The 57,251-nt window shown below is 54.4% G+C and carries 52 protein-coding genes and 4 tRNA genes (1 of these 56 only partly in view); 14 read left to right on the forward strand and 42 right to left on the reverse strand.

All coding sequences use genetic code 11. The features are described 5' to 3' along the window. The 5 genes from cheY to flhA all read right to left on the reverse strand — a co-directional run. Positions 1-124: the start of a chemotaxis response regulator CheY gene (gene cheY / locus Q0824_RS04815; protein ID WP_008173086.1), read on the reverse strand. Its footprint begins 260 nt before the window's first position; only the first 124 of its 384 coding nucleotides appear in the window; its start codon is at positions 122-124; the stop codon falls past the left edge of the window. 162 nt (positions 125-286) lie between these two features. Beyond that, a complete protein-coding gene (locus Q0824_RS04820) occupies positions 287-1,030 on the reverse strand; it encodes an RNA polymerase sigma factor FliA (protein WP_298448014.1) in 744 nt (247 codons plus the stop codon). Positions 1,031-1,061: 31 nt separating this feature from the next. Next, positions 1,062-1,874 (reverse strand): MinD/ParA family protein, encoded by an 813-nt coding sequence (locus Q0824_RS04825; RefSeq protein WP_298448016.1) that lies wholly within the window; start codon positions 1,872-1,874, stop codon positions 1,062-1,064. 72 nt (positions 1,875-1,946) lie between these two features. Beyond that, positions 1,947-3,263: a flagellar biosynthesis protein FlhF gene (gene flhF, locus Q0824_RS04830; RefSeq protein ID WP_298448018.1), complete on the reverse strand. Its 1,317-nt coding sequence runs from the start codon at positions 3,261-3,263 to the stop codon at positions 1,947-1,949. A 60-nt stretch (positions 3,264-3,323) separates the two neighbouring features. After that, positions 3,324-5,504 carry a flagellar biosynthesis protein FlhA gene (gene flhA, locus Q0824_RS04835; RefSeq protein ID WP_298448020.1) on the reverse strand — a complete coding sequence of 727 codons (2,181 nt, stop codon included), beginning with the start codon at positions 5,502-5,504 and terminating at the stop codon, positions 3,324-3,326. Between the two features lie 227 nt (positions 5,505-5,731). Here flhA and upp point away from each other — a divergent pair, with 227 nt between their 5' ends. Continuing rightward, positions 5,732-6,370 (forward strand): uracil phosphoribosyltransferase, encoded by a 639-nt coding sequence (gene upp, locus Q0824_RS04840; protein ID WP_298448022.1) that lies wholly within the window; start codon positions 5,732-5,734, stop codon positions 6,368-6,370. 2 nt (positions 6,371-6,372) lie between these two features. Further along, on the forward strand, positions 6,373-7,629 hold the full coding sequence (locus tag Q0824_RS04845; RefSeq protein ID WP_298448024.1) for a uracil-xanthine permease family protein: 1,257 nt from the start codon (positions 6,373-6,375) through the stop codon (positions 7,627-7,629). A 386-nt stretch (positions 7,630-8,015) separates the two neighbouring features. Here Q0824_RS04845 and flhB read toward each other — a convergent pair whose 3' ends face one another. From flhB to Q0824_RS04960, 23 genes are all read right to left on the reverse strand, one after another. Continuing rightward, positions 8,016-9,152, reverse strand: coding sequence for a flagellar biosynthesis protein FlhB (gene flhB / locus Q0824_RS04850; protein ID WP_298448026.1), 1,137 nt, complete (start codon positions 9,150-9,152; stop codon positions 8,016-8,018). Between the two features lie 22 nt (positions 9,153-9,174). Beyond that, positions 9,175-9,960 (reverse strand): flagellar biosynthetic protein FliR, encoded by a 786-nt coding sequence (gene fliR, locus Q0824_RS04855; protein ID WP_298448028.1) that lies wholly within the window; start codon positions 9,958-9,960, stop codon positions 9,175-9,177. Between the two features lie 3 nt (positions 9,961-9,963). Then, positions 9,964-10,233: a flagellar biosynthesis protein FliQ gene (fliQ, locus tag Q0824_RS04860; RefSeq protein ID WP_071267679.1), complete on the reverse strand. Its 270-nt coding sequence runs from the start codon at positions 10,231-10,233 to the stop codon at positions 9,964-9,966. A 27-nt stretch (positions 10,234-10,260) separates the two neighbouring features. Next, positions 10,261-11,025 carry a flagellar type III secretion system pore protein FliP gene (gene fliP / locus Q0824_RS04865; RefSeq protein WP_298449526.1) on the reverse strand — a complete coding sequence of 255 codons (765 nt, stop codon included), beginning with the start codon at positions 11,023-11,025 and terminating at the stop codon, positions 10,261-10,263. Between the two features lie 8 nt (positions 11,026-11,033). Then, positions 11,034-11,489 (reverse strand): flagellar biosynthetic protein FliO, encoded by a 456-nt coding sequence (gene fliO, locus Q0824_RS04870; RefSeq protein WP_298448031.1) that lies wholly within the window; start codon positions 11,487-11,489, stop codon positions 11,034-11,036. 1 nt (position 11,490) lies between these two features. After that, on the reverse strand, positions 11,491-11,997 hold the full coding sequence (gene fliN, locus Q0824_RS04875) for a flagellar motor switch protein FliN (RefSeq protein ID WP_298448033.1): 507 nt from the start codon (positions 11,995-11,997) through the stop codon (positions 11,491-11,493). Next, a complete protein-coding gene (gene fliM, locus Q0824_RS04880; RefSeq protein ID WP_298448035.1) occupies positions 11,990-12,988 on the reverse strand; it encodes a flagellar motor switch protein FliM in 999 nt (332 codons plus the stop codon). The genes fliN and fliM overlap by 8 nt, the downstream gene beginning before the upstream one ends. A gap of 53 nt (positions 12,989-13,041) precedes the next feature. Further along, on the reverse strand, positions 13,042-13,554 hold the full coding sequence (locus tag Q0824_RS04885; protein WP_298448037.1) for a flagellar basal body-associated FliL family protein: 513 nt from the start codon (positions 13,552-13,554) through the stop codon (positions 13,042-13,044). 174 nt (positions 13,555-13,728) lie between these two features. Beyond that, positions 13,729-14,868: a flagellar hook-length control protein FliK gene (locus tag Q0824_RS04890; RefSeq protein ID WP_298448039.1), complete on the reverse strand. Its 1,140-nt coding sequence runs from the start codon at positions 14,866-14,868 to the stop codon at positions 13,729-13,731. Positions 14,869-15,002: 134 nt separating this feature from the next. Further along, entirely contained in the window at positions 15,003-15,359 is a 357-nt protein-coding gene (locus tag Q0824_RS04895; RefSeq protein WP_298448041.1) for an Hpt domain-containing protein, read from the reverse strand. Between the two features lie 33 nt (positions 15,360-15,392). Beyond that, complete coding sequence (locus Q0824_RS04900; protein ID WP_298448043.1) at positions 15,393-17,120, reverse strand: fused response regulator/phosphatase; 1,728 nt, start codon at positions 17,118-17,120, stop codon at positions 15,393-15,395. Between the two features lie 24 nt (positions 17,121-17,144). Then, the gene (locus tag Q0824_RS04905; protein WP_298448045.1) at positions 17,145-17,450 is read right to left on the reverse strand and encodes an STAS domain-containing protein; all 306 of its coding nucleotides are present in this window, start codon (positions 17,448-17,450) and stop codon (positions 17,145-17,147) included. Between the two features lie 125 nt (positions 17,451-17,575). Continuing rightward, entirely contained in the window at positions 17,576-18,019 is a 444-nt protein-coding gene (gene fliJ / locus Q0824_RS04910) for a flagellar export protein FliJ (protein ID WP_298448047.1), read from the reverse strand. Beyond that, complete coding sequence (gene fliI / locus Q0824_RS04915) at positions 18,019-19,416, reverse strand: flagellar protein export ATPase FliI (RefSeq protein ID WP_298448048.1); 1,398 nt, start codon at positions 19,414-19,416, stop codon at positions 18,019-18,021. Before fliI ends, fliJ begins: the two co-directional genes overlap by 1 nt. After that, positions 19,397-20,290, reverse strand: a complete 894-nt coding sequence (locus Q0824_RS04920) for a flagellar assembly protein FliH (protein WP_298448050.1) — start codon at positions 20,288-20,290, stop codon at positions 19,397-19,399. The genes fliI and Q0824_RS04920 overlap by 20 nt, the downstream gene beginning before the upstream one ends. After that, positions 20,290-21,333: a flagellar motor switch protein FliG gene (fliG, locus tag Q0824_RS04925; protein ID WP_200201171.1), complete on the reverse strand. Its 1,044-nt coding sequence runs from the start codon at positions 21,331-21,333 to the stop codon at positions 20,290-20,292. The genes Q0824_RS04920 and fliG overlap by 1 nt, the downstream gene beginning before the upstream one ends. Next, positions 21,326-23,026 carry a flagellar basal-body MS-ring/collar protein FliF gene (fliF, locus tag Q0824_RS04930; RefSeq protein ID WP_298448054.1) on the reverse strand — a complete coding sequence of 567 codons (1,701 nt, stop codon included), beginning with the start codon at positions 23,024-23,026 and terminating at the stop codon, positions 21,326-21,328. Before fliF ends, fliG begins: the two co-directional genes overlap by 8 nt. A gap of 15 nt (positions 23,027-23,041) precedes the next feature. Continuing rightward, positions 23,042-23,410, reverse strand: a complete 369-nt coding sequence (fliE, locus tag Q0824_RS04935; protein ID WP_298448056.1) for a flagellar hook-basal body complex protein FliE — start codon at positions 23,408-23,410, stop codon at positions 23,042-23,044. Between the two features lie 340 nt (positions 23,411-23,750). After that, a complete protein-coding gene (locus Q0824_RS04940; RefSeq protein WP_298448058.1) occupies positions 23,751-25,214 on the reverse strand; it encodes a sigma-54 dependent transcriptional regulator in 1,464 nt (487 codons plus the stop codon). Positions 25,215-25,226: 12 nt separating this feature from the next. Beyond that, positions 25,227-26,489: an ATP-binding protein gene (locus tag Q0824_RS04945; protein WP_298448060.1), complete on the reverse strand. Its 1,263-nt coding sequence runs from the start codon at positions 26,487-26,489 to the stop codon at positions 25,227-25,229. Positions 26,490-26,858: 369 nt separating this feature from the next. Beyond that, positions 26,859-28,310: a sigma-54 dependent transcriptional regulator gene (locus Q0824_RS04950; RefSeq protein ID WP_298448062.1), complete on the reverse strand. Its 1,452-nt coding sequence runs from the start codon at positions 28,308-28,310 to the stop codon at positions 26,859-26,861. A gap of 71 nt (positions 28,311-28,381) precedes the next feature. Next, positions 28,382-28,735 carry an SOS cell division inhibitor gene (locus tag Q0824_RS04955; protein WP_298448064.1) on the reverse strand — a complete coding sequence of 118 codons (354 nt, stop codon included), beginning with the start codon at positions 28,733-28,735 and terminating at the stop codon, positions 28,382-28,384. A gap of 90 nt (positions 28,736-28,825) precedes the next feature. After that, positions 28,826-30,184 carry a DUF1329 domain-containing protein gene (locus Q0824_RS04960; RefSeq protein WP_366521628.1) on the reverse strand — a complete coding sequence of 453 codons (1,359 nt, stop codon included), beginning with the start codon at positions 30,182-30,184 and terminating at the stop codon, positions 28,826-28,828. 178 nt (positions 30,185-30,362) lie between these two features. Between Q0824_RS04960 and Q0824_RS04965 the strand changes: the two genes are divergently transcribed. Together Q0824_RS04965 and Q0824_RS04970 are read left to right on the forward strand one after the other, a co-directional pair. Further along, the gene (locus tag Q0824_RS04965; RefSeq protein ID WP_298448068.1) at positions 30,363-30,863 is read left to right on the forward strand and encodes a DUF6586 family protein; all 501 of its coding nucleotides are present in this window, start codon (positions 30,363-30,365) and stop codon (positions 30,861-30,863) included. A gap of 50 nt (positions 30,864-30,913) precedes the next feature. Further along, entirely contained in the window at positions 30,914-31,174 is a 261-nt protein-coding gene (locus tag Q0824_RS04970; protein ID WP_298448070.1) for a hypothetical protein, read from the forward strand. 8 nt (positions 31,175-31,182) lie between these two features. Here Q0824_RS04970 and Q0824_RS04975 read toward each other — a convergent pair whose 3' ends face one another. Both Q0824_RS04975 and lexA read right to left on the reverse strand, forming a co-directional pair. Beyond that, complete coding sequence (locus tag Q0824_RS04975; protein ID WP_298448072.1) at positions 31,183-31,674, reverse strand: SulA-like leucine-rich domain-containing protein; 492 nt, start codon at positions 31,672-31,674, stop codon at positions 31,183-31,185. A 45-nt stretch (positions 31,675-31,719) separates the two neighbouring features. After that, entirely contained in the window at positions 31,720-32,328 is a 609-nt protein-coding gene (gene lexA, locus Q0824_RS04980; protein WP_298448074.1) for a transcriptional repressor LexA, read from the reverse strand. Between the two features lie 228 nt (positions 32,329-32,556). Between lexA and Q0824_RS04985 the strand changes: the two genes are divergently transcribed. Together Q0824_RS04985 and Q0824_RS04990 are read left to right on the forward strand one after the other, a co-directional pair. Then, positions 32,557-33,558 (forward strand): amidoligase family protein, encoded by a 1,002-nt coding sequence (locus Q0824_RS04985; protein ID WP_298448075.1) that lies wholly within the window; start codon positions 32,557-32,559, stop codon positions 33,556-33,558. Beyond that, positions 33,551-34,312: a type 1 glutamine amidotransferase gene (locus Q0824_RS04990; protein ID WP_298448076.1), complete on the forward strand. Its 762-nt coding sequence runs from the start codon at positions 33,551-33,553 to the stop codon at positions 34,310-34,312. Before Q0824_RS04985 ends, Q0824_RS04990 begins: the two co-directional genes overlap by 8 nt. Before the next feature lie 2 nt (positions 34,313-34,314). Here the strand turns inward: Q0824_RS04990 and Q0824_RS04995 are convergent, their stop codons facing one another. Next, complete coding sequence (locus tag Q0824_RS04995; protein ID WP_298448077.1) at positions 34,315-38,106, reverse strand: translocation/assembly module TamB domain-containing protein; 3,792 nt, start codon at positions 38,104-38,106, stop codon at positions 34,315-34,317. Then, on the reverse strand, positions 38,103-39,857 hold the full coding sequence (locus Q0824_RS05000) for an autotransporter assembly complex family protein (RefSeq protein WP_298448078.1): 1,755 nt from the start codon (positions 39,855-39,857) through the stop codon (positions 38,103-38,105). The genes Q0824_RS04995 and Q0824_RS05000 overlap by 4 nt, the downstream gene beginning before the upstream one ends. 173 nt (positions 39,858-40,030) lie before the next feature. On the opposite strand from Q0824_RS05000, the gene Q0824_RS05005 reads away from it, so the two are divergent. The 3 genes from Q0824_RS05005 to Q0824_RS05015 all read left to right on the forward strand — a co-directional run bounded on the left by Q0824_RS05005 (position 40,031) and on the right by Q0824_RS05015 (position 43,243). Beyond that, positions 40,031-41,038, forward strand: coding sequence for a hypothetical protein (locus tag Q0824_RS05005; protein WP_298448079.1), 1,008 nt, complete (start codon positions 40,031-40,033; stop codon positions 41,036-41,038). An 18-nt stretch (positions 41,039-41,056) separates the two neighbouring features. Beyond that, the gene (locus Q0824_RS05010; protein ID WP_298448080.1) at positions 41,057-42,550 is read left to right on the forward strand and encodes an amidase; all 1,494 of its coding nucleotides are present in this window, start codon (positions 41,057-41,059) and stop codon (positions 42,548-42,550) included. Positions 42,551-42,622: 72 nt separating this feature from the next. Further along, positions 42,623-43,243 carry a hypothetical protein gene (locus tag Q0824_RS05015; RefSeq protein ID WP_298448081.1) on the forward strand — a complete coding sequence of 207 codons (621 nt, stop codon included), beginning with the start codon at positions 42,623-42,625 and terminating at the stop codon, positions 43,241-43,243. 105 nt (positions 43,244-43,348) lie between these two features. Here the strand turns inward: Q0824_RS05015 and Q0824_RS05020 are convergent, their stop codons facing one another. The 3 genes from Q0824_RS05020 to Q0824_RS05030 are packed head-to-tail and all read right to left on the reverse strand — an operon-like array spanning position 43,349 to position 47,091. Further along, complete coding sequence (locus tag Q0824_RS05020; protein ID WP_298448082.1) at positions 43,349-43,567, reverse strand: hypothetical protein; 219 nt, start codon at positions 43,565-43,567, stop codon at positions 43,349-43,351. A gap of 24 nt (positions 43,568-43,591) precedes the next feature. Next, entirely contained in the window at positions 43,592-45,289 is a 1,698-nt protein-coding gene (locus tag Q0824_RS05025; RefSeq protein ID WP_298448083.1) for an NADPH-dependent assimilatory sulfite reductase hemoprotein subunit, read from the reverse strand. After that, positions 45,289-47,091 (reverse strand): assimilatory sulfite reductase (NADPH) flavoprotein subunit, encoded by a 1,803-nt coding sequence (locus Q0824_RS05030; protein ID WP_298448084.1) that lies wholly within the window; start codon positions 47,089-47,091, stop codon positions 45,289-45,291. The genes Q0824_RS05025 and Q0824_RS05030 overlap by 1 nt, the downstream gene beginning before the upstream one ends. A 298-nt stretch (positions 47,092-47,389) precedes the next feature. On the opposite strand from Q0824_RS05030, the gene Q0824_RS05035 reads away from it, so the two are divergent. Then, on the forward strand, positions 47,390-48,652 hold the full coding sequence (locus Q0824_RS05035) for an FAD/NAD(P)-binding oxidoreductase (RefSeq protein WP_298448085.1): 1,263 nt from the start codon (positions 47,390-47,392) through the stop codon (positions 48,650-48,652). A 56-nt stretch (positions 48,653-48,708) separates the two neighbouring features. On the opposite strand, the gene Q0824_RS05040 is transcribed toward Q0824_RS05035, so the two are convergent. Together Q0824_RS05040 and Q0824_RS05045 are read right to left on the reverse strand one after the other, a co-directional pair. Then, positions 48,709-48,785, reverse strand: a tRNA-Met gene (locus tag Q0824_RS05040). A 91-nt stretch (positions 48,786-48,876) separates the two neighbouring features. Further along, the gene (locus Q0824_RS05045; RefSeq protein WP_298448086.1) at positions 48,877-50,214 is read right to left on the reverse strand and encodes an acetyl-CoA C-acetyltransferase; all 1,338 of its coding nucleotides are present in this window, start codon (positions 50,212-50,214) and stop codon (positions 48,877-48,879) included. A gap of 313 nt (positions 50,215-50,527) precedes the next feature. On the opposite strand from Q0824_RS05045, the gene Q0824_RS05050 reads away from it, so the two are divergent. Beyond that, on the forward strand, positions 50,528-51,934 hold the full coding sequence (locus Q0824_RS05050; RefSeq protein ID WP_298448087.1) for a 3-oxoacyl-ACP reductase: 1,407 nt from the start codon (positions 50,528-50,530) through the stop codon (positions 51,932-51,934). A 40-nt stretch (positions 51,935-51,974) separates the two neighbouring features. Here Q0824_RS05050 and Q0824_RS05055 read toward each other — a convergent pair. From Q0824_RS05055 to Q0824_RS05075, 5 genes are all read right to left on the reverse strand, one after another. Next, positions 51,975-52,050, reverse strand: a tRNA-Val gene (locus tag Q0824_RS05055). A 6-nt stretch (positions 52,051-52,056) separates the two neighbouring features. Next, positions 52,057-52,133: transfer RNA gene (locus Q0824_RS05060), tRNA-Asp, on the reverse strand. 69 nt (positions 52,134-52,202) lie between these two features. Beyond that, a tRNA-Val gene (locus tag Q0824_RS05065) sits at positions 52,203-52,278 on the reverse strand. A gap of 130 nt (positions 52,279-52,408) precedes the next feature. Then, entirely contained in the window at positions 52,409-53,218 is an 810-nt protein-coding gene (locus Q0824_RS05070) for a DUF2846 domain-containing protein (RefSeq protein ID WP_366521641.1), read from the reverse strand. Between the two features lie 227 nt (positions 53,219-53,445). Next, complete coding sequence (locus tag Q0824_RS05075) at positions 53,446-54,426, reverse strand: hypothetical protein (RefSeq protein WP_298448089.1); 981 nt, start codon at positions 54,424-54,426, stop codon at positions 53,446-53,448. Between the two features lie 343 nt (positions 54,427-54,769). On the opposite strand from Q0824_RS05075, the gene purE reads away from it, so the two are divergent. The 3 genes from purE to sodB all read left to right on the forward strand — a co-directional run bounded on the left by purE (position 54,770) and on the right by sodB (position 57,228). Continuing rightward, positions 54,770-55,261 (forward strand): 5-(carboxyamino)imidazole ribonucleotide mutase, encoded by a 492-nt coding sequence (gene purE, locus Q0824_RS05080; RefSeq protein WP_298448090.1) that lies wholly within the window; start codon positions 54,770-54,772, stop codon positions 55,259-55,261. A gap of 174 nt (positions 55,262-55,435) precedes the next feature. Next, entirely contained in the window at positions 55,436-56,560 is a 1,125-nt protein-coding gene (locus Q0824_RS05085) for a 5-(carboxyamino)imidazole ribonucleotide synthase (protein WP_298448091.1), read from the forward strand. Positions 56,561-56,649: 89 nt separating this feature from the next. Continuing rightward, positions 56,650-57,228 carry a superoxide dismutase [Fe] gene (gene sodB / locus Q0824_RS05090; protein WP_298448092.1) on the forward strand — a complete coding sequence of 193 codons (579 nt, stop codon included), beginning with the start codon at positions 56,650-56,652 and terminating at the stop codon, positions 57,226-57,228. Positions 57,229-57,251: the final 23 nt, after the last annotated feature.

The following is a 57,251-nucleotide window of genomic DNA, read 5'->3' on the forward strand; positions in this document are numbered from 1 at the left end:
AAGCCGTATTGCCGTCATCCGCTTCATCAGTGTTGGTGAAGCCCAGATCACGGAGCAGGTTTTTGATGATCCGTCGCATTGTGGAGAAGTCATCCACAATGAGAATTTTCATGTTTTTGTCCAAAGGGACCTCCAGTTATTAAGACCCGGAATTCGTTTTGACCTTTGCGCTTAACGTGTAGCAGGCCGCTGATTTAACCATGTATTGTCTGATCTTTATCGCGCTTGTAAAGCATCGGTTACCAAATACTACACTTCATCAGAACCCTGAAGTCTCCTGCCACGCCTAGCTGTGCTCCTCAAGGCGCCACTCGGACAGTCTCCCACGCAATCTCAACGCGGCCTGACTGTGAATCTGGCTAACTCTACTTTCACTGACACCCAGCACAGCGCCAATCTCTTTGAGGTTGAGCTCTTCCGTGTAATACAGGCTCAGCACAAGCTTTTCCCGCTCGGGAAGCAGCTCAATCTCGGCCGCCAGGTTGCTGCGAAACGAATCAGATGTGAGATCATCCAGCGGATTATCCCGGGCCTCTGTTTCTTCTATCGGCAGCTCACCGGATTCATTGAGCTCATCAAGACTAAAAAGCCGTCCGCTGTTGGCGTCGGCCAAAGTGGCGTGGTACTCGGAAAGCTCCATATCGAGCTCTTCAGCCACTTCAAAGTCCTGGGCTTCGCGGCCCTCTCGATCTTCTACGGCTTTGATTGCACGGGCGACCCGACGGGCGTTTCGGTGAACAGAGCGCGGCACCCAGTCGCCTTTGCGAATTTCATCCACCATGGAACCACGGATGCGAATTCCGGCATAGGTTTCAAAGGTTGCGCCTTTGGTTGAACTATAGCGCTGGGCGGCCTCCAGCAACCCGATCATGCCCGCCTGCATGAGGTCGTCGAGCTGCACCGAGGCCGGTAGCCGCGCCAAGAGATGAAGTGCAATTTTCTTTACCAGAGGGGCGTGAGCCTCTATGAGGTCCGAGGGACTTTTCACACCCGCCTGGTTATAGATTCCCAGATTTTTCGCCAATGTCATGCATCCGGTTTTATTTTTTACGGGATCCGTTTCAGACTTCGACGAGCCGCTCCACAAAAAACTCCAAGTGTCCGCGAGGTGATGAAGGCAGGGGCCAGCTTTCCACCTTGTCAGCCAGTGCCTTGATCGCAAGCGACGCTTTGGCTCGGGGGTAGGCATCCAGCACGGCTTTCTGGCGCTGAACGGCTTTCTTCACAGCTTCGTCGTAAGGCACCATACCTACATATTGTAGTGCCACATCGAGAAATCGTTCGGTTACCCGGGTTATTTTTTCAAATAAATGGCGGCCCTCCTGCTCACTACTCACCTGATTGGCAAGGATGCGGAAGCGGTTGGTACCATAATCACGGTTCATCAGTTTAATCAGAGCGTAGGCATCCGTAATGGATGTGGGCTCATCGCACACCACCAACAGCAGTTCCTGCGAGGCCCGCAAAAAGCTCACAACAGACTCTGAAATGCCCGCCGCTGTATCCACGATAAGCACATCAATTTGATCGCCCAGCTCGCTGAATGCGTTAATCAGGCCTGCATGCTCCATGGCGCTGAGTTGCGTCATGCGCTGGGTTCCGGAAGATGCCGGTACAATTTTGATTCCACCCGGGCCGTTTACCAGAACGTCCCTGAGGTCACACTCTCCTGCCAACACATCCTGCAAGGTACGGTTGGCGGTTAACCCCAGTAGCACATCAAGATTTCCCAGCCCGAGATCGGCATCAAGCAGCACAACACGCCTGCCCTTTTGCGCCAGAGCAATGCCAAGATTAACCGAAATGTTACTCTTGCCGACTCCGCCCTTGCCGCCGGAAACTGCGATCACCTGTACCGGATGTGCTTTGCTCATACTGTTTATAATCTCTCGCCAGGATTAACCGGATATGGTTCATAGCCGGATACAACTTGGATCTTCAGAGCCTCATGCAATTTCCCGCGCGCGCTCTGTACCAGGCACTTTCTCTTCAGCCATCTGCTGCTGGAGCATTTTCAGGCGCTCGACTCCCAAACGAACAAGGGGAACCGCTTCGGCGTGATGCAGATCCCCGGGGATCTTTTGCCCATCTGTGTAGTAGGCAACCGGCAGCCCGGTTTCCATCACAAAGCCCAAGGATTCGCCCAGAGTCAGGGCTTCGTCAATCTTCGTCATCACGCAGCCTGTAAGCCCTGCCATCTTATAGCAATGCCATACGGATTTCATAATGCGCGGCTGGCTGGTAGCTGAAACCACCAGATGTGTCCGGATCTTGTGGTGGCTGCGGGCCAGTTCTGCCAACTGTTCCTGATACCCTCTATCCGTACTGGTTAGCCCAGCCGTATCGATCAGCACCAGATGCCGATCTGATAGCTCATCAAGAATATCGTCAAGCGTATTGCTTTCATCAACCACCCGCACCGGCACGTTCAGTATACGACCAAATACGAAAAGCTGTTCATGGGCCGCAACCCGGTATCGATCTGTCGTAACCAGAGCGATTGAATCGGCACCGTGTTTCAGCACGTAACGCGCTGCAAGCTTACCTATGGTGGTTGTTTTTCCGGAACCTGTAGGGCCAACCAATGCGTATACACCGCCTTCGTCAAGCCATTCCTGACTGGGGGTGCGTACGCCCGCAACGAGCATTTTCAGTGACTGCTTCCATCCGTCTTCGAGCTTGCCGCCTTTGTGGCGACGGGAGAGCGAACCAGCCAGGTCTGTGCCAAGGCCGAATTCCTGAAGTCGTTCTGCAAGTCGCTGCTGAACCGCATTGATACCGGGTTTCTCCGGCTCACTTCGCTGACCACTCATTAGATCCCGCAAAGAGCTGATTTCCGCACGCATGCGGGCAAGCTCATCGGAATAGTTTGCATTAGCGGGGCTTTGACTCACCGGCTCTGCAAAATCGTCACTCACATCCCCGAGCAGCTCTGCAAATGATGCTTCAGCATAACCCTGACCTCGCGCGGCGCGACTTTCACGCACGTCGCGAATACGGGAGCGGGAGCGGCTCAGTTCATCCTCCAACCGGCGATGCCGCTCTGCCTGCATTTCTGCAAGGCGGGCGCCATTGGTGGCCTCACTGGCCTGTGCACCCAAACTCTGGCGCGCCATATTTTCGTCGTAGTCCAGCGCAGTGACGATCTCGACGCCACCGTCTACGCGGCGATTGGAAAGGATGACAGCATCAGGCCCCATTTGCTCGCTAACCTGCTTCAACGCCTCGGCCATGCTCTTTGCAAAAAAACGTTTAACTTTCATGATATTGCATCCTCCACCGGCCACGCTCTATCTGCGCTGCCCGTTCTTTCATCCGCCAGCCTATTGGCCCACGGACGCCACGATCGTAATTTGTTTGTTATCCGGTATTTCCTGGTAGGAGAGCACATGCAGCCGCTCCACACCGTAGCTGGCAAACTTTGCGAGTACCGGCCTCAAGGGCCCGGATACCAGCAAGATGGCGGGCTTACCCAGCATCTCCTGACGTTGCACGCTGTCTTGTAATGAGCGCTGCAGCTTCTCCACCATATTCGGCTCCAGAACCAGGCCTATATCTTCCAGCCCGCCAGATTGTTGACTCTGCTGAACAGACTTAAGCAATAACTGTTCCAAATCCGGATCCAAGGTAATTACCGGTATCTCCGAATCATTGCCACAGATGCTTTGGATGATCATCCTGCGCAGAGACTGACGCGCCACCGTGGTCAATAATTTGGGGTCCTGACTCTTTGGATGCACGTTCACCATAGATTCAGCAATGGAACGCATATCCCGGATGGGGACTTCTTCTTTGAGCAGGTTCTGCAGAACCTTCAGCAGGAGGCTGATAGACACAGTAGTCGGCACCAACTCCTCTGCCAGCTTGGGTGAGGCCTTTTCGAGCTGATCCAGCCACTTCTGCACCTCTTCGTGCCCCAACAGTTCGTGGGCATGCTTTTGCAGAACCTGGTTCAGATGGGTTGCAACCACCGTACTGGCATCCACCACGGTATAACCGAGCGTCTGCGCCTGATCTTTCTTTTCAGGCTCAATCCAGCTCGCATCCAGCCCAAAAGCGGGGTCTTTGCCCTCTATGCCTTCGATTTTCCCGAACACCTGACCCGGATCAATCGCCAGCTCGCGATCAGGGTGGATTTCCGCCTCCGCGATGGTCACTCCCATCAACGTGATCCGATACACGTTCGGCATCAGATCCAGGTTGTCGCGAATATGCACGGAGGGCATCAGGAAACCCAAATCCTGAGACAGTTTTTTACGCACGCCTTTTATACGGCTAAGCAACTGACCGCCCTGGGTTCTATCGACCAACGGAATCAGGCGATAACCCACCTCCAGCCCGACAATATCTACCGTGGCTACGTCGTCCCAGCCCAGCTCGCGGGTTTCGCCCGGCGCGGGTAACTGACGCCCCTGATCACCACCCACATCACCGGTTAACGGCAGATCACGCCCACCGGAGCCCGGCACAACACCCGCACCGCCCCGACTTGGGAACATGCCCCCCTCTTCCACTGTCTGGAGGTCTTTTTTCCAGATATACCAAGCACTCGCAGCTGCAATCCCGCCAAGCCCAAGGAAAGCCACGTGGGGCATACCGGGAATCAAACCAAGCAATATCAAAATGCCGGCAGCAATCGCCAGGGCTTTTGGTGCACTGAACATCTGCTGAAGAATCTGCCCACCCATATCCTGGCTGGAAGTAACACGGGTAACCATGATGGCAGCGGAGGTAGAGAGCAGCAGCGACGGGATCTGGGCAACCAGGCCATCACCAATGGTGAGCAAGGCGTAGCGCTCCATCGCAAGCCCGAAATCGAGGCCATGCTGAATCATGCCAATGGCAACACCGCCAATGATGTTGATTGCAAGAATCAGCAAACCGGCAACCGCATCACCTTTAACAAACTTCGAGGCACCGTCCATGGAACCATAGAAATCCGCCTCTTGGGCGATTTCTTCGCGACGGTGTTTTGCTTCGTCCTGGTTAACCAGGCCTGCGTTCAGGTCGGCATCAATGGCCATCTGCTTGCCGGGCATGGCGTCCAGAGTGAAACGTGCGCTCACTTCCGACACTCGGCCAGCACCTTTGGTCACCACCAGGAAGTTGATGATCATCAGAATGGCGAACACCACGAGGCCGACCGCGTAGTTACCACCAATCAGAACCGCACCGAAGGATTCAATAACCTTACCCGCTGCATCACCGCCTTCATGCCCCTCCAGCAATACAATTCGGGTAGATGCCACGTTCAGGGCAAGCCGCAACAGAGTCGCAACCAGCAGTACCGTTGGAAAAGACGCAAACTCCATGGGGCGCAGGGCATAAACACACACCAGAAGAATGACAATGGAGAGTGTAATGTTGAAGGTGAAGAATACGTCCAGCAAAAACGCCGGCATGGGCAGTATCATCATGCCCAGCAATCCCATCAACATAATGGGCACGCCGAGGTTACCCCGCGTCAGGGATTTGACGTTACTGAGGACTAAAGCTCTGTCCATGCCCTAAGCTACTCCGATTTACTGATTCTGAAGGCGTTTTCATGGTCGAGATTCTGACACATACGTATCTTTCACCCTGTTACCGCAAGATCCGTACCAGCCTGCACAGTATTTCATTCACAAGCTGACTTCTGGTGCCTGACTCACTCTGTAAGATGCGGTATCCTTGCGCGACTAAACTGCAACACACAACCCTTTAACCCCAGACCCAGAAAACAGGTGAGCCCATGCCAGTCCACGAGGTAAGACACCCCCTGATCAGACACAAACTCGGCTTGATGCGCCGCGCAGAGATCAGCACCAAGAATTTTCGTGAATTGGCCCAGGAAGTCGGGGCGCTGCTGACATATGAAGCAACCAAGGATTTCAGCCTGCAGGAAAAAACGATAGATGGCTGGGCCGGCCCGGTTAGCGTTGAACAAATTCAGGGCAAAAAAATCACTATCGTTCCCATTCTGCGAGCTGGGCTCGGCATGCTGGATGGTGTACTCAGCCTGATTCCGGTTGCCCGGGTGAGCGTGGTAGGCCAGATCCGTAATGAAGAAACTCTGGAAGCCAATACCTATCTGGAAAAGCTGGTGGGTGAATTGGATCAGCGTATGGCTCTGATCGTAGACCCTATGGTTGCGACGGGTGGCTCGATGATTTCTACCATCGACGTTCTCAAAAAAGCCGGGAGCACTGAAATCCGTGCCCTGGTACTGGTCGCGGCACCGGAGGGCATCAAGAAGGTTCTGGACGCGCACCCGGATGTATCCATTTACACCGCGTCTGTAGACGATGGCCTGAATGAGAAAGGCTACATACTGCCCGGGCTTGGCGACGCCGGCGACAAAATTTTCGGCACCAAGCAAAAGGACGTTTGATCATGGAAGACCACTCCAAGGATCCCGTTTGGAAGCAGGCGATTGCCGGCTCGCAAATGCTCCTGGTAGCATTTGGTGCGCTGGTTCTGATGCCACTGATTACAGGCCTCGACCCGAACGTTGCCCTTTTCACTGCCGGTGTGGGCACTCTGATTTTCCATATCGTCACTGGCGGCCAGATCCCTATTTTCCTGGCCTCGTCTTTCGCTTTTATCGCACCTGTGATCGCGTCCAAAGGCAAGTTTGGCCTTGAGGAAACCCTGGGCGGCCTGATGGCGGCAGGTATTCTTTATATCATCCTGAGTGGCGCCATAAAAATGCGGGGCACAGGCTTTGTAACACGCCTGCTGCCACCCGTAGTCATCGGTCCGGTGATTATGGTGATCGGTCTGGGGCTGGCACCTGTGGCTGTACACATGGCAGCCGGCCGCACCGGCGATGGCGCTGCTCAGCTGATACCCGAGGTTACAGCCCTTTGGATTGCAATGACGTCGCTGATTGTGACTATTGTTGCCTCGGTATGGGCTAAGGGCATTTTCCGCCTGATTCCCATTATGTTTGGCGTTATTGTCGGTTATGTGCTGTCTGCTTTTGCAGGCATTGTTGATACCACGCCCATCCAGCAGGCTCCCTGGTTCGCCGTTCCCAACTTTGTAGCGCCAGCGTTCAGCTGGGGGGCAATCATGTTCATGATCCCGGTCGCCATAGCACCGGCCATTGAGCACATCGGGGATGTTCTGGCGATCGGTAACGTGACCCGCAAAAACTATCTGGAAAAGCCCGGCCTGCACCGCACTTTGTTGGGCGACGGCCTGGCTACCAGTGCCGCAGCAATGCTAGGTGGACCACCGAACACTACGTACTCTGAAGTTACCGGTGCTGTAATGCTGACCCGCAACTTTAACCCGAAGGTTATGTGGTGGGCGGCCTGCACTGCGATCGTGCTGGCATTCGTAGGCAAGTTTGGTGCGGTTCTGCAGACTATTCCGGTACCGGTAATGGGCGGCATTCTGTGCTTGCTGTTCGGCTCTATTGCGGTGGTTGGCATGAGCACCCTGATCCGCCATCAAGTTGATCTGTCCCAGGCACGGAATCTGGTTATCGTGGGCGTAACCCTGGTGTTCGGCATCGGCGGTATGGTGTTGGGCCACCTGGAAGGTATCGCCCTGTGTGCAGTAGCAGCCATCATCCTGAACCTGATTCTTCCGGGTAGCCGCGAAGCGTGGGGCAAGGCGATTTACGAGCACAAAGAAGACTGACCTCAGCGTTAATTGTTGTCCCACTGGTGCCTTCGGGCACTGGTGGTGGCTCTCTCCTCTGTACATACCTTCCTTTTTGGTAGCCTGCCGACTTTGGTGTTTGCCTACGGGTGAGTATCCCTCCCAAAAACCGCTACGGGCACATCCATGTGCGCTTGTCTTCGGCCGTCCTTGGCCTACGACATTTTTGGGAGGGATACTCACCCGTAGGCTATCTGACTTCTCAGATATCTCGACATAGCGATATCGTGATGTTCGACGAGCGGTAGCGGCGGGGCGGTTCAGGACTGTCGGTGGCCAAGGACGGCCACCGTCAAGCCCCCATGGATGGGCTCGTAGCGTCCGCCGCTACCGCTCTGCCCCAAAACTACCCGGCTAAACCCAACTCAAATATCCCGCCGCAAATCAGACGGAATCGGTAAATCAGGCATCCCAGGCTTAGGCCCACGCCCTTTTCGGAACTGTCGGAGTTGAAACACGTAAGCCAGAACCTGAGCTATGGCCATGTACAAGCCATCGGGGATTTCATCGCCTATGTCGCTGTTGTGGTAAACCGCCCGGGTTAACGGCGGCGTACGGAGGATTTCCACTTTGTGCTCGCGGGCGATTTCCATGATTTTGAAGGCGGTCTGGTCATTGCCTTTAGCCACCACCATGGGTGCGCCCATGGAATCCGGATCGTATTTCAACGCCACCGCATAGTGAGTTGGGTTGGTTATAACCACGTCGGCCGTGGGCACATCCTGCATCATGCGGCGTTGAGCCATTTCGCGCTGGAGTTGGCGGATTTTGCCTTTGACCTCAGGCTTGCCTTCACTATCTTTGTACTCGTCTTTCACCTCCTGCTTGGTCATTCGCAGTTTTTTCTGATGATCGAAAATCTGAAACGGCACGTCGATCATGGCAATGATGATAGTCGCGCATGAGAGCAGGAAGAAGCTCCAACCCAATGTCCAGAGCACGTGTTCCATGGCAGGCACCGCCGGCTCATTGGCGATAGAGAGTAGGTCTTCGGTGCGAACGTTCAGAATCAGGAGCGCCAAGGCCATTACCAAACCCACTTTGGCGATAGCTTTGACCAGTTCAATCAGGGAGCGTGCGGAGAACATCCGGCCCAGACCCTTGATGGGGTCCATGCGATTGAGTTTGGGGGCTATGGCCTTGCCGCTGAACAGCAATCCCCCGATGCCTATAGAGCCAGCGATAGCGGCAATAACCAGGAGAACAAGAATTGGCGCGAGCGCCCAAGCCGCTTCTTTGGCGGAGGCCATCAGCTGAATGCTCATGTGCCGGGTGTCGAATATGGCTGAGCGTTCCAGAGTAAAGGCATCACGCATGATGGCTTCCATTGAGGCACCCAGTTGCGCCCCGAACATCAGCAGACCGCCAGCCCCAGCAATCAGGACCGCCATGGTAGCCAGCTCTTTTGATCGGGCAGTTTGGCCATCCTCCCTGGCTTTTTCGAGCCTTCGGGGGGTGGCCTCTTCGGTTTTCTCCTGACTGTTGTCGTTTTCTTCAGCCATGCTGGAACTCTTGGCTTATCAGTTAGGGTTGCCCTTGCAGGCCCCGCATGAACTCAAAGGTTTGCTCAGTGTAGTTCTGGAAGTGCGGCAGAAAGTTGGCGTGCAGCACCCATATAGCAAACAATCCAAAAATCAGGCCAATCGGGAAGCCCAGTGCAAAGATGTTCATTTGCGGCGCAGCCCTAGTCATTACGCCGAAGGAGATGCTGACGATGAGTACCGCAGTTACCGCCGGCAGTGCCAGCAACATGGCGGAGGTAAACATCCAGCTAATCCTGTGTGCCAGCTCCCAGACACCTACCTGGCCCAAGCCTTCCATACCGATGGGCATGGTTCGGAAGCTTTCAATAAACACCTCAAACGCCACCAGATGACCGTTCATGGCAAGGAACAGCAAGGTTACGGTAATGGTGTAGATTTGCGCCAGTACAGGCACGTTAACGCCGTTGGCGGGGTCGACCATGGAGGCGAAGCCAAGGCCCATTTGCATGGCGATCATCTGGCCGGCAACAACGAACAGCTGCCAGAGCGCCGTCAACGCGAATCCCATGCCTACGCCGATCAGTATTTGTTGGAGCGTGATAACAACGGCGTCCGCACTCAGAGCTTCGACTTTTGGCACTTCCGGAATCATCGGTACAATCAAAATAGTCATTAACAGCGCAAGCCCCAAGCGCACTCTGGCAGGAACCAACTGGGTACCGAAAATGGGGATGACCATCAGAAAGCTGGCCAAGCGGAACAGTGGCCAGAGGTGCTGCCCAACCCACTGGCCGAGCATGTCTGCATTGAGTTCCATGGGGGTCATGGATTAACCAATCAGGTAGGGGATGCTGGAAATCAGCCGGTGTGCATGATCCAGAAGTTTGGTCAGTAGCCATGGCCCCAAAACGATGATCACTATAAGTGTTACCAGCAGGCGCGGCAGGAAGCTCAGGGTTTGCTCGTTGATCTGGGTGGCCGCCTGGAAGGTACTCACCACCAGACCAATAACCAGTCCTGGCCCGATAATGACAGACGCAAAAAGCACAATCATCCAGAGGGCTTCACGGATGATGTCGATAACGGTTTCCGGAGTCATGCTGCTCTCCTGTTTCCCATAGCCTGTCTATATCCCGTAACTGGCTGCGAGGGTGCCCATGATCAGGGCCCAGCCGTCCACAAGAACAAACAGCATAATCTTGAACGGCAGCGAGATAATGATGGGTGACAACATCATCATACCCATGGCCATCAACACACTGGCGACGACCATGTCGAGAATCAGAAACGGAATAAACAGTATAAACCCTATCTGGAATGCTGTTTTCAGCTCACTGGTCACAAACGCCGGCATCAGTATCCAGAACGAGACATCCTGAGCCGTATCATACTTCACGTCTGCAATGCGCATGAACAGCGCAAGGTCGTCTTCCCGGGTTTGCCCCAGCATGAATTCCTTGAAGGGTTTGCTGGCAAGCTCCACCGCCTCCAAAGAGGTCACCTCTTCTTGTAAATAGGGCTGCAGTCCTACCTGGTTGGCCTCTTCAAGCACAGGCTTCATGATGAAAATACTGAGAAACAGCGCAAGGCCAAGCAGTATCTGATTTGAAGGCGTCGCCTGTAGGCCCAAAGCCTGGCGCAATATTGCAAAGACTACGATGATGCGAGTGAAGGATGTCATCATCATCAGCATGGCAGGCAGGAACGTCAGCGCCGTCATCAACGCTAGAATTTGCAGGGTTACCGTGTACTCCTGAACACCCTCGCCCTCACCGGGCTGAACGGTGAATGCGGGAATGCCAGGCAAATCTGCGAACGCCAAAGGCGTCCACAGCAGGCCTGCGAGCACAACGAAGAGCGGAAAGTGTCGTTTGAGCTTGGCCACCATCATAGGGCTAATCATTCCTTGCTCGGAGCTGTCCAGGATTTGCCAATCATGCCCTGCAGGCGTTTGGCGAAGTCTCCGGAATTTGCTTTACCTGCATCCACAACCGGTTCTTCAAACACCTGCAGTGTTCGTATAGCGGATGGGGTGATCCCCAGTAAGATCTGCTGGCCACCCACTTCAATCAACGCAATGCGCTCTCGGGCGCCAATGGCCATTACGGAGACAACTTTGATGGCATTGTTATTCATGCCTGTCATGCCATTCATTCTGCGAATGATCCAGGCACAACCATAGATAACGGCGATGACGGCCAGCAAGCCGACGCCCAGGCTAAGCAAGGTGCCCAAGGTATCCGGAGCGTTGCCTGTCATTTTTGCAGGAGCACTCTTTACGGCCTCAGCGGATTCTTCTGCAATGGCAGGAACTGCCAGCAGGAGCAGCGACACTACCGCCGTCTTAATCCTCATATTATTTCTGCAGCCGCTTGATGCGCTCACCCGGGCTGATCACATCGGTCAGGCGGATGCCGAATTTTTCGTTGACCATAACCACTTCGCCGTGGGCGATAAGGGTTCCGTTTACCAGCACATCCAGCGGCTCGCCTGCAAGCCGATCCAGTTCGATCACCGAGCCCTGGTTCAGTTGCAGCAGGTTGCGTATGGGTATTTGGGTGTTCCCGACCTCCATGGAGATACTGACGGGTATATCCAGAATCACATCCAGATCTGGCGGCGTAGCGCTGCCTGTGGTCGCGATGCCACTTTCGTCAAACTCCTCCATGGGAGCGGTGCGGACGCTGCTATCGGCGCTTTTACCAGCCCCTGTCTCCCCAGCCTCTTCCATAGCTTGAGCCCACTCATCATCCGTGGACTCTTCGGAGCCTTCATCACCGGACTCTTCCATAGCCGCTTCCCATTCGGCAGCCAGCTTTTCGTCCTCGCTCAGCTCCTGACCTTCTTTCTTGTCGTCAGCCATTGCGTCCTACCTTCGATTGTTTTTTTACCTTTGGGCGTTCCGCCCGCTCATGAATTCTCAACGCCAGCTTTCCGTCCCGGGTTCCCATAGTTGCCTTGTAAATGGGAATACCATTGGCGGTGACTGTCAGATGCTCAGGCACCTCTACCGGTATAATATCGCCGGCCTTCAGCTTGGCGACCTCCCTCAGGGAAATCCGGCGCCTGCAGACAGTGGTATTTATTGGGACCTCCACCTCTTTGATGTCTTCCTGCATGGCGCTGACCCAGCGCTCATCCACGTCATCAACGTCGCTTTGCACACCAGAATCGAGCACGTCACGGATAGGCTCAATCATTGAATAGGGTAAAGCAAAGTGTAGCTCACCCCCGCCTCCATCGAGCTCTATATGAAAGGTGCTGACCACCACCACCTCGCTGGGGCTGACTATGTTAGCCATGGCCGGGTTTACTTCGGAACTGAGGTATTCGAAATCGACTTTGATAACCGCTTGCCAGGCTTCCTGCATGTCCTGAAAAACCTGGTTCAGGACCATCTGAACAATGCGGTTTTCTGTTGGCGTGAACTCGCGGCCTTCGATCTTGGCATGTCGCCCCTCACCGCCAAAAAAGTTATCAACCAGTTTGAATACAAGCTTTGCATCCAGAACAAACAGGGAGGTTCCCCGCAGCGGGCGTACCTTGCAGAGATTCAAACTGGTGGGCACATACAGAGTGTGTATGTACTCGCCAAATTTCATGATCTGAACGCCGCCAGTGGAGACATCCGCATTGCGGCGCAGCAAGTTAAACAGGCTGATACGGGTGTAGCGGGCAAAGCGCTCGTTTATCATTTCCAGCGTCGGCATCCGGCCCCGGACAATACGATCCTGACTGGAAAGGTCGTAGGACTTTACACCGGTTTCGTCGCTTTCTTCATAGGTATCAATGTCACCTTCATCTACGCCGTGAAGGAGCGCATCAATTTCATCCTGTGACAGTAAATCCTGCATACCTTGTCCTGCCGCTGAAAAGCTTTGCCCAAGAAAGGGCTCTGTTGCGCTAACTATTGAACTACAAAGTTCCTGAACAACACCCTGGTGATGGCGGACTCGCCTTCCTGCTCCAAAACCTGATTCACCGTACCCAGCATACTGGCCGCGAGATTTTTACGACCGTCTGGCGTTTGCAGTTCAGCAAAGCTGCTATTCCCAAGCACCATCACCAACTGGCTACGAATCAAAGGCATGTGCAGCTCGGCCGCAGCCAGAGCCTGAGGACCCAGCGCTTCCAGCGAGACATACACCTGCACATAACGCTGGCGCCCCTCTCCCTGAACCGTTGTTACCAGAGCTTTGTCGATCTCCAGATAAGCACTGGGTATAAAGGGCTCTTCGATTACTGCATTGTCCTCGCTGGCGGCGTCGCCCCCCATACCGGGTATAGTGCCACCTAGAAACCACAGGGTTCCTGCAACGGATAACGCTATTGCCAATATCACTACGATCACCAGCAAAATGATCAGTTTCAGTTTGCCTTTTTTGGCTGGTGTTGCTTCAGCTGCGCTGTTTTCTGCCATAGTGTTTTTCGCCAAAAATCCGCCGATGAACGCTCATGTCCATGACGTTTGTATATTTGTTTGCAAGGAGTGGGCCAGAACGCCCTACCCTCCGTTCAGTCCCGCAGTTTAGCCTTGCAAGAGGTGTTGGGCAAAGACGTTTGGCGAACAGAACTCAGTATTTAGTGCTGATGCTCAGGCAAATACATCGATAGCGCCGTTCCAGCTCAGGTCAAGATTGCCGGCTTGCCCTCCTTCGTCACCGCCTTCCAGTGCTGAGAGTGTTGCGCCAGTCCCGGACGATGAGCCATCCCCTTCGCCAGCATTCTGCTCTCCAGACGAGTTCCGCGAGTTATCCGACACGTCAAACTGAGCCAGAGAAAGCCCTTGCTCACCGAGCATGTCACGGAGCCGGTGAGAATGAAGTTCCAGCTGCTCCCGAACCACAGGGTTGGCTGCATGTACGGTAATGTTGGCCTGGTCATTCTGAACCCGTACCCGAACCTCCATTGGGCCCATGTCAGGAGGCGTCAGATGAATTTCGGCCACCGACAGATTTTTCGCAGTGAGCCAACTGAGTTTCCCCATCAGTTTGTCGCCCCATTCTGCATGATTTACCGGCACATCAACCGATGTTGCGTAGCTCCTCAGAGGTACCTGTGCGTCTGCCGCCAGTTTGCCGGCAGCATTGTTGGCATTTTGTTGGGATACCAGCTCAACCGCCGATTCGAAACGGGTTCCTGTCAGAAGCGCAGAAGGATCAACAGAGCCGGCTGATTTACCGGCCAAGGGCATCAATGCATCGGTTAACTGCGGGGAGGTTTGTTCCGATTTAACTCCGGCAAGCCCGGCAACCAACCCGGCACCTGGCGCTGTTACCGCTGGATTGTTAGCAGCTAATCCGCCTGCCGCAGATACCTGCCCTGTTGCCGGCACCAACAGTGCCTGTAATTCTGCAAATGTAAGAGGAATGGCGAGAGATTCCATCTCGGGCGCAAGTTCTGCGCTCGCTCCGTCAGCACCTGTACCAACCACAGTTGCTTCATCTGATGTGGCGGCTTTGCCATTTTTGCCCGGTTCACCGGGCTTCCCCGAAGGCTGAGCCTGGTTCGCATTCGGCTCGCTGTTGGCGTTTCGAGAACTTTTTGCTTCGGCCTGTTTGTTATCGTCGCGACGCTGGGCCTGTTGGCGATCCAGCCGTTTCTGCTCCGAACGGGAAACAGAATCATACCGGCTTTCACCGGCCACATTATCTCGACCTGATCCAGTTTTGGAGGCACCGGCATCATTCTGCATCCCTGGTGCGGGAGTCTGGGGAAGAACCATCTGAGTCATGGCAACCTCTTGCCGCTTTTGAACCCTGGATGCCTGATTCAGTCCGCTTCGCAGCGGATTATCAGGCTCATACCCAGATAACTGCAAAAGCGGTGCCAGCCTATAGGCCTGGGTGCTATTGCCGGCTCAGCAGGCTATCCCGCGCGCCCAGCCATGAGCGTGTGCAGGGCATCCGTCACCCGCTGAAATTCCACTTCAATGGCCGCAAGAACAGGCGGTGCATCACTCAGGCGCTCGTCCTGCCCCGCTTTCTCCACTTCTCGGCTGAGGGCTCCAAGACGCGGTGCTCCAATATTGATGCAACTGCCCTTAAAGCTGTGAGCGGTATGGGCCAGCGCGCCTGCATCGCCATCACTTAAGGCTTTCTTCAGGCTTTCAATTCTATCTCTCGAATCGCTGAGGTAGGTGTTAATGAGTGTTTCGAACTCATCTTCCATTACATCCTGAAGCTCCGCCAGAGCTTCTTCATCAAGGTGTGGTTTATCAACCATGACCAACTCCCTTGTTCCTGTTAAAGGTTATTATTAAAAGAACCATTCATAGACAACTTCCACCCGGTTCCCTTTCTTATAAAACTGGACCGATTTCGCCAATCGCTTTATTAATGCCAAGCCCCTGCCGCCGTAGCGGGGACCGCTCTGCGCCATCTCTGCGGCTTGCAGAACAGGATGGTTGTGGAAGTCGAAGCCTTCACCGCTGTCTTCGCAGACAACACGCAAACGCCCACCCCAAGCCATCAAATCGTGATGAAAGCTGAACCGTATATAGTGACCTTTCACCCTGCTCAGGCGTTTGGCCCGCTCGGAATAGTAACGGTCAAAGCCCTCAGGGGTGTACTTCCATTCCGATGGAAGCTGAAGCACACCGTGCTCTAGCGCATTATTGTACAACTCTGAAAGCAGTGTATAGATTTCTCCGCTCTTTCTCCGCAACCCGGGCACCTCCATACAAATATGCAGGAGCAGTGGCAGAGGGTTAAACTCCCCCAACGTGCTGTCCTGGAGTTCATACACACTACGCCACTGGGTTGGCCCAGCCAGGGTCGAAAGCTCAACGGCATCAGGCAAAACCACCTGACCTGCCTCTTCCACCATTTCCAGACAGCAGAGCGTGAGATCGTCGCCAAACTTTTGCTGCCCCGTAAACCGCTGTATTTCCCCCATCAGCGCATCAAATGGATGCCTGTCCAAGCCAGCGCTTTCTATAGCCCGGCGAACGCCCTGCTCGCCAAAGACCTGCCCCTCTCCGTCAGTGCATTCCAACACGCCATCAGTCATCAAGAGTAACCGGTCACCTGGGCGCGACCTGACGGTTTCCATGTCTGCATTAAACTGATCAGGGCTCAGTATCCCCAAGGGCAAATGACGCGAAGGCAGGCTGGAACGCTCTGTTGGCGATCGCATCAGCCACATATCAGGCAGACCACCATTCCAGATGTTTAACTGATTCAGAGCAAAGTCCACTTCCACCATAACACCGCAGCAGAACATATCTTTCGGGAGTATGCGGACCAGCTTCTGGTTTATCTCCCTGAGGATATCGGCGCCATTAAAACCCTTACCCGCCATACCATAAAAGGATTCGGCCACAGGCATGGCGCCAATAGCAGCTGGCAATCCATGGCCAGTAAAATCTCCCGCGAATACAAGCATCCCACCGGCAGGCCGTGGCGAGGCGAACAGTACATCACCACTGAATACTGACAAGGGGGATGCATGGAAGCGAATGTTAGGCGCATTCAAGCAACCGGTATGAGCGACGTTATCAAAAACCCCCCGAGCTATGTGCTGTTCTTTTAACAACTGGCGGTTTCGCTCATGCATCAAGTCGCGCTGATTAGACAGCGCCCGGTGCATCAGGCGCATCCGGTTGAACGCGTTGACCTTGGCTTCAATCATTATCCGGTTATAGGGCTTGCTGAGAAACCCGTCCCCTCCGGCTTCAAGGCACCCTGCCAGGTCCTCGGGTTCAGTCAGTGAGGTAATGAAAATCAGCGGCACAAGGCGCTCGCACGAAAGTTTCTTGATATGTCGCGCGGCTTCCATACCATCCATGGAGGGCATGAGTGCATCCAGCAAGACAATATCCGGCGCTTCTGACTGAAAGAGCGCCACCGCCTCACGCCCATTGGCCGCATCGACTACCCTGTGGCCCAGGCGCTTCAGTATGGCTTTCAGTATCAGGCGGTCACTGTCGCTGTCGTCTGCAATAAGAATTTTAAGGGGGATGGTCTCTGCTGCAGATTCGTCCATGGCAGGTTTCCGTGATCTGCGGGATCACCGAATGGTGAATAGTTGCTCAAAGTTGGAAATGGTCAGTATCTTGCGGACATCGTTGTTGCATTTCTCAATGACAATATCGGCACTGTCTCCCCCGGCATGATCCCGGAGCAGGAGCAGCATACCCAGCGCAGAACTATCGAGATAGGTCGCGTCTGACAAATCCACAACGTAACCGCTAACATCTCGCCCACCATGCTCATAGGCATCCCTAAAGGCCTGATGGGTGCTGAAATCAAAGCGACCTTCTATCTTGATGGTCAGGGACCGTCCATCGCGACTGCGGTGAGTCTCAATCGGCATCCGCTTAAACCTCCGGTGGCATTCGTTAAAACATTCGGCAGCCTTGGTTCAGGCAAACCTTGTTTATACTAGGATAGCGCAGCGCTGTCAGATTGCATGGAGTGAAGATTAATTCAGCGCAAGCGTCATTGACGACGGCGAGCAAAAGCCCGGCCTGCAGCCTCATCCGCATTCTTTTGCTCTTGAGCATCCTGCGCCCTGCTTTCTTGCTGGCGACAGGTTTCAATGTATTTTTCCATACCCCGCCGACGCTCCCAGGCTTGCTGCCACTCTCGCCGGCGGGCCTCAAACATTGCTTCAGCCTGAGCAAGTTGTTTCTGTTGCTGCAGGATAACCTGATCAAGCTGGGCAATAAATGCCTGCCAGGCTTGCAAACGATTTACCTGCACCACGCCATGGGCGTTGTTTCGGATCTGATCCCGGTATTCCTGCTGGTAACGGTTGAGCTTTTCGACCTGCTCACTGTGTTGCTCCACCACTTCGCGAGCCTTGCCCATCTGCTCCAGCGCTTCCTTCTCCTTCCGTTCTTCGAGAGTGAGCACAACTGCGAGGCGTTGGGAGCGTAGCATTAACCAGCACCTCTAGTGGCTCCGGCCGTTGGGTCAGGAGCGGCGGATCTACGGCGTTCCGGTGAACGCCTCTCGGGCACCACCGACAACAAGCCCTCAATACTTTCAGGTAGCGACGCACGCTCGTTCAGATCCTGCTGCAGGAACTGGCGCATGTTGCTGATGTGGGTAATGGCGAAATCGGTTTCGGGGTCGGAGCCTTTCACGTATGCACCTACACTGATCAAATCCCGTGCCTGCTGATAACGTGAGTAAACCTGTTTGAACCGCTGGGAACGGGCAAAATGCTCGGTTTCTGTTACTTGTGGCATAACCCGGCTGATGGACGCTTCAACGTCGATGGCTGGGTAATGGCCCTCTTCCGCAAGCCTTCGGGACAGCACAATATGACCATCCAGTATGGCTCTGGCGGCATCTGCAATGGGGTCTTGCTGGTCGTCGCCTTCAGTCAACACAGTATAGAACGCAGTAATGGAGCCGCCCCCGGGCAAACCATTGCCGGTACGCTCCACCAGTTGCGGTAATTTGGCAAATACCGACGGCGGGTAGCCTTTGGTTGCCGGTGGCTCACCAACCGCCAACGCAATTTCTCGCTGGGCCTGCGCATACCGTGTGAGGGAGTCCATCAACAGCAGTACGCGTTTGCCTTTGTCGCGGTAGTACTCTGCAATGCGAGTAGTAAGCATGGCCGCACGCAATCGCATCAAGGGTGAATCATCCGCCGGAGAGGCAACAACGACCGATCTCGCCAGGCCCTCTTCACCCAGTATATCCTCGATGAATTCTTTAACTTCCCGGCCCCGCTCACCAATCAAACCAACAACGGTGATATCGGCGTCGGTGAAGCGGGTCATCATGCCGAGCAACATACTCTTACCCACACCACTGCCCGCAAACAGGCCCAAACGCTGACCCTGGCCAACGGTCAGCAGGGCATTGATAGCCCGGATGCCCACATCCATGGATTGGCGCACCGGGGCGCGGTTAAGGGGGTTGATGATATCGCCGGTCAGAGGCACTCGGGCTTCAGCCTGCAATGGCCCTTTGCCATCAAGGGGCTCGCCACTGCCATCCACCACACGGCCAAGCATAAGCGGACCAACAGGTACCCGGCTGGCAGACGATAGCCGAACCACCCTTGCCCCAGGCTTGAGGCCCTCAATGGCCGTTAGCGGCATGAGGTAGACTTTATCATCCTCAAACCCCACCACTTCGGCCTCAACGGTGCTACCGCCCTCTCCTTTGATCACGCAGCGGTCGCCCACCACCATGGGGCAGCCGACACACTCGAGCGTTAGCCCGACCATTCTGGTCAGGCGCCCGGAAAGCTCGGGTTCCAGATCTGCACGGAGGTACGCCTGATATCGATTGAGGCGATCAGCCAGGGAGGATGTCATCTGGCTCGCCTTCGATGGGTTTATCTTCAGTGGGTGTTTCTCCCGGGGAGCTCAGCACGTCCCGCTGAAAATCTGTCAAGTCATCCATCAGTGCACCCAGTTCTTCTGGCTCACCGTTTTCACCGTCACCAATCTGCTGCTCCAACATGCTCTGAACAGCACGCTGAAAGCGTTTTTCGACGGTAAAGTCTACAAGGCTATTGCGGGTTTCAACCCGACAGCCGCCAGGCAATACCTTATCATCTTCCACAACAGAGGCTGTCGCTTCAAAACGCTCGGCTACTTCGCGAACGGCACTTTGGTCGTCCGGATGAACATAAATTCGGACGTTTTCTGCTGTTGTGGGCAATGCTTCTATGGCACGCCGCACCACTTTGCGTATCTGTGAAGAGTCGATGGTCAGTTCGCGGTAAACAACGGCCCGGGCAAGAACCATGGTCAGGTTCAGCAGTGACGTTTCAATTTCATCCTGGTGCCGACCGATAGGCACCAGTAACTCTCCCAGCAACTGTTCAAGGCGATCAAGGCTTGCGCTGACGTCCTTGCGGGTTTCATCGTAACCTTCGTTCTGGCCGCGCTCTTTCCCTTCGGCAAGCCCTGCTTCAAGGCCTTCTTTATGGCCCTGTTCAAAACCTGCGGCTCGGCCCTCCTGCAATCCCTGCTCCCGGCCTTCGTTAAGGCCATCTTCATGCGCAGCCTGGCGAATTTCAGCCATATCGCCAGCGGTCAGAGGCTTCAGGTCACGCTCTTCCACGCGGGCAACCTCATTACCACGAGCATCCAGCAAGGGGAGCTCCCACCGCTCATAGGCGGTCAGTTCCTCCTTGGGAATGCGGCTGAGATCTTTAACAGTATCTTTGGAGGAGTCTTTCATCACATCATTTCTTCACCCGCGCCGCCCAGCGTGATTTCTCCCGCTTCGGCCATACGACGGGCAATGTTAATAATGTCTTTCTGAGCGGATTCTACTTCGCTCACCCGCACCGGGCCTTTCGCTTCCAGATCATCCTGCAACAACTCGGCTGCTCGCTTGGACATGTTCTTGAATATCTTTTCCTGAACCGCGTCATCGGCACCTTTCAGGGCAACAACCAGCACTTCAGAGGACACCTCTCTCAGCAACGCCTGAATACCCCGGTCGTCGATATCCTTGAGGTTATCAAACACAAACATGAGGTCTTCGATGGTGGTTGCGAGGTCCGGATCCATATCCTTGATGGAATCCAGCAGGCTGCCTTCAATGCTGCGATCCATAAAGTTCATAATGTCCGCCGCCCGCTTTATACCGCCTATGCGGCTGGTCTGGGCCGCCGATCCGCCGGAGAACTGTTTCTCCAGAATGTCGTTGAGCTCTTGCAGGGCTTGGGGCTGAATGCTTTCGAGCGAGGCCACCCGCATCATTACGTCGAGGCGTACCTTTTCATCCAGAGTTGCCAAAATCTCGGCAGCTTGGTCCGGATCAAGATAGGAGATAACTATGGCCTGAATCTGCGGGTGTTCGTAACGGATAATATCGCCGACAGCTCTCGGCTCCATCCATTTCAGTGTATCGAGACCGGTGGTATTGCCGCCGATAAGAATGCGATCAATCAGGCTCGCGGCCTTGTCGTCGCCCAGAGCCTGAGTCAGCATGGCGCGAATATAATCGTCATTGCCCACACCCAGTCCGGTTTGGCCGCCTACTGCATCCACAAACTGGTTCAACACATAGGTCACATCACCCTTGCTCACGTCCTTCATCTGAGCCATGGCAACACCCACCCGCTGGACCTCTTTGGGGCCCATATGCTTGAGCACTTCAGCAGCATCTGCTTCGCCCAGAGACATCAGCAGAATCGCCGCCTGCTCTACCCGAGGAATCTTCCTTTGAGGCGCTTTGGGTGCATCAGCACCTGGCGCTCCGGATTGATCAGTCATCAACATTCACCCACTGGCGCATCACCTGAGAGACCCTCGCCGGATCTTCGGCAATCAGGCCTTTAAGAGCATTCAGTTGTCTATCATAGCTGTCTGTAGCGCCCGGCAAAAGCAAGTCGTCCTGCGAGGACAATGCCTTCCGCAAAGCGTCGTTGTCACCTTCGTCATCATACCCATCCAAATCAGAATCCCCACCCCGGGAACGCTGGCCACCACCGGACAGGCTCTTCAATGTTGGTCGCAACAGGCCTAGCACCAGTACCAAAATCACCAGACCAGCCAGAACCTGCTTCATGAGATCCCAAAACCAGGGCTGCTCCCAGAACCCCGGTGTTTCAAACTCGTAAGCTTCTTCCGGGGCGAACGCTGTATTCATTACGGTCACACTGTCGCCGCGCGCAGCGGAATAGCCTACAGCATCCCGCACCAGCATGCTCAGCCGCTGCAACTCCTGCTCGGGCCAGGCTTCATAGGTTACCGCGCCGGTGTCCGGATTGACCACTTTCATGTCGTCTACAGCCAGTGCAACCGTTACACGCCTTACGCGTCCGAGCTCCTGCCGGGTGTAGCTAACCGTGCGATCCATCTCATAGTTGCGAGTAGACTCCTTACGCACGTTCACCGGCGGTGGTACCGGCACGCCGCCCTCTACATTGCCGGCTTGCGCATTAGCCTGTTCAGGCACCGTCGCGTTTGCAGGAGGCTGATTGGACAGAGCCCCCGGCACGCCGCCGTTAAAACCGGCGACACGTTGCTCAGTGAGATCACGCTCGCTGCGCACCGCTTGTTGCTCCGGGTTGAACAGCTCCTCGGCCTGCTCAACTGAAGAGAAATCCAGGTCTGCAGACACTTCGGCCCGGTACCGGCCTTCGCCAACAATAGGCGCAATCAGGGAGGCAACGCGGCGCGTCAGCCTCTCTTCCAGGCGCGAGGTGTATTCGTATTGATCCTGCATCCGCTCGCCATCGCCGCGAGTAGTTTTACCAGTCAACAGGTTCCCGTTCTGATCAACAACCGTGACATGGTCTTTGTTCATCATTGGAATACTGCCGGCAACCAGATTCACAATCGCTGCAATCTGTTCCTGTTCCGGGCGACGGCCTGCAAATACTTCCAGGAAAACCGATGCGGTGGGATCGCGGGCATCCCGCACAAATACGGAACGCTCCGGAATAGCCAGGTGAACCCGGGCAGCGCGCACGCCACGCATACTGCTGATGGTGCGCGCCAACTCGCCCTCAAGACCACGGCGGTAGCTGACGGTTTCCATGAACTGGGAGGTACCCAGGCCACGATCCTTGTCGAGCAGTTCGTAACCCATGGTTTTTTGATCCGTAACGCCCTCGGCAGCCAATTTAAGCCGAGCCGTGTATACCTGATCGGAAGGCACCAACAGAGCACCGGAGCGCGTATCCATTTTATAATCGATGCCATTGCTGTCGAGAATGGTGGTTACGTCTTGCGGGTTGTATGCAGACAAATCCCCCACCACTGGCTGATAATTCGGTTCCTGCGCCCAGAGTACAACTGCGAGGCCCAAGGCAACACTGGCAGCAAGCCCCACCATCAGGCCAACCTGCCGCAGCAGGTTCAGGCGGTTAAAGCCCAGAAACAAATCATTGTTGCTTTCGGAGCCACCGCCACCCTGAGTGGCTGGCATATTAGGGATTGTTTCTGCGGGAACGCTGGCCATGTCTGTGCTCCGTTATCAGATCGGCATATTCATGATGTCTTCGTAAGCTCTAACCACCCGGTTACGTACCTGGGTTAAAGCTTCAAAAGACACAGTGGATTTCTGGGCTGCAATCATCACGCGGGTAATATCCACAGTGGGGTCGCCCATATCGTAGGCCGTGCGCAATGCGTTGGCATCCTGCTGAACCTCGTTCACATTGTTAACGGCCTTGCTCAGCATGTTGCCAAAGCTGGATGTTTCCTGGGTTTGATCAACCTGGCGCGGACCGTCGATACGGCCACGCACTGACAAATCCTGGTCAACACGCTGGTTCTGATTCATTTGCGAACGCAGTGCGCGGATATCGGAAAGAACACTGTTGATGTCGGCACGCTGAACCATAACTTTCTCCTGACACCACCCCTGCAGGGGCCGGCTTGCTGGTCTAACTGTATTGATTAAGACTAAGCAATGGTCAGGCCAGAATTACTTTACCCTTAATTTACATTAACTTATGAGCAACAACTGGAGACAGGCTGTCCATCGCGACAGAGTTTTGACAGGATTCAATTACCCACAATACCTGTGGATAAGATTGTTAACACAGCAAGGACAGGTCACCTACAACACCATGGAACGGGGCCTGCAGAGAACTGGTGCGAAATTGAACAGTATGAGGCGCGCAGGCATAAAAAAGGCACCCAGAGGGTGCCGAATGAAGGGGTACTACGGTAAATCGGGTTTACGCCATAGCCAGCTCAGCATCCAGATCTATTCCGGCCTCGCGCATCTGAGCCAACTTGTATCTCAGTGTTCTGGGGCTGATGCCCAACTGTTCGGCAGCCCTGTTGCGGCGACCCCGCTCGCTTTTGAGCGTCTGGATAATGATACGAAACTCCTGCTGGCGCAGATCATCTCCCAATGACCCAGCTTCAACGGCTGCCGGGGCTGTGTCGACTGCCTCTTGATATCCTGACGCTGGCAGCCCCTCGTGTGGCAGGAACGGCTCTTCAATACCCGCTGCAACCGGTACCGGGGCTGCCGATGCAAGTGCCTGACCATCGAAGCGTCCGCTGGTGCCCATATCGAGGCACAGGTCGCCCGCATGAATTACGTTACCCTGATGCAGAACCAGTGAACGCTGGATAGCATTATCGAGCTCCCGCACATTCCCGGGCCAACTATGCTGAGCCAGTGCATTGCGGGCATCGGCAGCAAAGCTGATGCCGGTCAGTTTCATTTTGCGGCAGTGCTTCTTCAACAAATAAGTTGCCATGGGCAGGATATCCAGCGGGCGCTCCCTCAATGGCTGCCAATGCATGGGAAATACGCTCAGCCGGTAATAAAGATCTTCCCGGAACCGGCCTTCCCGTACAAAATCTGCGAGATCCCGGTTGGTGGTCGCAATCACACGAACATCCAATGAGATGGTTTTGCGCCCACCTACCCGCTCCACTTCCCGCTCTTGCAGAACACGAAGCAATTTGGATTGCAGTGCCGGATCCATCTCTGACACTTCATCCAGCAAAATCGTTCCACCATTAGCTTGTTCGAATTTACCTGGCGCCGATGCTATCGCGCCGGTAAAGGCACCTTTCTCATGGCCAAAAAGAATCGCTTCAAGCATGTTCTCGGGAATAGCCGCACAATTTATGGCCACAAACGGCTGCTCCGCCCTGGGCGACTGCTGGTGAATGTACCTTGCCAGCACTTCTTTACCGGTACCGCTCTCGCCGGAAATCATTACTGTAGAATCACTGCCAGCCACCTTGGCTGCCAATTGGAATATGCGCTTACTGGCCGGATCTTCAGCTACTGGTTCATCGCCAGACTTCGGGCGACTGCCACCGACCACCTTGGTGACAGCATCAACCAATACTTTTGGCTCAAAGGGCTTAACCAAATAATCCACTGCACCGGATTGCATGGCAGAAACCGCATGGCTGATCTGTCCGTATGCGGTAATCAGCATCATCGGCAAGCCTGGATAAAGGCGCTGCACCTCTCCCAGCAGTTCATGGCCGGAGAGGCCGGGCATGTTTACATCACTAACCACCATATCGACTGGCGCCTCTGCCAGCCGGACCAAGGCCTCATGGGCATTGGCAGCTTCACGCACGCGAAACTTTGCCAGTTCCAGAGTGGTTACCAGCGCCTCCCGCAGGTCGCGGTCATCTTCAACAATCAGTATCTGAGCCTTGGCCATGGCTGCCTCCGATTAAACGGTCTTACGAGAAGGGTTACGAGAAATATTGCTCAAAAGCGGCAGGCGCAGAGTTGCAATAGCGCCGCCCTGCTCTGGCGAATCAATAGAAAACTGCCCTTGGTGCGCTTTAACAACGGCCTGCACAACCGCCAGGCCAAGCCCGGTTCCGTGAGATTTCGTTGTGTAAAAAGCTTCCGCCAGCCTGCCAGCTTCTGATCTGACAAAGCCCGGGCCGTTATCCATTACACGGATCAGTATCTCGCCCGCTTCCAACGTAACCTGGACAGCAACGGCGGTTGCACCAGCCTCAAGGCTGTTATTCACCAGATTGGTACAGGCGCCGACCAACGCATCCCGGTTACACATCAACCGACAATCCACTGGCACATCATTCCTTAGCATTACATCCGAGCCGGATGCGGGCTTAATGCCTTCCAGTGCCGATTCCAGAGCTGAAACAAGTGTTGCGGCAGAAAGCTCCTCCGCCAAACGAGTCTCGCCCCGGGCAAAAATCAACATATCTCGCACCTGTTGCTCCAGGTGCGTAAGCCGTGACATCAAGCGGGAAGCACAACGCTGGCGCATTTCGTCATCCAGATCATCCTGGGTTAAGTGACCGCCGTAGAGAATAGCTGCAGACAAAGGGGTGCGAATCTGGTGCGCAAGCGACGCAACCATCTTGCCCATGGCGGAAAGCCGCTGTGCGTGAGCAAGCTGTGATTGCAGGTGACGGGTTTCGGTCTGATCGGTCAGCAGAATCAACTGCCCTGGCTGGTTCTCCATAGTACGGATTTCAATGCTCACCCGGCGCCCATCTTTCAAAGACACCTCGTGACCATCATCCCGGCGTGGCGAGAAACAACGGCGTATCACATCCACCCAGCGCTCACCTTCCAAAGGCTCACCCAACAACGCCGCCGCCGCCGGATTACTCTGGGACACCACACCCTGGCTATCCAGAACCACCACACCCGCTGGCAGAGCTTTCAAAAGAGTAGAAAGCCGATCAGCCAACTGCTCCTTCTCCTCCAGTTCCTGCTGACGCTGCAGCGACTCTTGGCTCAATTCGCCAGACAACTGGTTAACCCGCGACTCCAGCGTGCGATAAGAATCGGTAATCTGCCGCGACATCTGGTTAAACATCTCCAACGCAGAATCCACCGCCTCATCATCCTGCTGCGGAAACAACGCCCTAACCTTATCGTTAGCATCCGCCGCAGCATTGGCCTGGGCCTCATGCTCCACCGACTGAATGACAAACTGTGCCTGACTCATAACCTGACTCCCGATTAACCCGTCATACCGGGCCACACCCTTCGGATGATTCGTTTGCAGGTTACAAAGCGAGCTTCGTGCCAACTAGACTTTTATTATATAAATCAAAGAGTAAAATTAACCAAAGAAAGACAAGCGACGGGTTTACGTCGCCCAGAAACGAGAAAACGCCAAAGGCCATAAACCTTTGACGTCTTATTGTCAGAATCCAAACCCAAGTAACAATCCAGCACCGCGGAACCAAATTGCGATGTACAGGCGGGATTGGGGAACTCTTTTTTTAAAGGACCGCTTGTCTGAGCAAAGCGAGTTTTGCGGCACTTTCAAAAAAGAGTTCCCCAGTCCCGCTACCCACCAATGCCGGCTAGATCAAGACTCCTCAGATTCCTCCTCCCGAAGCCCATACTTCCGAACCTTCTCAACCAACGTAGTCCGCCGAACCCTAAGCTTCTCCGCTGCCCGAGCAACCACTCCGCCCGCTTCATCCAAAGCCTGTTGAATCAACTGCCGCTCAAGGTTCGACAAATAATCCTTCAGATCAATGCCATTCACTGGCAACAAAGCCGGAGCATCCAACCCGACCAACCCGGGAATACCAGAAGGCATACCAGAATCCTCAATGGGCCGGTTCTCATCAAAGTCATCCACATACCGGAATTTCTTCGGCAGCTCCTGCACTCCGATTACCGAGTAGGGGTGCATAATGGCTAACCGCTCCACCAGATTCGCAAGCTCCCGCACGTTCCCGGGCCAGTCGTGACGGCACAAACTCATGATCGCGGCCGAATTCATTCGCAAAGAGCCGCGCTTCTCTTTCTCCATGCGAGAAATCAGCTCATTAATCAACAGCGGAATATCTTCCACGCGATCGCGCAGTGACGGGACTTCAATGGGGAAAACATTCAGGCGATAGTAGAGATCTTCCCGGAACTCACCGGATTCAATCATATCTTCAAGGTGTTTGTGGGTGGCCGCAATAACACGAACATCCGCAGAAATTGTCCGGTTACTGCCAACCCGCTCGAACGTACGTTCCTGCAAAACGCGCAGTATTTTTACCTGCATGTTCAGGGGCATATCGCCGATTTCATCCAGAAACAGAGTGCCGCCTTCCGCCATCTCGAAGCGCCCGACCCGTGCTGTAATAGCGCCGGTAAATGCACCCTTTTCATGGCCGAACAGTTCGCTTTCCAGCAACTCCGCAGGAATGGCGCCGCAGTTCACGGGCACAAACGGCTTGTCACGACGGGAGGAATGATAATGAAGGTTTCTGGCAACAACCTCTTTGCCGGTGCCAGACGGCCCGGTAATCAGGACACTCACATCCTTATCGGCCACTTGCTCCATCAGCTGGCGCACTTGCTGCACCTTGCGACTGGTACCAACAAGACTGCGAAACAGCTGCAGGCCTCGCTGCTCACCACGTTCCTTGGAGCGGCGGAACTGATCGCTGTATATTTGAGCGCGATACAACGAATCAACAAACTTGGTGTAGTTCAGCGGCCATTCCATGCGAGCAATGATGCGTGCGGCATCTGCTTCCGGGAGGCCTTTGAGTACAGGGTCGCCAACCATCAGGAAAGGGACGCCCTGCACCGCTTTGCACACTTTTTCAATGGTGCTGACGATGTTCGGGTCTTCCCCATTTACCACAGCAACCGAGATGTCCGCCAAGCTTCCGGCATCGCCAGATTCGAGGAGCGCCAAGGCTTCGCTGCCTGTTAAAACTTCCTCCTCGCCGATGAACTCCAGAATAGTCGCCAGATCCCGGCGCCTCGACTCGTCCTCACTCAGCACCAACACCTTGTTATTTTTGGACATTCACAAACATCTCTTTGGGGGATATGTGCGGTATTTAAGACTGTAAACACAGAAGAGTCAATTTTATGACGCTATTTAGGTTGGGTTGTTGAAACGTTCTGATAAGCCTTGGCGGCACTGCGGTTTCGATTCACGCCCTTCAAGGCCTGTTCCGCTTCGGCCTTGGCGCGGGTAGCGCCCTCGCCTGCTGCGTCCATAAACTGGCGCAACTCTTCAAGTCGTGTTCGAACCAGTTCCGGATCCGCCTGCCCGGCTTCCAGCGATGTCATCAAGGGCTCTATCGCAGGCTTAACCTGTGCATTGAGCCGAACCAAGGCGTCCCAATCCTGATCGGCGAGCGCGCGACCGAGGTCTGCCATGAGCTGATCGAAGCTATCCAGGTATGTCTGGAGTGCGGTTGAAGGGGGAGTTTGAGGGTCGGCCACAGCGTGTTCTCCTGGAAGCAAGGGATAGAATACGAACGACCCGGGACACGCCACCGGCAAACGCTAGCGGCTCAACCATTTACACCATAATCAGCGGCGAGCGTCCCGCCTCGCTGAGGAAGCCGTAAACTCGCTGCCACGGAACCCGGGCTCGAAATTATAAGCAGGATAGTTATTGTTCAAACCATCGATATAATAGCGTTTCGCCTTGAGGTCGTACGTCATCTCCATGGTAGTCCAGAATACTGGTACCTGGTAATAGCTGATGTTGTGAGCTTCGGACACACGCCACAAGTTACCAGCCTCGTCATACTCTTCCGACATCAGGATTTGCCAACTGTCTTCGTCCACGTAGAAAACACGACGGTCGTAGATGTGTTTGATGCCGGTGCGACGAGTTGCTTCGACAACCCAGACCCGGTGAAGCTCGTAACGGGTCAGCTCTTGATTGACATGCCCCGGGCGGATGACATCACTCGGCTTAACCGACTCATCATGCAGCTTGTAGGCATTGTAAGGAACAAACAATTCACGCTTGCCCTTTAGCTCCCAGTCATACTGGTTTGGCGCACCGTTATACATATCTTTCTGGTCTACAGAACGCAGCGACGAAGAGTTTGGCAAGTCTGTTTCATACGCAAGGTTCGGTGAGCGCCTCAGGCGCCGTGATCCAGCGTCGTAACGCCAAGCCAACCGAGGGGATCGCACCTGATCCAATGTTTCATGCACCAGCGTGATTGTTCCAGCCAGAGTGGATGGTGAAATCGTATCGGTCTTGAGATAGAAGATCTTGTTATCTATATCTGCAAGCTCAGTACCTTCCTTGCTGTAAGGGAAGTAGTAATCGTAGTGGTTAACCACCGGGTTGAAGGAGCCATCCACCTGCGGCGTCGCAGAGGCACTCCGGAAGGAAACTTCCTCACCACGGTAACGAAGAATGTGGTTCCACATCACCTCAAGCCCGCTCTTCGGGATTGGAAACGGGCTTGTCATAATCGTGTTGCGTACGCCGTTACCATTATCCAGTACTTCTGCAGTCAGAGCATTCTCATAGAACTTATCGTACACCTGCTCAGGAAATGCAGCGGTGCGGCGAGTCTGATAAACCGGCATAAAGAAGTTTGGGCCGTATTGGCTCAACATTTTGAGCGAGCCATCAGAGAGCTTGTCTTTGTAGAGATGCATATTGTTCGCAGTGATTACGAACAAGGTATCGTCTGCAGAGAAAGGGTCTATCTCAACCTGTCCCTTACGCCAGCTTGCTGGCGCCTCACGCAGCCCGCCTGTCCACTTGGGAATGCTGCCAGAGGCATTGCCTGCCCGCTCAGCACCAACCGGCGTCAAATCCTGTTTTAGCCGTTCTGCTTCAGCTACCGTTATTGCTGACAGCGCCTGGCCGGTGTACCCGACCAAAAAAACTGCCATACATGCGACTAATCGGCTCCGCATTCCTTACCCCTCCAGACAACCCAATAACCCAAAACGAAGCATGCTTTTTGCCAAATTCAAACGCCCGTTTCAAGTCATTAATTGTGTTTTATTGTCACCTGGGCGCAAGTCTGAAGGGGGATAAAGAAATCTGCAAACCAAAATGGTAGAATGGTGGATTAATTAAGGTGAGCGCTCGATGGCTTCTCAATGGTATTCGCTGGTTTCACAAAAATTGTTTCTTGCCAGCACGTTACTTGATGTCGCGGCCCAAACTACGATTACAGAAAGTTCGGCGCCACCGCAAAAATTGCAACAGGAAGCAGCAACACAAGGCTCTATCGAGCTACTGCTGAGGGCAAAACGATTGTTGCTGGTAATGATTGCCAAGCTTTACCAGAAGCGCCCAAACGGACCCCTGTCTCTCGCAGGCCTTGCCAGCCTTATTGGCGATGAGTGCTCAGAAATTGAGTTGCTTACCGCCCTCGAGCGGGATAGCGGAAGCTGGTGGAGCCACCTTGAGCAGCTCGAGACTGCCCAGAACAGCCCGCCCGTGACACGGAAGACGGTGAGTTCAGAAAACATTATTGCCGTCTCAGCAGAACTTGGGCCAGACCGTTCAGCCCTAGCTCTCAGAAGAACGCTGAAAGCCATGAAACAGTTTACCGACAATCTGGAAGCGCAGCACGGCGAGTGGTAACCCCTCCCGAGCACAGGGCTTCAGGTTCTCAACATTAAAAGGTTATTGAAATGTCACCATCGTTTTTTGAAATTGTACAACTGAACAACGGCGATTACGCCCTGCGGCGCATCGATGACGACAATGCGCCATTGGTCAAAATTTCGTTTTCAGATGAAGCCCGTGAAATGATGGGAGATCGGGATATGTCTGTGGCCAAAGCCATGATTGCAGCTGGAATAGAAGCCGCCGGGACTGTCTCTCACGACATTGACTGGGACGATGACGAGCTGGACATTTCAGATACCCAGCCCGCATACACCCTTCATTGAGACCAGGCTCAACGCTGCCTGAGAACAACCCCGTGGCTGTTACCTTTAGCGGCCGCTTCCTGCAAGGAGGCAAACGCTGTTTTACCCAGCTTCCCTGTCCACATAACTACTGCATGGCAGGTACCCGCACTGAGAGCTATTTCAGCAAGCTGGCGAGCCGGGTATTCCGCAGTGGAGCGCAAAACCAGCAGTTCACCGGTCACAATACCGTGCATCTTCTGCCACTTACTCACCAGCGCCTGGGGCGGGTCTATCCACGCCAGCCAGCGTTTCTCCTGGTTCAGCTGAGTCAGCATTGGCAATAGCAACTGGAAGTTCTCTACCTGCCCTTCCGGCAGAATGATTTCCGTCACATTGCCAGCCGGCTTGGGGCTTTCCACATCGGGCTTGTGCCGAGCCCGGATAACCGTGCGCTGCTTCGGGGCTGTGTATTCCGGTACCAGGCCAGACATAACGCTCTGCTGCCACGCAATATTCTGATTAAAGCTTAGCTGTTCCATATATTTACCCGCCTTTACAATGCGTCTGTGGTTATGCCGGCCCGATCAGTGCAGATCGGAACGCCGGATAACGCCCACACCCAGCCCTTCAATAAACAATTCCTGCTCTTTCAGATCGATTTCTATCGGCGAAAACTCTTCATTTTCGGCGATCAGATAGACTTTCGAACCTTCTTTTTTAAAACGCTTCACAGTCACTTCATCACCCACCCGGGCCACGACCACCTGGCCGTTGTGAACATCCTGAGTACTGTGTACAGCAAGCAGGTCACCATCAAGAATCCCGATATCCTTCATACTCATACCCCTGACTCGAAGCAGATAGTCAGCGGACGGCGAGAAGAATTCCGGCTTCAGTGTGCAATGCTCTTCAACGTGCTCCTGCGCCAGAATAGGACTGCCCGCAGCTACCTGGCCGATAACCGGCAAGCCGGGATCTTCAGCAACTTCAGGCAAGCGGATTCCCCTGCTGGCACCTGGAACCATTTCGATGGCGCCTTTACGCGCCAGTGCCCGCAAGTGCTCTTCTGCAGCATTCGCCGAGCGGAAACCCATCTCTGTCGCAATTTCTGCACGTGTAGGTGGATAACCGGTTTCGTCAACAGATCGACGAATAATTTCCAGTACCTGAGTCTGTCTTGCTGTCAGCTTCATTGTTTCGCTGCTCCGCTTGCTGCATGCAGGGCTTATACAAGCCGGGTCTTATATTTGATGGCGTATACAGTGATTCAACCATCCTGTTTTTTTATACAGTTAAATGACTATATACAGTGTTTTATCCAGTGTAAAGCCACGCACACCATTTTCTTGAAGCTCCCTGACTGGTAGTGCTTTGGTAGTATGATAAAGTGAAAAACCTCACACTCCGCCATAGAGAGAACCATGAATCAAACCATCACCTTAAACATGCCAGACATAGTCAAAACAGCCGACGGTAAAGAGCGCCGCGTGGGTGTGGAGATTGAATTGTCCGGGCTGGGATATCATGAGCTCGTAGACCTGGCTGCGGAATTGTTGAACGGCGAGTCAAAACCAGAGTCCCGCTATGTAAGCACGCTTGAAACCCCCTTTGGTCGTTTTATTATCGAATTGGACTCAGACCCAATCAAAGATCTGGACCTGGCAGACGAGCGCTTACCCCAACCCATCAGGGAACTTGGCGGGCAAGCAATGGAGGTAATAGACGCAGCGGCTGAACTGATTGTGCCGCTGGAAATTGTCAGCCCTCCCATGGAGCTTTCAGACTTGCGCCAGATTGAGATTTTGGTCGACGAGCTCAGGGAAGCAGGTGCACTGGGTAGCAGAAACGCGATCTATTTTGCATTCGGCTTACAGCTCAACCCGGAATTGCCGGATCTCAAGCCGACAACGCTCGTGCGCTACTACCAGGCGTTTGCAGTATTATATGAATGGCTAAAGGCGCGCCATCAGCTGGATATCAGCAGAAAGTTTACGCCATATATTGAGCCGTGGAGCAGCAAGTACACTGACCTGTTGATTGAGGACGACTATGTACCAGATCAGCGGCAGATGATGGTGGATTATCTTGAATCCAACCCCACCCGAAACCGGGCGCTGGATCTATTGCCCCTGTTCGCACATCTCGACAAGTCGCTGCTCGACGAGTACGTTGAAGACCCCCGTATTAAAAGCCGGCCTACCCTGCATTACAGACTTCCGGACTGTGACATCGACAACCCTGAATGGCATTTTTCTACTGTCTGGAATGACTGGGTCGTAGTCGAACAACTGGCGAATCATGCTGAGGATTTGAAAGAACTACGCACGCTGTTCAGGGACAGCCGTAAAATCAGCTTACGCAATCTGACCACAAGCTGGCAGGAAACCTCTGCAAACTGGCTCGAAAGCAAAGGCTATGTCTGAACACATCGATCCTGACGACAGCCTGCCAGGGCTAACCATAGGTATCAGCGGCCCGGCCCGGAAGCGTGTTGCCCAACGATTGATTAGTCTGGCGCTTCGTTTGAAGGGTGCGCACACTTACTACATCCGCCCTGGCGCGAGGGTGGATGTATCTCTGCTTGACGGCCTTGTGCTTTCCGGCGGGACTCACGTTCACCCTGAACGTTATGGCCAGCAACCTCAGGTGAGCGCCAAGTATGACAAAGCACGAGATAGCACAGATCGGCTGCTGCTGGAGCAAGCGGAGTCGATAGGAATCCCTGTACTGGGCATATGCAGGGGTGCGCAGTTCATCAACATATTCCACGGTGGCTCCCTGTGCCAGAACGTAACACCCCTGAGGGTAAACACCAGACACCGTCCTTTATTGCTACCAATGCAAACCGTGCGACTTGTAACGACAAGCCTGCTGGGGCAGGTTATGAGAGCGCCCGTAATAGGCGCCAACCGCATCCACAGCCAGGCCATAAAGCAGCTTGGTAAAAACCTGAAGGTCACTGCGGTGGATAACGACCTGTTTGTTCAAGCCATTGAAAGCACCCGGGGGCAATGGCTTATGGGGCTTCAATGGCACCCGGAATACCTGCTTTACCACGGTGGGCACAGGCGCATCTTCGGTCAATTTCTGGAGGCCGCCATGTCATTCAAGCTGGCCCGTTTGTCGAGTGGCACAGCCACCGAATCGTCACCAAGCGAAACCACCAACACTGATTGATGCTAGAAATCCCGGGTATAGAAGATATCCAGAGATGCAGCCAGCCCGCTGGCGGCTTCCAGATAGAAGTATTTGCCCAGATCATAACGCAGCGCCACTGTACTGATCGGCTCAAAAATTCCGACCCCGTAACGAACACTGAGTTCGTCGGTTAGGTAACCACTGGCCACCACCGATGTTTGATCGCCACTGCCCTCGGCTTCCAGGGTTAGCTGGCGTATGCCGAACTCTTCTCCAATCTGGCCTGTCACCCGGTTTACCTGGTTCAGGCCAAGGGAAATGGCAGCACGGCTCATTTGGCCATCGTCGCTTTGCCCACCGGGGGCGCGACCAAGAATCACATAAGACAGAGCATCTGTTTGCGGCATGGAAGGGCTGGAAAACACTTCTGTTGTGGGCGATTGAACCGGCCCACTTAATCGAATCCCCGCTACCACGGTATCCACCTGCCGGATCGCTTCAATATCCAGGTACGGCTGAACCAGATTACCAACAAACAGTAATCGCGCCCGACGCAGCTCAAGCTCCTGCCCATAGGCCTCGTATTGGCCGTTGACCAACTGCAGTGTGCCTCTTGTATCCATGTCGTTATGGATTCGCAAAGAGCCTTCCAGATCACCGGTCACCCCGAATGCCTTAAAAGTCACCTGATCTTCACCGACCACCACCGTGACATCCATATCCAGCGAGCGGATAAGAGGCTCCTCCTGCTCCACGCCCACAATCACTTCGTCTTCAGATACGGACACCGCCTGAGCAGGCAGACCTTTAATCTCGATACTTCCTCGGGGCACCTCAATCCGGCCTTCCACGCTCAGCGTGCTTTCACGGAAGGCAATGGTGAGATCTGGCGCCACTTCTACGTGCGCGTAGGGTTCCAGGCTAAAGGGTAACCGCTCTCCGGTAATGCGAATCTGGCCGCCGGGAGCCCCCTGCCAGTCGACTTCCCCCTCGATAACGGCTTCGCTGCGGGCGTTGCTATGAATTCGACCACGAATATCAGCGGAATAACCGTTGAGCTCAACGCTAACGATCACTTCTTCCATAGGCAGCGGTAAACGTGGATCTACCACCCGCCCATTGGTCAATGCAATCTCACCTTTCACTGCGGGTTTCATCAGGGGCCCGGAAATTGTTCCCTCGCCGTTAACCTCGCCAGCAATTTCCTCTAGCCCGGTAAACAAGCCGGCCAGAGCAATATCGAGCCCTTCCAGCTTGAACCTACCTTCAACTGGCCGGTCTGCGGCCATAGGGTCCAGGCTCATATCAACCGAAAGATTACCAAGTTCAGGCCCCGACAGCCGCACGGCCAGATCTGCCTGCTCGGGTTTCAGTTCCAGCTCTGTCCTCAGGGTTGTGTAACTCAAGGCTTCCCATTCGCCATCCAGCAGCATTTCGAAACGGCCTTCGCCCGCATCAAGCACTATCCGGCCATCCGGACCTGTATCGGTAGAGGTGAAGGCAATCTCGCCATTGATGCTGGATTGCCAACGCAAGGTCTCTGGCAAAAGCGGCGCCAAAGCCGCAGCCGGGAAACTGTCAACGCGGTAGGCAACACTAGGCACTGGCAGCAGGGTTTGGTCGTCAGCGCATACCGAGCTTTGCTGCCAGCGCCAACAATGTGCAGCAAAATTGAGTTCACCGTTTTCTTCATAGACAAGCCCGGCGGGCGCTTCCAGCTTCCAACTCTGCTCCTGCCCCGGCACATCAATCACACCGCGCGCAAGCTCGCCCTCCCAGCCTTTCCAGCCACCCGTAGCCGAACCTTTGAAATCCAGCTGCAGCCTTGCTTCCTCATGCTGAGCATCAAGAGTGACCGTATGCCCCCCTTGGGTACCTTGCGCCTTCACGGCTACTGACTCAATAGTTTGCCCACCGACGGAAAGACCTTTCCCCTGTACCTCACTGTTGAGGCGGAATCCCTCGTCCAACTGTGCATTTACATTGAGAGTTTCAACAACCAGCAGGTCTTGCCAGCGCAGTTCGGTTGCGCTGGCCGTCAAGGTTCCTCGCGGGTCATCGGGTGTACCGGCAAGCCGTAGCTGAAGATCGGCTTGCCCACCAAGGCCCGGCAAAATTTTCTCCGGCTCCGTCAGCATAAGGTTAAGACTGGCTGTTAATTGATTACCCAAACGCCCGCTACCTTCAACACGGTTATCACCAATAACCAGTTTCAGTTCCGGAACGTCCCAGTCACCGCTTGAAGTATCAAGGCGGCCTGCAATCACCGTGGGGCTGGCGCGCCATTGTCCCGCAAGGTCCCAACTGGCCGTCATATCAGGGACAGGGCCATCAGTAAGCTGACCCTCTGTGGTAACACCACCGCTGAGACTCGCTTCCAGAAACGGAGCCCAATAGCCGGGATTAAAGTTCTCCAGTTCCAGCGCCGCTTGCCAACTCAGCGGTCCAGCAAACCTGACAGCGCCCTCGCCAGAGAGTGAGCCTGCCTCGGTAACCGCTGAGAGCTCGGTCAACCGGACCTGGGAAGTGTCGCCATCAACCGCGGCCGCCAACTCTGTACTGCCTTGGGAGCTATCCACTTCGGCGGTGAGGTTTGCCTGATAACGCCCGTCACGCCATGAGGCGTTCCCATCGAGCCTGCGCAGATCAACCGGCGGCTTTTCCAAGCCGGCAATCAGCGAATACCAGGGAAACTGCCGGAGCTGTATGTCTGCTTCCGCACTCAAGCCGCCCTGCCACTGGGTGCTACCGGTCACTACGACCGTTTTGGGTGAGCTTTCTGCCGGGCTCTTCGCGTCTTTACTGACTGCCGTCAGCGCCAGACGTATGTCTTTGGCGTTAGCGGTTGTAACCAGTCCCGCCAGCTTCAACTCAACAGGCCCTTCGGTACCTGGCAACGTGGCCTGGCCTTTCGTCCTGAATCCGCTTTGCAAGTTGCCTTGAGCCTCCGCAAACCAGTTTTTCAGCACCAGAGTGTCTGGCAAAGCCTCCACCGCCCGGAAAGATTCAGAGGTTACCCGTAAGCGCGCTGGCAGGCTGGCTGCCAGAGGCTCTACCTTGCCTTCCAACGCAGCATTCAAATAACCGCGGCTCTGACCCGTAACTGCAAGATCCCTTACACTCCCAGACAACACCAGATCAATCACCCAGTCCGTGCCATAGGGCGGCGGCAGTGAAGCGCTAACGTCAAGATTTACGGGCCAGTCCCGTCGTGTTTCAACACGACCAGAGGCCACCACTGTGTATTCATCACGCTCGTAGTAAACCCGTTCAAGCGTCCAGTCCGTACCGGAACCCTTGGAATCAAGCTCGAATCTGTCCCACACTTTGCTGCCATTGAAGGTAAACGTGCCTAGCCGCACATCACTTACCCTGAGTCCAAGTGGCAACTCAAGCCGCGGCAAGCTGATGTCCTCCGGGGAGCTCTGCTGATCGTCCGAAGGCTGCACATTAACGTCCAGCTGTTCCAGATGCAGGGTTTCAAGGCAAAGCTGCAGATCAAAAAGACAGGAGGGTGACCAGTCTATCAGAGGGGCTTGAACCCTCACATCCACCCCATAGCCGTGCCACTCGATTCGGTCTGCTTGCCAGGTTCCGAACAGGGAGCCTTGGTCGTTCACGGCTTCAAGCCCCGGCACCTGGTCAATAACCCAGGCGGTGCCTGTTTCTGAGCGCAGCGCGAGCAATACCGCAGCAACCAAAACTATCGGAAGAAGTACAAACAAACCCAGAAGTAACACTATCCAGAATCGAAGGCGGCTCGTTCGCTTGCGCAGAGGTTTAGGCGGAGCGTCAGCACCGTTGTCTTTATTGTTTTTTTCCAGTTCCGTCACAACTCAGGCCCCATTGAGAAGTGAATCCGCCACTCACCACCAAATTCAGGATTCAAGCCCTTGGCAAGGTCCAAACGCAAAGGCCCCAGGGGGCTGATCCAGCGAATACCAGCGCCGACGCCGGTGGCAAGAGGGTCGAACAGGTCATTCACTGCGTTGCCATGGTCAACGAAAACAGCGGCTCGCCACTTTTGCGCAAACTGATACTGGTATTCAGCGCTACCCACCACCGTGTAGCGTCCACCCTCCGGAACGCCGCTATCATTTTCCGGCGAGAGCGTCTGGTAGCCATAACCGCGCACACTCTGGTCACCACCTGCGAAGAATCGCAAAGAAGGCGGCACATCTTCAAACTGGTTTGTCCCTACACCACCGATCTGAAGCCGTGACAAAAACCGGTGTTTTCCGGCAAGCGTATAGAGCCCCTTGGCAACGGCATTCACGTGCAGAATATCCACGCTGGAAAGAGCTGCTCTGTGGGAGCCAGTAACGTTAATCTGCAAACGATACCCTTTGCTGGGATCCAGGGGCGAGTTAACGTGCAACTTGGAGTAGCCAAGCCCCGGCAGCAGCAGCGTACTCGTATCCTGTTCATCATCGCCAATGCTGAAGCGCTCTCCCTCCCAACTCAAAGACAGGACCTGCAACCATTCATTATCCAGCTGATGCTGCCATTGCTGCCCAAACGTCAGCAGCTCTGATTCGATATTCTCGATATCTTCACGCTGGTAGCCCGCCGTAAAACGAATGAGGTCGGTCATGGGCGGGTCCAGCGGCAGCTCATACCAGGTGCTCAGGTTCTGCCTTGGCTCCGATAGTTCAGTTTCTGCACCGCGGGTGTGCCCCATCGGATTGATCCAGTGCTCCCGCCAAGTAGCCCTGAAGCGCGGCCCCACGTCTGTGGAAAATCCGAGGCCTGTGGCAATGGAGCGGCCATCCCGGCGGGTCAGACTGATGCGAACGGGGATGACACCATCCTCTGCGCTCGAGGGGGCCGCATCAATGTCTACACCTGAGAAGTAGCCACTACTGAGCAGGTCGCTGTTGAGCTTTGCAATTTCATCGGCGTGATACGGAATGCCCGGCTCAAACGTAACAAAATCGTGAAGGAGGTCACTTTCGAACCAGTGCCCATCTTCAAAGGTAACCGCCCCCAGCCGGTACCGGTCGCCGCTTTCGAACACCAGAGTGATGTTAGCCTCCAGGGTTTCCGGGTTCACTTCCAGGCTACGGGTAACAAGCCGGCCATCAAAGTAACCCCTGCGCCGGGCGCGGGTTTGCAGGATATTCCTGAGATTGCTGTAGTCGCCGTGGTTCAATATGTCGCCTTCGGCAGGATGGACAGGCAGGTTGTCGGTAAAACGCCGGTCGGTCGATGCAGCCCCGCGGATTTCAACGGTACGGGTCTTGATACGAACCGGGTCGCCAGGTGTTATCTCCAGAGTCAGATGCGCCGTTTCTTCGGAATCCCCCTCATCTACCTGCCAGTCCACAATTGGGCTGTAATAGCCTAGTGCTCGCAGCCCTTTGCGAGCCTGGCTAACCGCCGTAGAGGCATAGCGTCGAAGGTTACCGGCACTGCGGCCCTCCACCTCGCCAATGAAGGCTTCGGCATTTTCCTTAAGACCGGGATAGTCTCCTTTGACTCGCACTTCAACCTGTTGAGCCATGCCCGTGGAAGACCACAGCAAAAGCAGCAGGCCCAGCAGCCGGATCTGTCCCGATTTCAAAATGTGATCAAGTGATAGCATCCGGCTGTTTCAGTGTTGCTCGTAACGGAAGTGATTATCGCTCAAGCGTGAGAGTTTAACGACGGGTGGTCAAGTTAATCCGCGCTCAGACAAGTCGTCGACCCGGCGCAAATGCGCTAACCTGTCGAAATACCTGCGAACGCTATTACACCATAGAGGACGGACACCCGCGAATGCTGAAAATTAACCGCGAGAATCTCAAGTCCAGTCACCAGATCACCTGGCTGATTATCGATTTCCTGATGCTGGGACTGATCATCATCAACCTCGCGTTTATTATCTGGGATTCTGTCTATAACTTCGTCGCTATCCAGAATGTGTTAAAAGAGCATCTCCCCGCCTTTCAGGCGGCCTACCACCCAATCCACGAAAACTTCATATTCTACGACGCCATGTTCGTTGCGGTGTTTCTGGCTGAGTTTTCCCTGCGCTGGGGCTATGCAATCAAGGCCAAAGTGTACGACCGCTGGTACTTTTACCCCTTCATCCACTGGTATGATCTGGTGGGTTGTATACCTGTAGGCAGCTTGCGGTTCCTGAGGATTTTGCGAATCGTGTCCATTGTGCACCGCCTGCATCAGCACAAGATCATTGATGTTACCAACACCGGAATTTATCGCTTCGTCAACTTCTACTACGAAGCTTTTATGGAAGAACTTTCTGACCGTATCGTCGGCAAGGTTCTGAGTGGTGTGCAACACGAAATTACTCTGGGCTCGCCGCTTTTTGAGAAGGTTCAAAACGATATTCTGTACCCGCGACGAGAGATGCTGTCTGGATGGATCTCCCAGCGGGTTGCCCAAGCTGCCAAGGAAGGTTATGTACCCAACCGCGGCGCACTCAGAAATTACCTTGAAGACCGCGTTGACCATGCGCTGAAACAGAACGTGGAACTGTCACGGCTCAAATACCTGCCGATAGTGGGCTCAACCATTCAGGAAACCCTTGAGGAAGCAGTGGGGGATATTGTAGCCAACGTTATCCAGCAAATTCTGGAAGACCTGGCCTCTTCTGCAAACCATGCGTTTATTGAAGATATAGTGAACGCCTTTATTCGCGGGCCAGGAGAAGCAGACAGCGTTGAGGAAAGAAACGAAGCGCTGATCGCGCTGATTGTCGAAATTATTGAAGCCATCAAAGGTCAGGTCAAAGTCAAACGCTGGCGAGAGCAGCTCCCTTAATATAATAAGAGAAGAAACATGGATCCATTGCATTATCAGCCAGCCCACGTGCTGCTTGCACAACTTGAAGCCGGCACCCTGAGCAGCGAAAAGCTGGTGACTGACCTACTCGCACAAATCCGCCAACACAACCCTTCAGTAAACGCCATTGTTACGCTCGACGAAGCTCGCGCGCTTGAGCAGGCGCGACAGTCCGACCAAAAGCGAGCGGCGGGCATGGAGGTTGGCCCATTGCTTGGCCTGCCCATGACTGTGAAAGACACCTGGGAAGTAACCGGGATGGCTTGCACTGCCGGCGCCAGCGCGCTGCGCGACCACAAGCCTGAGCACCATGCCGATGTAGTGCAACGCCTGGAAGAGGCTGGCGCTATTATTCTGGGCAAAACCAACGTGCCGGTTTATGCCACCGACCTGCAAAGCTACAACAAGCTGTTTGGCGTAACTAACAATCCACATAACCCTGCCCACACGCCGGGCGGCTCCTCAGGTGGCGCAGCTGCGGCCTTGGCAGCAGGGATGACACCTTTGGAAGTGGGTAGCGATCTGGCAGGCTCCATTCGTATTCCAGCGCATTTTTGCGGCGTATTCGGGCACAAGCCGTCGCGTACATTGGTGTCCTTTCGCGGGCACATTCCCGGGCCCCCAGGCACGCAATCGCAACCGGATCTGGCAGAAGGAGGGCCTCTCGCCCGGAATGCGAGGGATCTCGAACTGCTTTTGAAGGTTATTGCTGGCCCAAAGCCAGTTGATAGCCGGAGCTGGCAGCTGGAGATGATGCCCTCACGCTTGGAAACCCTGACGCAGGCGCGGGTCGGGCTATGGCTCGAAGACACCCTGTGCCCGGTAGAAAAGGAACTGACCGACGGCTACCGAGCGTTAGGCAAACAGCTTGCCGACAAAGGCGCTCTTGTATCAGACGCCAGACACCCCCTTTTGATCCTTGAGCACATACTACCCTCCTACTTCAATCTGCTGGGCAGCCTGCTAAGCACGTCGTTAAAACCTGCCCAGCGTCGCCAGTTAAAATGGATCGCCCGGCTGGAAAAGTGGCTTACCTTCTTTGGCCCCATGACACCCTTCATTGGCGAGTACGGCCGTGGCGCAAACCAGCCCGCCTACCAATGGATGGCCATGAGCGAAGCGCGGGAGAAAATGCGAGTCGAAATTGAAGCCTTGTTTCAGGAAATAGATGTGCTTCTAACGCCCATAACCCCTACGGCTGCTATCCGGCATGATCATTCCAACCCCGTGTTCAAACGTCGCATTACCGTTGCCGGACAACCCCGCGCCTACATGGATCAGTTTTGCTGGATTGCGTTCGCCACGCTTCTCGGTTTACCAGCCACGTCCGTTCCCATCGGGCGCACCAGAGAAGGGCTGCCGTTTAACGTTCAGGTGATCGGAGCGCCGGGCATGGACCTGACCACCATTGGCTTCGCACGCTTGCTTGAAGAGGCCGGGCTGGCAGGATTTGAGGTTCCGAACGGTTTCCAGGGCCAGAAAGCCCGCTAATAAGTATCATTCTCATTGCACTTTTTAAACATTCATCTATTATGTTTGTTAACGATAGATGGGAGGTGAGTCATGAGATACCAAAGCATTCTTGGAAACTGCAACGAAACAACCATTGGCGGCATGGTCAAACAATGTCCGGAAACATCCTCCGTGTTTCAAAGCCACAGTCTTGATGTGAGTAACGATCACAACAAGACTGTGCAGGAAGCTGCAGCGCAAGCGGGTATACCGGGGAAAACCTTATGCAGAGAACTGTTCGATGTGTGTATGGAACACAAGCCGCTGGAGAAAATGGAAACAGAGACACTACTGGAACTGCTGAACACTGAATATTACGACGTTCACCTTCAGCAGTTGCCTGCCCTGCACCGCCTGGCGAGAAAAATTGAAGCCGTACACCGGGCAACTCCGGGCGTACCTCTGGGAATAACCCGGTCGGTGAAACAGGTTGAGCAAATACTGACCAATCACATTCAACATCAAGAAGGCGGTAAGCTCTGCTGTCTGCAGCATGATCTTCTTAAACTGCAACTTCGCGGGCTGAGAGAACTAACCGGCAAATACACAGCTCCCGAAGCCGCCTGCCGCTCATGGCGCAGGCTGTATGACGAACTTAAAAGCCTTGATTTCAGCTTGTCGGAGCAGATATATCTGGAGCGAGACATCTTGGCGCCACGATTTCAGCCCTGACGTTCAATCGGCGCAGCAACACGCTGCGTTAAGCGAATAGTAGAGAACCTCTGAATAATGCCACCGACTTCGGCCTTGCTATTCAGAGGTTCCTGCTCTTACTGCTTACTCGTTTTTTTCAATATACGATTGATAGACAACAATTGACGCGTTCAAACTGTCTCGATACGCAGCGCCATATTGATTACCACCCGATTCCGCTTCACGTATAGCTGCGCTGTATTGCTGGAAACCTTGCTGAGCAAATGCCAAAGCAGCAGGTACACCATCCCGCCCCGCTACAAAGGCAAGACGCTCACATTCTCTGGTTTCTGCGTCGCTCATAATACTCCTTTTACCCAGCCCGGTTCATTTCAATGGTTGGTGCAACATAGCCGGCGTGCGCTCTTGTTCCACAATACCAACTCTCACCAGAAAATCACCAAACCGTTCCTGGGCTTCCCGCTCCTGCTGATAGGCGCGGAACAGGGGGCGCAGTTCATCCAATATGGTCTCTGTATCAATGTTTTCGCGGTAAAGCCTGTTCATGCGCTGGCCGGAGAAATCCGCCCCCAGATAAAGGTTGTATTTGCCAGGCGCCTTCCCGGTCAATGCAATCTCCCCTAAATATGGCCGGGCGCAGCCGTTGGGGCAACCGGTAATTCTCAGGTTAATTGCATCGGGTTCCAGCCCCTCTTCCGCCATGGTTCTCTCAACCCGGGTTACAAATTCCGGCAGAAAGCGCTCGGATTCGGCCATCGCCAAGCCACAGGTTGGCAGAGCAACACAGGCCATGGAGTTCTGGCGCAAAGGCGAACTGCGGTGGCCGGCATCCAGCTGGTATTCCTCCACGATGGCCTCTACCGCCGCCCTATTCTCCGGCAGTACATTGGCAATCACCAGGTTCTGGTTACAGGTGATTCTGAAGCTGCCGTTGTGCACCTCCGCAATCTTTCGCAGCGCTGTTCGCAAAAGCCCGCTTTCAGTATCTGCCACCCGACCAGTCGGAATAAGCAACGTAAGGTGCTGATTGCCATCTTCGCCTTCAACCCAGCCAAACCGGTCGCCGTTGTGACTCAAGCTGAACGAGCGCGGTTTTTCAAGGGCCTGGCCGTGGTATTCCTCGAAGCGCTCCCGGAACCAATCCATGCCGTAGTCATCGATGGTGTATTTGAATCGAGCGTGAGCGCGATTGGTACGGTCACCGAAATCCCGCTGGATGGCACAGATTGCTTCGCACGCATCCACAATCTGCTCTTTCGCGACATAGCCCGCCATTGTGGCCAGGCGCGGATAGGTGGCCGGATCACCATAGGTAAGCCCCATTCCACCGCCAACGACCACGTTGAAACCACGAATCTGGCCATCTTCAACAATAGCGATCAGGCCTATATCGTTGGCAAACACGTCGCAGTCGTTTTCCGGGGGAACCGCCAGCGCAATCTTGAACTTGCGAGGCAGATACTTGTACCCGTAAAACGGCTCCTCTTCCTCACCCAGTTTCTGGACGCACTCTTCCCCCAGCCAGATCTCGGCATAGGCGGCAGATCGCCAGCGCAAGCGCTCACTGATTGCCAGAGAGAGCTCATGAATTTCCCCGTGCAGCTGCGACTGATGGGGGTTCACATTGCTGATTACATTACGATTCACATCGCCACAGGCCCCACGGCTATCCAGGCCCAAAGCGTGGATTTTTTGCATAAACGGCTGCATCTGCTCTTTGAACACGCCGTGGAACTGGAACGTCTGGCGGGTGGTCAGGCGCAAGGTGGAATCCGCGCACTCGTCGGCAATTTTATCCAGACCCAGCCACTGATTTGTGGTCAGAACACCCCCGGGCAAACGCAAACGCACCATAAACTGATACAACGGCTCAAGCTTCTGGCGCCGGCGTTCATCCCTCACTTCCCGGTGGTCCTGCTGGTAAGAACCGTGAAACTTGGTCAGCTTGGTGTCATCTTCCGGCAAGGCACCGGTGGTACGATCCGCCAGCCCTTCCAGAATGGTTCCACGCAGGTAGTTGCTTTCCCGCTTGATTACTTCGGCTTCAGGTAATTTTTCACTCATCAGTACACATCCCGCTGGTAACGTTTATCCCGGTTTAACTGGCGCAGGTAATCCTCAGCCTGCTCCGGATTCAGCCCACCCTGCTCACTGGCAATATCCAGCAATGCCTGGTGTACATCCGGGGCCATTTTTTCGGCATCGCCACACACATACAGGTTGGCACCGCGCTGCAGCCAGGCCCAGACCTCGGCGCTGTTCTCCTTCAGGCAATGTTGCACATAGCGCTTTTCTTCCTGATCCCGGGAGAAAGCCACATCCAGCCTTGTAAGCAAGCCATCACGTCGCCACTTGAGCCACTCCGATTGATAGAGAAAATCACTGCGGAACCGACGATCACCGAAGAACAGCCAGTTTTCACCTTCCGCCTCCCGTTCTTCCCGCTCCTGCAGAAAGGCACGGAAGGGCGCTACGCCTGTGCCGGGGCCAATCATGATCACCGGTTTACTGTCATCCGGCAGCGCAAACTTCTTGTTGGGATCGATATAAACGCGTACCTGGTCACCTTCGTTCATCCGGTCAGATAACCAGGCAGAAGCCACACCCTCACGATCGCGGCCATAGCTGGAGTAGCGCACGGCGGCCACGGTGATATGTACTTCATCCTCCACAGCAGCCTGGCTGGAACTGATGGAATACAGCCTTGCGGGCAGTTTACGCAGCAGGTTCACCAGCTCCTGCGGTGTAAGCCAGGCGATGGGCCAGGCCTGAATCAGGTCAAGAAGATCCCGCCCTTCTGTCCAGGCCCGCAGCTCTGTGCTGTCTGCCACCAAAGCCTTTAAATCATCGTCATTCAGCAACTCTGCCCACTGCTTCATCAGCGCCGGAGTAAGCAGGGTAATCTCCCGGTAGAAAGCCAGCGCCTCCCGTAGTGGAATATCGAGCTCATCGGCAGAGACGCGCTGCTCACCGTCAAAGCCCAATGTATTCAGTAACTCGTTAACCAGGGCCGGGTTGTTTTCGGGGTAAACACCCACCGCGTCACCGGGTTTATAGACCAGCCCGGAGTCTTCCAATGACAACTCGATGTGCCTCACCTCCTTATCCGAGCCTCGACCACTGAGCAATTGATTGGTGAGAATGACCGCCGAATAGGGATTCTTCCGGCTAAAGGCGGAGGTTGGCGCCAGCTCTGCTGTTACCGAGCTGGCAGCCGCAGGCTGGCTCGCACCTGCTTCGCTGGCAATGGTCTCCAAAACCCGATTGATCCAGCCTTCCGCCAGATCTTCGTAATCCACATCGCAATCCACCCGCTCAGCCAGGGCCGTTGCGCCTAGCTCCGCAAGCTTGCGGTCAAAATCCTGACCGGTTTTGCAAAAATGCTCGTAACTGGAATCCCCCAACGACAGAACGCTATAGCGAAGCCTCTCCAGTTTCGGCGCCTTTTTTCCATGAAGGAACTCATGCAAATCCAGCGCGTTGTCCGGTGGATCGCCCTCCCCATGGGTAGAAGCCAGCACCGCCAGGTACTGCTCGTTCTTCAGCTGCTTGGGCTTATAGTCCGCCATATCCACCAGCTTGGCGGAGATACCTTTATCCGAAGCGCGGGCCGCTAGCTGCTGCGCAAGCTCTTCTGCGTTACCGGTTTGCGACCCGAATAAAACCGTCAGCTCAGGAGCAGAAGGCGTCGATGCGCTTGAGGAAACAGCGGATTGCGCCGTCGAACTCGCGGTTCCACCTGAGCACTTTCCGGCCAGAAAACCGGCCAGCCAGAAAAGCTGCCCTTCACTTATGCCGTCAAGAAGCTCTGCCAACCGTGCCTGCTGATCCGCAGAGAGAGGAGATGAGTTCAGATCTGTCGTCATGTTGGATGATCCGTGTGGGCTGTAAATAAATTACTGGTTTCCAGCCAAACCTGATGAAACCTCCCCGCACTCTATGAATCGCCAAATGAGTGACAAAATGAAATAGACAGGACAAATAAATCGATAATTTCGATATAAGAGCTAATTAGCTGTTTTTTATATACATTAAAGATATTCCAAATAGCTCTAATCGAAATGATCTTAATCATTTCATAGAATATCTAAATCCTTTTAAGCTGATACCACTTTTCTCATGCCCAAGAAGCTTTCGAGCAGGCTTCTTCAAGGAGTATCAGCAATGTCACAGAGTGCATCTTTACACACCCACCAAGTGGTCGTTGTCGGCGCCGGTGCTGCTGGCACCAGTGTTGCTGCATCGCTGCTAAGGCAACGCCCTGGCCTGGATATCGCCATCGTTGAGCCAAGCGACGTTCATTACTATCAACCAGCCCTCACACTTGTAGGTGGCGGCGCTTACTCTCTTGCCAAAACGGCTCGCCCTCAAGCACAAACCCTCCCGAAAGGCGCGCGCTGGATAAGAGCGGCCGCAAAGGAGCTTCAACCGGAGCAAAACCGGATTATTCTCGACGACGGCCGCACCCTTGGCTACGACATTCTGGTCGTCACACCGGGCCTGAAGCTGGATTGGGATAAAGTAGAGGGTTTGCGGGAAACCTTGGGGCGCAATGGCGTATGCAGCAACTACGACCCCTCAGTGGCAGAATACACTTGGCAGTGCATCAAACAGTTCCGTGGTGGGAAAGCCTTTTTCACGCAACCTCCGGCCCCCATCAAATGCGCCGGTGCCCCCCAGAAAATTGCTTATCTAGCCGCAGACTACTTCCGAAAAAATCAGATAGCCGGGCAGAGTGAATTAAGGTTTTACGCTGCAGGCGGCGCGCTTTTCAGCGTACCGGATTTTGTTCCGCACCTGGAAAAAGTGGCTCGCAGGTACAACATCGGCCTTTTAATGAACCACAATCTGGTCGCTGTGAATGGTGACAGGAAAGAAGCGACATTCCGCTTCACCGATAGCGATGGAGAAAGCCGGGAAATAACCGAACGTTTCGACCTGCTTCATGTAACGCCACCCCAGTGCGCACCCGATTTCGTGAAAGCCAGCTCACTGGCGAACGCCGATGGCTGGGTAGATGTAGACCAGCACTCGCTGCAGCATGTGCGCTTCCCCAACGTATTCAGCCTGGGTGACTGCAGTTCGTTGCCAACATCAAAAACAGCAGCTGCCGTTCGCAAGCAGTCGCCGGTAGCAACTGCCAACATTCTGGCTCAGCTCGCCAGTGGTCAACTGCAGGCAAATTACGACGGCTACACCTCCTGCCCCATCGTGACAGGCTATGGGAAAGTTATGCTTGCAGAGTTCGTGTATGGCGGCAAAGTCACACCCACTCTGCCACTAAACCCCTTCAAAGAATCTGCTTTTTACTGGCAGGTTAAGAAACGTGCCCTGCCTCCGTTCTACTTTGACTATATGCTTAAGGGTCGAGAGGGGGACATCGCACATAAGGAGCGCTCCGGCGAGCTGCGCATAGCGAAAACCTGAAAGGCCAAAACGAAAAAAGGCAGATCAGTAAATTACTGATCTGCCTTTCTTTTATATGGTAGCGGGGGCAGGATTCGAACCTACGACCTTCGGGTTATGAGCCCGACGAGCTACCAGACTGCTCCACCCCGCATCAAACTGGTTGGTGGTCTCTCGATCACCGTGGCGCGCATACTACGTAGCCGAAGCCTGTCTGTCAAAGACTATTCCGACTTTCGGGCAACTTATCGCTCCAGAATGGCTGTAACACCTTGTCCACCGGCTGCACAGATTGAAATCAGCCCTCGGCCACGGCCTTTCTCTTCCAGAATCTTGGCCAGCGTAGCCACAATGCGCCCACCCGTGGCCGCAAATGGGTGGCCAGTGGCAAGACTACTGCCCTTCACGTTCAATTTGGCGCGGTCGATGCTACCCAGTGGCTTGTCGAGGCCTAGCTTGTCTTTGCAAAACGCTGGATCTTCCCAGGCCTTGAGGGTTGAAAGAACCTGAGCGGCAAAGGCTTCGTGGATTTCATAAAAGTCGAAATCCTGCAGCGTGATGCCTGCTTTTTCGAGAAGCCGGGGCACAGCGTATGCTGGAGCCATCAGCAGGCCTTCTTTTTTGTCTACAAAATCAACCGCTGCCACCTCAGAGAACGTTAGCCAGGCCTTTACTTCAAAGTTGTTGGCTTTCGCCCACTCTTCGCTGGCCAGCAGCACGCAGGAGGCACCGTCTGTTAAGGCTGTGCTGTTCGCAGCGGTCAGCGTGCCGTTCTCGCGATCGAATGCCGGCTTCAGTGTCGCCAGTTTTTCCAGAGTGGTATCGGGGCGCAGAATATTATCTTTCTCAAGACCCGCCAGTGGCGTCATCAAATCTTCAAAGAAACCTTCTTCATAAGCCTTAAGCAGCTTCTGGTGACTTTCCCACGCCAACAAATCCTGCTCATCCCTTGGGATTGACCACTCATGAGCCGTTACCTGAGCATGGGCGCCCATAGACATGCCTGTGCGGGGCTCGCCATTCTGGGGGATATCCGGCTTCAGGTGGCCTGGGCGTAGACGGCTGAGAATCTTCAACCGGTCGCCGGTCGTCTTGGCACGGTTCAGGTCGAGAAGAATTTCCCGCAGGCCTTCACTTACGCCAATGGGCGCATCAGAGGTTGTATCGGTACCACCTGCAATTCCACACTCAATCTGGCCAAGAGCAATCTTGTTAGCCACCAGAATGGCCGATTCCAAACCTGTGCCACAGGCTTGTTGAATATCGTAGGCCGGAGTTTCCGGTGCAAGACCGCAGCTAAGCGCTGCTTCCCGGGTAAGGTTGAAATCCCGGGAGTGCTTCATCACGGCACCTGCTACAACCTCACCAAGTCGCTTGCCCTGGAGATCGAAACGGTCCACCAAACCGCGCAAGGCCGATGTTAATAACTCCTGATTGCTGATCTTGCTGTAAGCGGTATTGGAGCGAGCAAAAGGAACCCGGTTGCCACCGAGAACAGCAACTCGTCGAACGCCATTTGCGCCATTTTCTGCTGCTTTTGTAGCTGCAGGTTTCTTCTGGTTGGACTTCTGAGCCTGTGCCATGATGCTATCCTTTCGTTAATTTAGTTCCAGAGTAAGAGGGCATGAAGAAGGAGCCTTCCAAAACCGTGCGGAGCCAGGGATGGCGGAGCCGAGCGTACACGGACGTATTCACAGCGTGTTTTGGAAGGCTCCTTCTTCATGCCCCTACACTCAAGATAAGCAGTATAGGAATGCCAGTTTAGCGCTAACGACAGCCGTCTCATTGGCAGGCATGACAATGCCGCACAAGCGTTGAGTCAATCACATGTCTGGCGGATTCATTACTCTGTGCATCAACATGCTCCACACATCTCATCAACGCAAGGACGAACCTATGTCGGATATCTATCTTAAGCTCGTAAACACCCCGGTAGGCAAAACAGCCGCACAAACCCTTGGCCTGCCATCACCTGTACCGCTGAAGCGCCTGAAACGCGCAGATCAGCCGTTTATTGAAGGTGATGTACTGGTTGGTGCCGGCAACGGCGGCAAAGCCATAGCCATCGTTGGCGGCGTGCTTGGCGCCAGTGCGGCAACACTGCACCATGCCAGCGGCAAAGAATCGCTGGAAGATTCATCCAAAGCCGGCAATAAAGCAAAGGCGCTGGATTTGGCTTCAGATAACGCAACAAAGTTTTCAGCGTTGGTATTCGACGCCACAGGCCTGAAAGGCCCTGATGATCTTCGCGCTCTTTACGACTTTTTCCATCCCACCATCAAAAAGCTCGGAGCCAATGCACGAGTAGTAATCATAGGCCAAGACCCGACAACTTGCCGCAAAGCCCCTCAGGCCGCAGCGCAGCAAGCTCTGGAGGGCTTCACTCGCGCCGTAGGTAAAGAAATCGGCAAAAAAGGTGCGACTGCCAACTTACTCTGGATTGCACCCAATGCCGAGAAGCAACTGGAATCCAGCCTGCGCTTCTTTTTGTCTGCACGGTCTGCATATGTTTCCGGCCAGGTCGTTCGTATTGGCAAAACCACCGACGCACCAACCACAAACCCGGTGGCACCTCTCACCGGAAAAATTGCACTGGTAACCGGCGCGTCACGGGGCATTGGTGCCTCCATTGCAGAAACCCTTTCCAGGGATGGCGCCACGGTGATCGGGCTGGACATTGAGCCGGCCATGGAAGAGCTCGAAAAAGTAACCAGCGCCATCAAGGGCAAGGCATTGGCCTGCGACATCACGGCGGCAGATGCGCCAGCAAAAATCGCAGACTTTATCGAAAAGCACTTTGGCGGTGTAGATCTGGTTATTCACAACGCCGGCATCACCCGCGACAAAACCCTGGGAAATATGCCTGAACACTTCTGGGATATGACCATTGCCGTTAACCTGACGGCTGAAGAGCATATTAATGACGAACTCATGGGCCGCGAACTGCTCAAAGAAAATGGCCGTATTGTTTGCATCTCGTCCATCAGCGGCATTGCTGGCAACTTCGGGCAGACCAACTATTCAGCTGCGAAATCCGGCGTGATTGGTTATGTGGAAGCCATGGCCAAGCAGGTAAAGAACGGGGTCACCATCAACGTAGTTGCTCCTGGCTTCATCGAGACTCAAATGACAGCAGCCATGCCCATGACCCTGCGTGAAGCCGGTCGACGCATGAACAGCCTGTCTCAGGGTGGCCAGCCAGTAGACGTAGCAGAAACCATTGCATGGTATTGCAGCCCTGCGTCTGGTGGCGTTAACGGGAACGTTGTACGAGTGTGCGGTCAGTCACTGATCGGGAAGTAAAAAAAAGGGCAAGTCCATCGGACTTGCCCTTTTTAGTATCTGGTGGGTGGTACTGGGATCGAACCAGTGACCCTCGCCTTGTAAGGGCGATGCTCTCCCAGCTGAGCTAACCACCCAGAAAGTGGCGGAGCGGACGGGACTCGAACCCGCGACCCCCGGCGTGACAGGCCGGTATTCTAACCAACTGAACTACCGCTCCGCATTGATTCGGCATTAAGCCTGAATCGTGTACCGAACTCAAGAGCCCGATACTTGCCTTGAAAGAAAGTGGTGGGTGGTACTGGGATCGAACCAGTGACCCTCGCCTTGTAAGGGCGATGCTCTCCCAGCTGAGCTAACCACCCACTTAGTCACCTTTCAAAGGCACTCACTTGAATTTGCTGATATTGCCTGCGAACAGACTCTATTGCTCAACCAAGTGAGAGGCGCATTTTAAGCATTTGTTCGGCGGTGTCAAATCTTTTTCCGGAAACCCTAGAAAAACCACCAACCGCTGGAGTTTTCCTCTTTACGGCGCTTGCGTTCCAACTCCAGCTGGGCGTACTCCTGCTCCAACTGCGCAATTTTCTGATCCGACTCCAATGGAACCGATGGCGTACCACCAAAAGGCCAGTACCAGGGCGCTGGCTCATACAGCCCTTCACGCTCCAACCGCTCCAGCTCCAGCTCACGCTCTTCTTTCAAAAGCGCTATGCGCCGCTCGTAGTCGGCATCTTCATTGTCTTCCACAATAGACGCAGCCGCATGGTTCGGTGCCAGCAAATCGCTATTCAGGAAGCGGGTCGAGATTATTTCCCCTTCCTGCATCGCGTATTCCCGGGTAACCAACTGAAGATCACCCTGAGCAAGCGGATGCTCCGGATCCAGCCCTGGGTGAGCCTGCGAGGGCTCAGACAGCTCGTTGTACCGTAAATAATAAATACCGCCCGGCTCAACGATAAACGTGGCATCCGCAATCAGGCTAAGACTGAACGAGTTTAACCCCTCAAGCCCCAATAGCGGCCTGCGCATGGCAACATGGCGCTCGCCGGGGCTGACTACCAGCCAGGTATAACTGTCGTTTCGGATATTGAAATAATGGGAGTCATCAACATAAACACTGGGCGCCTCAATCTCATCGTCGGCCCATTCAGAGTGCGTCCGATAGAAGTAGATTACGGCGTGCTTGCGATCCCAGTCGTCGTTATCAATATGCACGAAATCATGGCCGGAGACCGGGTGCAAAAACGACCCGGTACTTTTCCCGATCGACTGGTAAATAGTGCACCCGGATACAGACAGCATTGATGCAACCAAAAGCACACGGAGGGAAAACGTACGCAGATTGAATGACTCAAGAAAAGACACAGGGGTTTTCATTTTTGTTAACTCTTCATCCTTTGGTGAGTTGCCAGATCATAGCAACTGCCACTCGGTATAAATGAGAGGTACCGCAAGAGATGGATAACAAAATGTTACGAAACCGGGCGCCCACGGCCAGTGCGACGCCACCCCGATAAACCCCCGATCCGTTACTGCCCGGAGACCTGGCTACGAAGCTGATTCACTTCTTCTGACAGCCGCACAAGCCTTGACGTAAGCTGAGCGCGGGAAGAATCAATCGCCTGAACGTCTCTCTTAATCGCCGCCAGCTCATTCCTGAGTGCCTGCTCACTTTCTTTACCTGAAACGCCTGCGAGCTTCTTCTCGATAGCAGACAAACGCCCCTCGATTCCACTGATCCCAAGCTTCTGCTCCTGCTCAAAGCGCCGCACCCTTCGCTCAATCACCTGATCGACATCCGCTAACTGCTTGCTCAAAGTCGTCAACTGCTCTGCTGCCTGCCGATTTTCAGCTTCCAGCGCCGCCACGGATGTTTCTGTTTGCTTCGTTAACGCGGCCACATCGGCACCAAGCGACACTCGAACCTTCTCAACCGTAGAACCCGTATCAGCCAATAACTTCTTGTTCTCGGCAAGCCTCGTTTCTGCCGCTGCAATACGGTTCTGGTGGTCCTCCAGCTGCTTTTTGTTTCGCTCGTTTGCGATAACCCAAAGCTTCCGTATCTCACTATCCGCTGCGTCCAACTGCTTATTCTGGGCCTCAAGCTTCTCAGCCAAAGACGCGCCGCTCTCTGCCAGAGTCTCTCCAGTCTCCGAAAGATCCCCCTCAAACCGCGCCAACGCCAACTTACTCTGCCGCGCCCAGTAGTCTGCCTCTTCCAACTGCGCCTCCAAAACCTGAAGACGCTGATTCTGGGAATACCATCCCGCCACCGAGGCAACAGCCACCGCAATCACCAACAACCACAAAACAGCCAGTCCCGACCGACCACTGCCGCCGCCATTGCTGGCACCTTTGGCTTGCTTCGGTGGTTTGAAATTCTCTCCGGCACCCTTGCCGGCATTCTCGCCTGACGATTTCGGTTTCTTCTGGGCTGGCGCCTTCTTATCCGGCGCACCAATAGGCCGCTCGGCTCTCAGTTCATCGTCATCGGGACGGATGGGTTCCATTACAGCTCCTGAATATGGACGGTTTAATTAACTGGCATTGATAATACATGCAGTCGTTGACAGGTTGAAATGAACGAAGCTTAAAGGTTCGAGGCCTGCAAACATCATATGGATAGCACTTCTTGGAACACAGGTTCATTGCTCGAAAAGGCTGCGGGCGGTCTGGCCCGCGAATGTCGTAGGCCATGGATGGCCGGAGTCAAGCGCACATGGATGTGCTTGTAGCGGTTCCCGGGCCAGACCGCCCGCAGCCTTAACCGCCAAAACAAGCAGGCGCGAGTTGCATGGTAGATAGCCAAAACATACAATGTCCGGCTTTCCAATTATCACAGGACAGTTGCGTATGCAGCCGCTTGTAGGACTTATCATGGGCTCCAAATCCGACTGGCCCACCATGGAACACGCCGCCAACATGCTCGAAAAACTCGGCGTAGCCTATGAAACCAAAGTCGTCTCAGCCCACCGCACCCCGGATTTGCTTTTCGACTACGCAAAAAGCGCCTCCGACCGCGGCCTGAAAGTCATCATTGCAGGCGCCGGCGGCGCAGCTCACCTGCCCGGAATGGTTGCATCGCAGACCTCTTTACCCGTACTGGGCGTGCCCGTACAGTCCAAAGCACTCAGCGGCCTTGACTCCCTACTCTCCATCGTGCAAATGCCAGGCGGCATTGCCGTAGGCACCCTGGCTATCGGCAACGCCGGTGCCACCAATGCCGGCCTACTGGCTGCACAGATCATTGGCACCTTTGATGCGAATGTGAGAAAAGCTGTAGACGAATTCCGGACAACACAGACCCAAACGATTCTCGACAACCCTGACCCAAAAGATCAGTGAATCCACGGACCAGCTTAGACTGAGCGGGTGGGGCGAGGCTTCCCAAAACTGTGCGGAGCCATGGATGGCGGAGCCAAGCGTACACGGACGTATTCACAGCGTGTTTTGGGAAGCCTCGCCCCACCCGCGCTAACCATCCAGAGTACAGTGCCCAACAGCGGCAGGAGAATACAAATGAGAATTGGTGTACTAGGCGCCGGTCAACTGGGAAGAATGCTCGCCCTCGCCGGATATCCGCTGGCCAAAACCTTTGTTTTCTATGACATGTCCGGCAGCCCCAGCGCTGGCTTGGGTGAGGTCATCATTGATCGCGAAGGTAAATACCTGGATGACTTCCTGTCGCGGGTCGATCGCGTCACCTACGAATTTGAACACCTCCCTGTAGAGGTCGCAGAAAAGCTGGCCAAAGAAAAGCCGGTCCACCCCTGCCCCCGCGCCCTGCAGATATGCCAGAACCGTGAAGCCGAAAAGACACTGTTCGGTGAGCTTGGCATCCCGACACCCCAGTGGAAAATTGCCGACAGTGCCGCATCCCTGAAAGCCGCTGCGGAAAGCCTGGGCTGCCCGGTAGTCGCAAAATCCAACACAGAAGGCTACGACGGCAAAGGCCAGGCCGTACTGAAAACGCCTGAAGATGCAGAAGCCGCTTGGGAAAGCATTGGGCACCCCCGGCTCATGGTCGAAAAGTTTGTAGAGTTCAGCCGCGAAGTTTCTATCATTGCCGTGCGTGGTGAGGATGGCCAGCTGGCCTTCTACCCTATTTCAGAAAACGTCCACCATGAAGGGATCTTGCGCTACGCCATAGCCCCCGCCCCGAAACTGGAAAAACACGTTCAGGAAGACGCCGAGCGGTATATAAAGGCGCTGCTGAATGAACTGGGGTACGTAGGTGTACTTACGCTGGAATTATTCGAGACTGCCAACGGGCTGGTAGCCAATGAGATGGCACCAAGAGTTCATAACTCCGGGCACTGGACCATTGAAGGCGCGATGACCAGTCAGTTCGAGAACCACATTCGAGCAGTAAGCGGGCACCCGTTGGGCAGCGTTGAACCTCGCGGTCTCAGCTGCATGATTAACATCATCGGAGAACACGGAGATATTGAACGCCTGCTGGAACTGCCTTACGCTCATGTACACCTTTACAATAAAGGCGAGCGGCCCGGGCGCAAACTAGGCCACATTAATGTTCTCGCCGACAGCTATGCAGAGCTGGTTTGGCGGGTCAGAAACTGCGTGCAATTTCTGCCAGGCAGTCCCGAATTCGGCAGCTCGCTTAGCAGCAACCGTAAAGGATGATTCGCCTTGGGGGTTGATATCGCTCAAATCGACCCTATATTAGATCCGTGACATTCACCATAAACAGAGAGACCAGGGAGAACGACCTCATGGCATTTGAACTTCCCGCACTACCTTACGAAAAGAACGCACTGGAACCACACATCTCTGCTGAAACCCTCGAATACCATTATGGCAAGCACCACAACACCTATGTGACCAACCTTAACGGACTGGTTGAAGGTACAGACAACGCCAACAAATCGCTTGAAGAGATTATCAAAAGCGCAAGTGGCGGCCTGTTCAACAACGCTGCCCAGGTATGGAACCACACCTTCTACTGGAACTGCCTGAGCCCGAACGGCGGCGGCGAGCCCACAGGTGCAGCAAAAGACGCTATCGAAAAAGCGTTTGGTTCTTTCGATAACTTCAAGAAGGAATTTAACGAAAACGCAGCCAAAAACTTTGGTTCAGGCTGGACATGGCTGGTCAAGAAGGCAGATGGCAGCGTTGCCATTGCCAACACCAGCAATGCAGAAACACCGCTGACCAGCGCTGACAAGCCCGTGCTGACCGTTGACGTGTGGGAACACGCGTATTACATCGATTACCGCAATTCCCGCCCGAATTATCTGGCCGCGTTCTGGAATCTGATTAACTGGGATTTCGTGAACGAAAATCTGGCCTGATTCATCTGGCTGGTTTTCCGGTT

Source organism: uncultured Marinobacter sp. (assembly GCF_947488835.1).
Classification (GTDB): Bacteria; Pseudomonadota; Gammaproteobacteria; order Pseudomonadales; family Oleiphilaceae; genus Marinobacter.

What these genes read in the sequence shown, in the direction of transcription:
- Q0824_RS04820 (WP_298448014.1), bottom strand. Translation starts at nt 1,030, where the DNA reads ATGACATTGGCGAAAAATCTGGGAATCTATAACCAGGCGGGTGTGAAA.
- Q0824_RS04825 (WP_298448016.1), bottom strand. Translation starts at nt 1,874, where the DNA reads ATGAGCAAAGCACATCCGGTACAGGTGATCGCAGTTTCCGGCGGCAAG.
- flhF (WP_298448018.1), bottom strand. Translation starts at nt 3,263, where the DNA reads ATGAAAGTTAAACGTTTTTTTGCAAAGAGCATGGCCGAGGCGTTGAAG.
- flhA (WP_298448020.1), bottom strand. Translation starts at nt 5,504, where the DNA reads ATGGACAGAGCTTTAGTCCTCAGTAACGTCAAATCCCTGACGCGGGGT.
- upp (WP_298448022.1), top strand. Translation starts at nt 5,732, where the DNA reads ATGCCAGTCCACGAGGTAAGACACCCCCTGATCAGACACAAACTCGGC.
- Q0824_RS04845 (WP_298448024.1), top strand. Translation starts at nt 6,373, where the DNA reads ATGGAAGACCACTCCAAGGATCCCGTTTGGAAGCAGGCGATTGCCGGC.
- flhB (WP_298448026.1), bottom strand. Translation starts at nt 9,152, where the DNA reads ATGGCTGAAGAAAACGACAACAGTCAGGAGAAAACCGAAGAGGCCACC.
- fliR (WP_298448028.1), bottom strand. Translation starts at nt 9,960, where the DNA reads ATGACCCCCATGGAACTCAATGCAGACATGCTCGGCCAGTGGGTTGGG.
- fliQ (WP_071267679.1), bottom strand. Translation starts at nt 10,233, where the DNA reads ATGACTCCGGAAACCGTTATCGACATCATCCGTGAAGCCCTCTGGATG.
- fliP (WP_298449526.1), bottom strand. Translation starts at nt 11,025, where the DNA reads ATGATGGTGGCCAAGCTCAAACGACACTTTCCGCTCTTCGTTGTGCTC.
- fliO (WP_298448031.1), bottom strand. Translation starts at nt 11,489, where the DNA reads ATGAGGATTAAGACGGCGGTAGTGTCGCTGCTCCTGCTGGCAGTTCCT.
- fliN (WP_298448033.1), bottom strand. Translation starts at nt 11,997, where the DNA reads ATGGCTGACGACAAGAAAGAAGGTCAGGAGCTGAGCGAGGACGAAAAG.
- fliM (WP_298448035.1), bottom strand. Translation starts at nt 12,988, where the DNA reads ATGCAGGATTTACTGTCACAGGATGAAATTGATGCGCTCCTTCACGGC.
- Q0824_RS04885 (WP_298448037.1), bottom strand. Translation starts at nt 13,554, where the DNA reads ATGGCAGAAAACAGCGCAGCTGAAGCAACACCAGCCAAAAAAGGCAAA.
- Q0824_RS04890 (WP_298448039.1), bottom strand. Translation starts at nt 14,868, where the DNA reads ATGACTCAGATGGTTCTTCCCCAGACTCCCGCACCAGGGATGCAGAAT.
- Q0824_RS04895 (WP_298448041.1), bottom strand. Translation starts at nt 15,359, where the DNA reads ATGGTTGATAAACCACACCTTGATGAAGAAGCTCTGGCGGAGCTTCAG.
- Q0824_RS04900 (WP_298448043.1), bottom strand. Translation starts at nt 17,120, where the DNA reads ATGGACGAATCTGCAGCAGAGACCATCCCCCTTAAAATTCTTATTGCA.
- Q0824_RS04905 (WP_298448045.1), bottom strand. Translation starts at nt 17,450, where the DNA reads ATGCCGATTGAGACTCACCGCAGTCGCGATGGACGGTCCCTGACCATC.
- fliJ (WP_298448047.1), bottom strand. Translation starts at nt 18,019, where the DNA reads ATGCTACGCTCCCAACGCCTCGCAGTTGTGCTCACTCTCGAAGAACGG.
- fliI (WP_298448048.1), bottom strand. Translation starts at nt 19,416, where the DNA reads ATGACATCCTCCCTGGCTGATCGCCTCAATCGATATCAGGCGTACCTC.
- Q0824_RS04920 (WP_298448050.1), bottom strand. Translation starts at nt 20,290, where the DNA reads ATGAAAGACTCCTCCAAAGATACTGTTAAAGATCTCAGCCGCATTCCC.
- fliG (WP_200201171.1), bottom strand. Translation starts at nt 21,333, where the DNA reads ATGACTGATCAATCCGGAGCGCCAGGTGCTGATGCACCCAAAGCGCCT.
- fliF (WP_298448054.1), bottom strand. Translation starts at nt 23,026, where the DNA reads ATGGCCAGCGTTCCCGCAGAAACAATCCCTAATATGCCAGCCACTCAG.
- fliE (WP_298448056.1), bottom strand. Translation starts at nt 23,410, where the DNA reads ATGGTTCAGCGTGCCGACATCAACAGTGTTCTTTCCGATATCCGCGCA.
- Q0824_RS04940 (WP_298448058.1), bottom strand. Translation starts at nt 25,214, where the DNA reads ATGGCCAAGGCTCAGATACTGATTGTTGAAGATGACCGCGACCTGCGG.
- Q0824_RS04945 (WP_298448060.1), bottom strand. Translation starts at nt 26,489, where the DNA reads ATGAGTCAGGCACAGTTTGTCATTCAGTCGGTGGAGCATGAGGCCCAG.
- Q0824_RS04950 (WP_298448062.1), bottom strand. Translation starts at nt 28,310, where the DNA reads ATGTCCAAAAATAACAAGGTGTTGGTGCTGAGTGAGGACGAGTCGAGG.
- Q0824_RS04960 (WP_366521628.1), bottom strand. Translation starts at nt 30,184, where the DNA reads ATGCGGAGCCGATTAGTCGCATGTATGGCAGTTTTTTTGGTCGGGTAC.
- Q0824_RS04965 (WP_298448068.1), top strand. Translation starts at nt 30,363, where the DNA reads ATGGCTTCTCAATGGTATTCGCTGGTTTCACAAAAATTGTTTCTTGCC.
- Q0824_RS04970 (WP_298448070.1), top strand. Translation starts at nt 30,914, where the DNA reads ATGTCACCATCGTTTTTTGAAATTGTACAACTGAACAACGGCGATTAC.
- Q0824_RS04975 (WP_298448072.1), bottom strand. Translation starts at nt 31,674, where the DNA reads ATGGAACAGCTAAGCTTTAATCAGAATATTGCGTGGCAGCAGAGCGTT.
- lexA (WP_298448074.1), bottom strand. Translation starts at nt 32,328, where the DNA reads ATGAAGCTGACAGCAAGACAGACTCAGGTACTGGAAATTATTCGTCGA.
- Q0824_RS04985 (WP_298448075.1), top strand. Translation starts at nt 32,557, where the DNA reads ATGAATCAAACCATCACCTTAAACATGCCAGACATAGTCAAAACAGCC.
- Q0824_RS04990 (WP_298448076.1), top strand. Translation starts at nt 33,551, where the DNA reads ATGTCTGAACACATCGATCCTGACGACAGCCTGCCAGGGCTAACCATA.
- Q0824_RS05000 (WP_298448078.1), bottom strand. Translation starts at nt 39,857, where the DNA reads ATGCTATCACTTGATCACATTTTGAAATCGGGACAGATCCGGCTGCTG.
- Q0824_RS05005 (WP_298448079.1), top strand. Translation starts at nt 40,031, where the DNA reads ATGCTGAAAATTAACCGCGAGAATCTCAAGTCCAGTCACCAGATCACC.
- Q0824_RS05010 (WP_298448080.1), top strand. Translation starts at nt 41,057, where the DNA reads ATGGATCCATTGCATTATCAGCCAGCCCACGTGCTGCTTGCACAACTT.
- Q0824_RS05015 (WP_298448081.1), top strand. Translation starts at nt 42,623, where the DNA reads ATGAGATACCAAAGCATTCTTGGAAACTGCAACGAAACAACCATTGGC.
- Q0824_RS05020 (WP_298448082.1), bottom strand. Translation starts at nt 43,567, where the DNA reads ATGAGCGACGCAGAAACCAGAGAATGTGAGCGTCTTGCCTTTGTAGCG.
- Q0824_RS05025 (WP_298448083.1), bottom strand. Translation starts at nt 45,289, where the DNA reads ATGAGTGAAAAATTACCTGAAGCCGAAGTAATCAAGCGGGAAAGCAAC.
- Q0824_RS05030 (WP_298448084.1), bottom strand. Translation starts at nt 47,091, where the DNA reads ATGACGACAGATCTGAACTCATCTCCTCTCTCTGCGGATCAGCAGGCA.
- Q0824_RS05035 (WP_298448085.1), top strand. Translation starts at nt 47,390, where the DNA reads ATGTCACAGAGTGCATCTTTACACACCCACCAAGTGGTCGTTGTCGGC.
- Q0824_RS05045 (WP_298448086.1), bottom strand. Translation starts at nt 50,214, where the DNA reads ATGGCACAGGCTCAGAAGTCCAACCAGAAGAAACCTGCAGCTACAAAA.
- Q0824_RS05050 (WP_298448087.1), top strand. Translation starts at nt 50,528, where the DNA reads ATGTCGGATATCTATCTTAAGCTCGTAAACACCCCGGTAGGCAAAACA.
- Q0824_RS05070 (WP_366521641.1), bottom strand. Translation starts at nt 53,218, where the DNA reads ATGCTGTCTGTATCCGGGTGCACTATTTACCAGTCGATCGGGAAAAGT.
- Q0824_RS05075 (WP_298448089.1), bottom strand. Translation starts at nt 54,426, where the DNA reads ATGGAACCCATCCGTCCCGATGACGATGAACTGAGAGCCGAGCGGCCT.
- purE (WP_298448090.1), top strand. Translation starts at nt 54,770, where the DNA reads ATGCAGCCGCTTGTAGGACTTATCATGGGCTCCAAATCCGACTGGCCC.
- Q0824_RS05085 (WP_298448091.1), top strand. Translation starts at nt 55,436, where the DNA reads ATGAGAATTGGTGTACTAGGCGCCGGTCAACTGGGAAGAATGCTCGCC.
- sodB (WP_298448092.1), top strand. Translation starts at nt 56,650, where the DNA reads ATGGCATTTGAACTTCCCGCACTACCTTACGAAAAGAACGCACTGGAA.